This window comes from Mesorhizobium sp. Primo-A (assembly GCF_003997175.1).
Taxonomy (GTDB): domain Bacteria; phylum Pseudomonadota; class Alphaproteobacteria; order Rhizobiales; family Rhizobiaceae; genus Mesorhizobium; species Mesorhizobium ciceri.
In genome coordinates this window covers 1-57671 of sequence record NZ_RZTG01000007.1, presented here as the reverse complement: position 1 = coordinate 57671, position 57671 = coordinate 1, and the positions used below count along the sequence as shown (strand labels likewise).

51 protein-coding genes and 1 tRNA gene (1 of these 52 running past the window's edge) are annotated in these 57671 nt (G+C 62.1%); 29 read left to right on the top strand and 23 right to left on the bottom strand.

All coding sequences use genetic code 11. From position 1 onward, the window contains the following. The 6 genes from EOC83_RS14265 to EOC83_RS14240 all read right to left on the bottom strand — a co-directional run. Positions 1-215: the 5' end (the start) of a hypothetical protein gene (locus tag EOC83_RS14265; RefSeq protein WP_063170099.1), read on the bottom strand. The gene continues 928 nt to the left of window position 1, outside the view; the window shows 215 of its 1143 coding nt (coding positions 1-215); the start codon lies at positions 213-215; the stop codon falls past the left edge of the window. A 219-nt stretch (positions 216-434) separates the two neighbouring features. Beyond that, positions 435-974 carry a prepilin peptidase gene (locus tag EOC83_RS14260; protein ID WP_063170098.1) on the bottom strand — a complete coding sequence of 180 codons (540 nt, stop codon included), beginning with the start codon at positions 972-974 and terminating at the stop codon, positions 435-437. A gap of 1 nt (position 975) precedes the next feature. Further along, positions 976-1518 (bottom strand): tetratricopeptide repeat protein, encoded by a 543-nt coding sequence (locus EOC83_RS14255; RefSeq protein ID WP_063170097.1) that lies wholly within the window; start codon positions 1516-1518, stop codon positions 976-978. 52 nt (positions 1519-1570) lie between these two features. Continuing rightward, positions 1571-2521: a type II secretion system F family protein gene (locus EOC83_RS14250; protein ID WP_063170096.1), complete on the bottom strand. Its 951-nt coding sequence runs from the start codon at positions 2519-2521 to the stop codon at positions 1571-1573. 18 nt (positions 2522-2539) lie between these two features. Beyond that, positions 2540-3508: a type II secretion system F family protein gene (locus EOC83_RS14245; protein ID WP_063170095.1), complete on the bottom strand. Its 969-nt coding sequence runs from the start codon at positions 3506-3508 to the stop codon at positions 2540-2542. Further along, positions 3508-4896, bottom strand: coding sequence for a CpaF family protein (locus EOC83_RS14240; RefSeq protein WP_063170094.1), 1389 nt, complete (start codon positions 4894-4896; stop codon positions 3508-3510). The genes EOC83_RS14245 and EOC83_RS14240 overlap by 1 nt, the downstream gene beginning before the upstream one ends. A gap of 531 nt (positions 4897-5427) precedes the next feature. On the opposite strand from EOC83_RS14240, the gene EOC83_RS14235 reads away from it, so the two are divergent. The 10 genes from EOC83_RS14235 (at position 5428) to EOC83_RS14190 (ending at position 13588) form a co-directional block, all read left to right on the top strand. Next, the gene (locus tag EOC83_RS14235) at positions 5428-5652 is read left to right on the top strand and encodes a Flp family type IVb pilin (protein WP_063170093.1); all 225 of its coding nucleotides are present in this window, start codon (positions 5428-5430) and stop codon (positions 5650-5652) included. Positions 5653-5730: 78 nt separating this feature from the next. Beyond that, positions 5731-6765 carry a Flp pilus assembly protein CpaB gene (gene cpaB, locus EOC83_RS14230; protein ID WP_063170092.1) on the top strand — a complete coding sequence of 345 codons (1035 nt, stop codon included), beginning with the start codon at positions 5731-5733 and terminating at the stop codon, positions 6763-6765. 53 nt (positions 6766-6818) lie between these two features. Then, a complete protein-coding gene (locus EOC83_RS14225; protein ID WP_063170091.1) occupies positions 6819-8264 on the top strand; it encodes a type II and III secretion system protein family protein in 1446 nt (481 codons plus the stop codon). Further along, positions 8251-8541 carry a hypothetical protein gene (locus EOC83_RS14220; RefSeq protein ID WP_063170090.1) on the top strand — a complete coding sequence of 97 codons (291 nt, stop codon included), beginning with the start codon at positions 8251-8253 and terminating at the stop codon, positions 8539-8541. The genes EOC83_RS14225 and EOC83_RS14220 overlap by 14 nt, the downstream gene beginning before the upstream one ends. Before the next feature lie 71 nt (positions 8542-8612). Further along, a complete protein-coding gene (locus EOC83_RS14215) occupies positions 8613-10133 on the top strand; it encodes a pilus assembly protein TadG-related protein (protein ID WP_063170089.1) in 1521 nt (506 codons plus the stop codon). A 7-nt stretch (positions 10134-10140) separates the two neighbouring features. After that, entirely contained in the window at positions 10141-10635 is a 495-nt protein-coding gene (locus tag EOC83_RS14210; protein ID WP_063170088.1) for a TadE/TadG family type IV pilus assembly protein, read from the top strand. A gap of 41 nt (positions 10636-10676) precedes the next feature. Next, positions 10677-11264: a TadE/TadG family type IV pilus assembly protein gene (locus tag EOC83_RS14205; protein WP_244514262.1), complete on the top strand. Its 588-nt coding sequence runs from the start codon at positions 10677-10679 to the stop codon at positions 11262-11264. Then, on the top strand, positions 11261-12424 hold the full coding sequence (locus tag EOC83_RS14200) for an AAA family ATPase (RefSeq protein WP_013530277.1): 1164 nt from the start codon (positions 11261-11263) through the stop codon (positions 12422-12424). The genes EOC83_RS14205 and EOC83_RS14200 overlap by 4 nt, the downstream gene beginning before the upstream one ends. Further along, a complete protein-coding gene (locus EOC83_RS14195; RefSeq protein ID WP_024502269.1) occupies positions 12408-12998 on the top strand; it encodes a L,D-transpeptidase in 591 nt (196 codons plus the stop codon). The genes EOC83_RS14200 and EOC83_RS14195 overlap by 17 nt, the downstream gene beginning before the upstream one ends. Next, positions 12995-13588, top strand: coding sequence for a hypothetical protein (locus EOC83_RS14190; protein ID WP_013530275.1), 594 nt, complete (start codon positions 12995-12997; stop codon positions 13586-13588). The genes EOC83_RS14195 and EOC83_RS14190 overlap by 4 nt, the downstream gene beginning before the upstream one ends. A 44-nt stretch (positions 13589-13632) precedes the next feature. Here the strand turns inward: EOC83_RS14190 and EOC83_RS14185 are convergent, their stop codons facing one another. The 6 genes from EOC83_RS14185 to EOC83_RS14160 all read right to left on the bottom strand — a co-directional run bounded on the left by EOC83_RS14185 (position 13633) and on the right by EOC83_RS14160 (position 19622). Then, positions 13633-14166, bottom strand: coding sequence for a hypothetical protein (locus EOC83_RS14185; RefSeq protein ID WP_063170086.1), 534 nt, complete (start codon positions 14164-14166; stop codon positions 13633-13635). A 60-nt stretch (positions 14167-14226) separates the two neighbouring features. Beyond that, positions 14227-15141, bottom strand: a complete 915-nt coding sequence (locus tag EOC83_RS14180; RefSeq protein ID WP_013530273.1) for a sugar ABC transporter permease — start codon at positions 15139-15141, stop codon at positions 14227-14229. Positions 15142-15252: 111 nt separating this feature from the next. Further along, the gene (locus EOC83_RS14175; protein WP_082826651.1) at positions 15253-16548 is read right to left on the bottom strand and encodes a sugar ABC transporter substrate-binding protein; all 1296 of its coding nucleotides are present in this window, start codon (positions 16546-16548) and stop codon (positions 15253-15255) included. 95 nt (positions 16549-16643) lie between these two features. After that, complete coding sequence (locus EOC83_RS14170) at positions 16644-17465, bottom strand: carbohydrate ABC transporter permease (RefSeq protein ID WP_032808731.1); 822 nt, start codon at positions 17463-17465, stop codon at positions 16644-16646. 5 nt (positions 17466-17470) lie between these two features. After that, the gene (locus tag EOC83_RS14165) at positions 17471-18646 is read right to left on the bottom strand and encodes an ATP-binding cassette domain-containing protein (RefSeq protein WP_063170085.1); all 1176 of its coding nucleotides are present in this window, start codon (positions 18644-18646) and stop codon (positions 17471-17473) included. A gap of 175 nt (positions 18647-18821) precedes the next feature. Beyond that, complete coding sequence (locus EOC83_RS14160) at positions 18822-19622, bottom strand: SDR family NAD(P)-dependent oxidoreductase (RefSeq protein WP_024502263.1); 801 nt, start codon at positions 19620-19622, stop codon at positions 18822-18824. Positions 19623-19788: 166 nt separating this feature from the next. On the opposite strand from EOC83_RS14160, the gene EOC83_RS14155 reads away from it, so the two are divergent. The 11 genes from EOC83_RS14155 (at position 19789) to EOC83_RS14105 (ending at position 32429) form a co-directional block, all read left to right on the top strand. Next, positions 19789-20649 carry a DeoR/GlpR family DNA-binding transcription regulator gene (locus EOC83_RS14155; RefSeq protein ID WP_063170084.1) on the top strand — a complete coding sequence of 287 codons (861 nt, stop codon included), beginning with the start codon at positions 19789-19791 and terminating at the stop codon, positions 20647-20649. Between the two features lie 39 nt (positions 20650-20688). Beyond that, positions 20689-21489 (top strand): BtpA/SgcQ family protein, encoded by an 801-nt coding sequence (locus tag EOC83_RS14150; RefSeq protein WP_024502261.1) that lies wholly within the window; start codon positions 20689-20691, stop codon positions 21487-21489. A gap of 163 nt (positions 21490-21652) precedes the next feature. Beyond that, on the top strand, positions 21653-23173 hold the full coding sequence (locus tag EOC83_RS14145) for an FGGY-family carbohydrate kinase (RefSeq protein ID WP_063170083.1): 1521 nt from the start codon (positions 21653-21655) through the stop codon (positions 23171-23173). Next, positions 23173-23802 (top strand): HAD family phosphatase, encoded by a 630-nt coding sequence (locus EOC83_RS14140; protein WP_082826650.1) that lies wholly within the window; start codon positions 23173-23175, stop codon positions 23800-23802. The genes EOC83_RS14145 and EOC83_RS14140 overlap by 1 nt, the downstream gene beginning before the upstream one ends. 416 nt (positions 23803-24218) lie before the next feature. Further along, complete coding sequence (locus tag EOC83_RS14135; RefSeq protein WP_013530264.1) at positions 24219-25106, top strand: sugar phosphate isomerase/epimerase family protein; 888 nt, start codon at positions 24219-24221, stop codon at positions 25104-25106. 61 nt (positions 25107-25167) lie between these two features. Continuing rightward, the gene (locus EOC83_RS14130; protein ID WP_063170081.1) at positions 25168-26691 is read left to right on the top strand and encodes a sugar ABC transporter ATP-binding protein; all 1524 of its coding nucleotides are present in this window, start codon (positions 25168-25170) and stop codon (positions 26689-26691) included. Between the two features lie 31 nt (positions 26692-26722). Continuing rightward, positions 26723-27691 (top strand): ABC transporter permease, encoded by a 969-nt coding sequence (locus EOC83_RS14125; protein WP_032898845.1) that lies wholly within the window; start codon positions 26723-26725, stop codon positions 27689-27691. Positions 27692-27735: 44 nt separating this feature from the next. Beyond that, entirely contained in the window at positions 27736-28749 is a 1014-nt protein-coding gene (locus tag EOC83_RS14120) for a substrate-binding domain-containing protein (protein WP_063170467.1), read from the top strand. A 170-nt stretch (positions 28750-28919) separates the two neighbouring features. After that, a complete protein-coding gene (locus tag EOC83_RS14115) occupies positions 28920-30137 on the top strand; it encodes an ROK family transcriptional regulator (protein ID WP_024502254.1) in 1218 nt (405 codons plus the stop codon). A 37-nt stretch (positions 30138-30174) separates the two neighbouring features. Beyond that, on the top strand, positions 30175-31161 hold the full coding sequence (locus EOC83_RS14110; RefSeq protein ID WP_063170080.1) for a sugar kinase: 987 nt from the start codon (positions 30175-30177) through the stop codon (positions 31159-31161). After that, positions 31161-32429, top strand: a complete 1269-nt coding sequence (locus tag EOC83_RS14105; protein WP_032898842.1) for a D-tagatose-bisphosphate aldolase, class II, non-catalytic subunit — start codon at positions 31161-31163, stop codon at positions 32427-32429. The genes EOC83_RS14110 and EOC83_RS14105 overlap by 1 nt, the downstream gene beginning before the upstream one ends. 56 nt (positions 32430-32485) lie before the next feature. Here the strand turns inward: EOC83_RS14105 and EOC83_RS14100 are convergent, their stop codons facing one another. Beyond that, the gene (locus EOC83_RS14100) at positions 32486-33832 is read right to left on the bottom strand and encodes an FAD-binding oxidoreductase (protein ID WP_063170079.1); all 1347 of its coding nucleotides are present in this window, start codon (positions 33830-33832) and stop codon (positions 32486-32488) included. Between the two features lie 81 nt (positions 33833-33913). Here EOC83_RS14100 and EOC83_RS14095 point away from each other — a divergent pair, with 81 nt between their 5' ends. Beyond that, entirely contained in the window at positions 33914-34600 is a 687-nt protein-coding gene (locus EOC83_RS14095; RefSeq protein ID WP_063170078.1) for an ATP-binding cassette domain-containing protein, read from the top strand. A 26-nt stretch (positions 34601-34626) separates the two neighbouring features. Then, positions 34627-35817 carry an L-2-hydroxyglutarate oxidase gene (lhgO, locus tag EOC83_RS14090; protein ID WP_199489664.1) on the top strand — a complete coding sequence of 397 codons (1191 nt, stop codon included), beginning with the start codon at positions 34627-34629 and terminating at the stop codon, positions 35815-35817. Positions 35818-36230: 413 nt separating this feature from the next. On the opposite strand, the gene EOC83_RS14080 is transcribed toward lhgO, so the two are convergent. Both EOC83_RS14080 and EOC83_RS14075 read right to left on the bottom strand, forming a co-directional pair. Next, positions 36231-36307: transfer RNA gene (locus tag EOC83_RS14080), tRNA-His, on the bottom strand. A 369-nt stretch (positions 36308-36676) separates the two neighbouring features. Then, positions 36677-37135 (bottom strand): phasin, encoded by a 459-nt coding sequence (locus EOC83_RS14075; RefSeq protein ID WP_013530255.1) that lies wholly within the window; start codon positions 37133-37135, stop codon positions 36677-36679. 248 nt (positions 37136-37383) lie between these two features. On the opposite strand from EOC83_RS14075, the gene EOC83_RS14070 reads away from it, so the two are divergent. Then, positions 37384-41166: a PAS domain S-box protein gene (locus EOC83_RS14070; protein WP_063170076.1), complete on the top strand. Its 3783-nt coding sequence runs from the start codon at positions 37384-37386 to the stop codon at positions 41164-41166. A gap of 324 nt (positions 41167-41490) precedes the next feature. Here EOC83_RS14070 and EOC83_RS14065 read toward each other — a convergent pair whose 3' ends face one another. Next, positions 41491-43449 (bottom strand): acetoacetate--CoA ligase, encoded by a 1959-nt coding sequence (locus EOC83_RS14065; RefSeq protein WP_063170466.1) that lies wholly within the window; start codon positions 43447-43449, stop codon positions 41491-41493. Between the two features lie 289 nt (positions 43450-43738). On the opposite strand from EOC83_RS14065, the gene EOC83_RS14060 reads away from it, so the two are divergent. Further along, complete coding sequence (locus tag EOC83_RS14060; RefSeq protein ID WP_024505753.1) at positions 43739-45592, top strand: AsmA family protein; 1854 nt, start codon at positions 43739-43741, stop codon at positions 45590-45592. 18 nt (positions 45593-45610) lie between these two features. Here EOC83_RS14060 and EOC83_RS14055 read toward each other — a convergent pair whose 3' ends face one another. The 6 genes from EOC83_RS14055 to EOC83_RS14030 form a co-directional block, all read right to left on the bottom strand. Then, positions 45611-46429, bottom strand: a complete 819-nt coding sequence (locus tag EOC83_RS14055) for an ABC transporter permease subunit (RefSeq protein WP_013530251.1) — start codon at positions 46427-46429, stop codon at positions 45611-45613. Between the two features lie 4 nt (positions 46430-46433). Further along, positions 46434-47408: an ABC transporter permease subunit gene (locus EOC83_RS14050; RefSeq protein WP_063170075.1), complete on the bottom strand. Its 975-nt coding sequence runs from the start codon at positions 47406-47408 to the stop codon at positions 46434-46436. A 9-nt stretch (positions 47409-47417) separates the two neighbouring features. Further along, complete coding sequence (locus EOC83_RS14045) at positions 47418-48557, bottom strand: ABC transporter ATP-binding protein (protein WP_063170074.1); 1140 nt, start codon at positions 48555-48557, stop codon at positions 47418-47420. 84 nt (positions 48558-48641) lie between these two features. Next, complete coding sequence (locus tag EOC83_RS14040; RefSeq protein WP_013530248.1) at positions 48642-49739, bottom strand: polyamine ABC transporter substrate-binding protein; 1098 nt, start codon at positions 49737-49739, stop codon at positions 48642-48644. Between the two features lie 340 nt (positions 49740-50079). Further along, positions 50080-51030, bottom strand: coding sequence for a DMT family transporter (locus EOC83_RS14035; RefSeq protein WP_063170073.1), 951 nt, complete (start codon positions 51028-51030; stop codon positions 50080-50082). Positions 51031-51180: 150 nt separating this feature from the next. Then, positions 51181-52623 carry an XRE family transcriptional regulator gene (locus EOC83_RS14030; RefSeq protein ID WP_013530246.1) on the bottom strand — a complete coding sequence of 481 codons (1443 nt, stop codon included), beginning with the start codon at positions 52621-52623 and terminating at the stop codon, positions 51181-51183. 228 nt (positions 52624-52851) lie between these two features. Here EOC83_RS14030 and aceA point away from each other — a divergent pair, with 228 nt between their 5' ends. From aceA to EOC83_RS14015, 3 genes are all read left to right on the top strand, one after another. Continuing rightward, positions 52852-54141 carry an isocitrate lyase gene (gene aceA / locus EOC83_RS14025; RefSeq protein WP_063170072.1) on the top strand — a complete coding sequence of 430 codons (1290 nt, stop codon included), beginning with the start codon at positions 52852-52854 and terminating at the stop codon, positions 54139-54141. Positions 54142-54199: 58 nt separating this feature from the next. Beyond that, the gene (locus EOC83_RS14020) at positions 54200-54442 is read left to right on the top strand and encodes a hypothetical protein (RefSeq protein ID WP_006202762.1); all 243 of its coding nucleotides are present in this window, start codon (positions 54200-54202) and stop codon (positions 54440-54442) included. A gap of 278 nt (positions 54443-54720) precedes the next feature. Beyond that, the gene (locus tag EOC83_RS14015) at positions 54721-55125 is read left to right on the top strand and encodes a response regulator (RefSeq protein ID WP_224621462.1); all 405 of its coding nucleotides are present in this window, start codon (positions 54721-54723) and stop codon (positions 55123-55125) included. Between the two features lie 83 nt (positions 55126-55208). Here EOC83_RS14015 and EOC83_RS14010 read toward each other — a convergent pair whose 3' ends face one another. Next, positions 55209-55922, bottom strand: coding sequence for an HAD family hydrolase (locus tag EOC83_RS14010; protein WP_063170071.1), 714 nt, complete (start codon positions 55920-55922; stop codon positions 55209-55211). 145 nt (positions 55923-56067) lie between these two features. On the opposite strand from EOC83_RS14010, the gene EOC83_RS14005 reads away from it, so the two are divergent. After that, positions 56068-57504 carry a glutamine synthetase family protein gene (locus EOC83_RS14005; RefSeq protein WP_027035719.1) on the top strand — a complete coding sequence of 479 codons (1437 nt, stop codon included), beginning with the start codon at positions 56068-56070 and terminating at the stop codon, positions 57502-57504. Positions 57505-57671: the final 167 nt, after the last annotated feature.

The following is a 57671-nucleotide window of genomic DNA, read 5'->3' as shown; positions in this document are numbered from 1 at the left end:
GAGTGGGCAAAATGTGGATGGTTTATCAGATTGGCGAGCAAGAGCATTACCGCCGCCACAACGCCCTCGTATCTAAGAGGCACAAAGAACAGGATCGGCAGGATCAGGAACGCGCTCCCGCCGAGCATGAAAAAATCGATGAACGGACCAAATAGATATTTCTGTGGAGGCGCCGCGACCGAGACCGGAGCATCCGCCGAAAGGTGAAGTGCCATGCTGCCTTCTCCCTGTGATTGTTTATCTAGCCATCAACCTGATAGGAATTTTTTCTTGACTCCCTGCACTCAGCTATGGTACATTTTTGTCCATGGTGCTGATTTGCGCCAGTGACCCGCCGCACAGGCGGGGTTTTGTTTGTTCCGTCAGCCAACGCGCCGGCGAAGGCTTCGGGGAAGTGTCGATCGCAGCGCGTTCAGCCGCGCGAACTGTCGAGGTCAGTTGAGCTGATTGAGGATCCCAGAACTGCTCGCCAGGATCAAGCTCTTGTAGATCAGGAACGCCAGCGTACAGATCGCGGCCAGCGAGGTCGGCACGCCGAACGGCACCACCCCCTTGCGGTCCAGATGCTGGACGATGAGCCGAAAAGCGCCCGCCGGCAGCAGGAATGGGTTTTTCACGATCGCGGCAGTGGCCAAGGCGAAAACCAGGAGCAGCACCGAAAACACCGCGAGACCGCTGCCGCTGATCAGGAAGGGCACGACTGCTATCAGCTTGACATCGCCGGCGCCGATCTTGCGCAAGGCCCAGAAGGGCAAGAGCGCGACGAACAACAGAAGCCCTGCACTGGTGCTCAGTCCCATGTCCCACCACGACCCGGATTGGAGCGACAGCAACAGCAGGCCCCCGGCGCCCAGACAGAGCAGCAGCAGCACGTCGCGATTGGAAATTTTCTGGGTGGTGAAATCGAGCCAGGCAATCCTGGCCAGCAGAGGGATTGCGAGCACCTTCAGCAGCAGCGCTTCGGCAAGCAACATGCTAGCGCTCGACGTTCTGCACGCTTGACGACAAAAGCTTCAGATTGTTGGCGACGGTCGGGTCGTTGGGCGCCAGCTCGTAAGCCTTGAGGAAGTTCGAGCGGGCATCCTGTAACTTGCCGCGCAGCAGGTAGGAATAGCCGACATTGTTGTAATATTCGGGCGTCGCGCCGCCCAGCTTGAAGGCCCTGGCATAGGCCCGGTCGGACAGGTCGAAGCGGTGGATCCGGTCGGTGCAGGCGGCCAGCCCCATCCAGGCGTTACCATCATTGGGTGCCAGTTGCGTCGCCTTGAAGAACAGTGCGCCGGCATTGCCGTAATTCTCGGCGCGGAACTGGTTCTTGGCTTCCGCGACCGCCTGGTCCGAGGCATAGTATTCGACGTCGCCGACCGTTTTCAGTCCGTCGAAAGCATCGCCAAAAGACGTCACGTCGCCCTTCGACGGCTCGTTGGTGCGCACGACACCGTCGGTTGTGTCCGCCGTCTGGCAACCGGCAAGCACCGCCATGAGCAGACAGGCCGCGGCCGCGATAACCCTCTTCATACGTCCGTCCCCTGGGCCCCCGACTCACATTAGGGCCAAATGATATACTAAACTAGAAGAAAACGCCTCTCATGCGAATGATGACCGGCAACATGATCACCACCATCACGACTGGGAATATACAGAGACCCAACGGAATCATCATCTTGACCGGGAGTGAATTGGCGCGCTCCTCGGCACTCAGAATTCTCTGACTGCGCATTTCGGCGCTATAAACACGCAAGGCATCGGTGAGGCTGGTGCCGAGTTCTTCCGATTGCCGGAACAGCACCGCTAGTGCCCGCGCCTCCTCAAGGCCTATGCGATCGGCGAGTTCCCGTAACGCCTCCCGCAACGGCTTGCCGGCGCGCAGTTGCAAATTCATGATAGACAGTTGGATCCCCAGCCACTTGTGGGTGGCAGCCATTTCGTGACTCACACGTTCGACCGCCGCCTCAAGGCTCATGCCTGCATCGGCGCATGTGATCATCATGTCCATGAAGTCGGGAAAGGCACGGCGATAGATTCGTTTCTGACCATTCTCGAAGCGATCGAGCATGATGCTCGGAATCACCATGCAGGCCAGGCCGAACAAAGCAGAGCCGGCAAAGGTTATGAAACCAGGCAGCTGTGGTGGAAGGACCCGCGACAGCAGGGCATAGATGGCCAAAAACCCAATGCAGACTGCAACCAGACGGGACAGGGTGTAAACCAGCGGTGCACTTGATTTGTAAAAGCCGGCACGAAAGAGCTTCGCCTCCAAAGCATTCGGCTCATCGCGCTCCTTTTCGATCGACTTGAAGTAGGCGTCGACTGGCCGTTGTGCCGCAAGCTTGGCAAGCACGTCCTGTCCAAGCATTGACCGGCGGTCTGTAATTCCTTCGCCCATCAGGCTCTGCGCGACGAGCTTTCGTGTTTGCAGAGCCGGCAGGAAGACGAGCGCACCGAACAGGAAAAAAGATGCCGCCGCCGCAAACACGACGATAGATACCAAGAAACCCAGATCCTGAATATTCGAAAACAATTTTATTCGTCGCCCCTGTTAGAAATCAAAATTAACCATTCGATACATGATGAAATCCCCCAACAAAGCCCACACCCCGAATACGGTGAAGACTGGGAAAATGAGCTGATCGTGCCACACGCCTCCATAATAGGAGGGAGCAAGAAGTTGAAGGATCAAGAACATGACGAGCGGAAACAGTGATATAATCCAGGCCGATACGCGCCCTTCAGCGGAAAGCGCCCGAATTTTCATTCGAAGCTTTTGCCTTTCTCGCAGTACCGAGGATAGGTTGGACAAGATTTCGGTCAAATTACCGCCGGTCTTGGCCTGGATCGACAGGGATACCGACAGCAACTGAAGACCCTCGAAGCCGACACGCTGCGAAAGCTTTCGCACAGCCTGCTCGATGCTGAGACCGAAAGTGATCTCATCGGAGACGATGCCGAACTCGGTGCCGAGCGGATCCGGCATTTCGCGCGCGACCAGACCGATGGCGACCGAAGCCGGGTGTCCGGCGCGCAGCGAACGAACGATCATGTCGAGCGCGTCCGGCAGCTGTTTGGCAAACTTCTGGATTCGCTTGTTGCGGGCGCGCCGGAGGACGAGAAGCGGCAGGACAAGCCCTACGACCAGAAAGATAAGAAGCGACGCCAAAGCGGAAAAATTGAAGAGTACCAGGAGCAACGCCATCGCTAGTCCGACGAGCAGGAATGTCGCGGCGAACGTCAGGGGATTTCCGGTGATGCCGGATTGAGTATAGAGTCTGTTCAGCCACACCATTCCAAAAAGAAAGTCGCCGGAGTCAGTGAGGCCACGCTCCCGCAGCAATCCCTGTAGCGTTTGTTCGGCCGGGACGTCGCCAGCGAGCCGCTTCAATCGGCGATTGACTGCTAGAGACCGAGAGCGGCGGCCGGCAAATGAAAGATAAAGAGCTTCGCCGGCGAGGATGACCGAGGCTGCCGCCAGCATGTAGATGAAGTATAGCAGAGCTTGACCAGTCGGCATCAGAGGGCAACCTGCGGGTTGAAGGCGTCCTTGGCAAAATGATGGCCAAGCGTCGCCGCCTCTGGAGCGAAGCGCGGACGGACACCGGTTGCGCGAAAGTCTCCGACGACCTTGCCCTCGGCCGTCACCTCACGGCGGACGAAATGATAGATTTCCTGAAGCTGCACGACATTGCCCTCCATGCCGGTCAGTTCCGATATGGAGGTGACACGCCTGCCGCCATCCGAGAGACGCTGTGTCTGGACGATGATGTCGATGGCGGAGGCGATCTGCGCCCGGATCGAATCATGCGTCATCGGCATGCCGGCCATGCCGACCATCTGCTCCAGCCGCGAGATCGCATCGCGCGGCGTGTTGGCATGGATTGTCGTCATCGAGCCTTCGTGGCCGGTGTTCATTGCCTGCAGCATGTCGAAAGCTTCCTCGCCGCGCACCTCGCCGACGATGATGCGGTCCGGTCGCATGCGCAGCGCGTTCTTCAGCAATTCGCGCTGGCGAACCTCGCCCCTGCCCTCGACATTGGGCGGGCGCGTCTCGAGCCGGCCGACATGCGGCTGCTGCAATTGCAGTTCTGCCGCATCCTCGATGGTGATCAGCCGCTCCTTCGAAGGGATGTAGCTCGACAAGGCGTTGAGCAACGTTGTCTTGCCGCTGCCGGTGCCACCCGAAACCAGGATCGATTTGCGCGCCTGGACTGCGATCCGCAGCAGGTCGATCATCGGCGGACGGATCGAATTGAATGCCATCAAACGTTCGAGCGAATAGGGATTCTTCGAGAATTTGCGGATCGATACCAGCGGGCCGTCGACCGAGACCGGCCGCACCGCGATGTTGACACGTGAGCCGTCTTCCAGCCGGGCATCGACCATGGGCGACGATTCATCGACCCGCCTGCCGATAGCCGAAACGATCTTGTTGATGACGCGCAGCAGATGGGCCTCGTCCCGAAACCGGATTGGCGTCTCTTCGACGATGCCCCGCCGCTCGATGAAAACGCGCTTGTGAGTATTGATCAGGATGTCGGTAATGGAATCATCCTTGAGCAGCGGTTCGATCGGCCCGAGGCCCAGCATCTCGTCGGCGGTGTCGCTGGTGAGTTGATCGAGTTCGCGCGCATTCAGCGGCACCGCGCGAGCGCGAACGAACTCGCGCACGATTGGACGGATCTCGTTCAGGATCTCATCCTTGGAAGCACTTTCAAGCGCGGTCAGGTTGAACCGGTCGATCAAGTGGCGATGCAGCTCGACCTTGATCGTCAGGAAATCGTCACCATGCGATTGAATATCAACGGCTGGCAGAAGAGCCGGAGCAACAGGCTGCACCGCCAGCGGCTCGACCTTTGTCACTGCCTGCTGTTCGCTTGGCCCCTTGATGAACCGTCCCAGCATAATTGCTTATACTCCCCTCGGACACGCATTAGCGGAAACTAAACGTTAACCAACGAGCGCACAAGCGCCTGGATGCCCGGCGCACAGCCATTACTTTCGGCATAGTTAAGATCAAGGACCGCAAATCCCTTGATTATTTGGTGCAGAGGGCATGCGGAGTTCCCCAAATTTATCCTCAGCTCTCAGGCTCATGCGCCCGCGCCGCGAAAATTAGCAAAACTCCCGCTTAAGTCCTTAGATATAAAGGAATATGCATTTCTTCTAATGCTTCCACGGTTTCGCCACATGAGCGGCTAAATTGTGAATGAATGGTTAAGGGCGATCGAAAAATGAAAAGAATCAATCCCTTGATAAGATTTCACTTTGCCACCTTCTTGCCGAATCAGGTACATGAAAGTTAAGGAACCCTTAATGTCGTTTGACTCTGCATTTTCTCGGGACCTAGGATCGAGATGACGGGGGATGCTTGGGTATGGATTTCATCTCTTGCTCTGTCTCGTCGGGTTCCAACCTCCAAAGGGAGAAATTGACATGAAGAAGCTCATGACGATGACCCGGCAGTTCCGCGACGATGAAAACGGCGCTGCCATGGTCGAATATTCCATCCTCATCGGCATCATTGCCGCGGCGTCGATCGTGACGATCATCGCTATCGGAGTGTGGGTGAACGGCTCGTTCACCAATCTCTGCAGCAAGCTGACGGGCGTTGCTGGCGTGACGAACTGTACTGTTGCTACGGCTACTCCTGGTCCCTGATCATTTTCCAATCGGGACCCGGATCTGATCCGGGTCCCTGTTGCCCGATATGTTGCCTTTCTTGGGGTTTTTGGGACCATGCGCGCGAACACACTCATCATGATCGTTCTTGCCGGTATTTTCGGTGTCCTGGCGGTTGTGCTGGTCAATATCTGGCTGGCTGGCCAGCGAAGCGCCATGGCGCAAACGGGTATTGTTCAAGGCAGCACTGTCGTGGTTGCGGCGATACCACTGAAATTCGGCGATGCGCTGAGTGCGGACACATTGCGCGAAGTCGCATGGCCGGCGGGCGCAATACCGGCAGGCGCTTTCAAGACGACAAAGGAAGCCTTGGCCGGCGAAGGTACAAGGCAAGCGCTTCAGACCATCAGCACCAACGAACCAGTCCTCGCCAGCAAGATCACTGGGCCAGGCCAACGCGCCACACTTTCGGCGGTGCTTGGCGAAGGCATGAAAGCTGTTTCCATCAGGGTGAACGACGTGCTCGGCGTCGCCGGCTTCGTCTTCCCGGGTGACCGGGTCGATGTGCTGCTGACGCGAACGGTGCGCGGCGATGATGGAGCGGACAAGAGTTTCGTCGATGTGCTGCTGCAGAGCATGAAGGTGCTCGCCATCGACCAGGTGGCCGATGTGAGCAAGGACAGCCCAACCGTGGTGAAGTCCGTAACGCTGGAAGCCAGCACCAAGGACGCGCAGAAGCTGACGCTTGCGGCAGGCGCCGGCCAATTGTCGCTGGCGCTTCGCCAGGCCGCCGCCAGCAAGGGCGAAATGACCGAGCGGGTGACGCTTTCCGACCTGACCGGCGAAACGCCGGCCGATGTCGCCGCCAGGCAGGCGGAGCTCGACAGGAAGGCAGCGGCCGAAGCGGAGGCTACAGCCGAGCGCAAGCGCGCCGAGGACAAGATTGCCGGGTTGACGCAGGCTGTGGAGCGGGTGGGAAGCCGCCTCGACGAGTTGGGCAAGGTAAAGCCTGCTCCGATCGTGATGGCGGCACCGCAGCCGGTCGTCAAGGAAGTGGTCAAATATGTGCAGCCTGAGCCGCCGGCGCGGGCAACGATCGGCGTTTTTCGGGGTGTGAAGCTCGAGACATATGACGTGCCGCGACAACCATGATAAGGTGCGGCTAATAAACGGGACTGCCACCGGCAGCGAGTGGGGAGACGGGGATGCGGGGATATTGCTTAGGGATAGCGACGGCCGCGTTGTCGTGCCTAGGGGCGCTGTTGCTGTCGGGCCTGGCGGCCAATGCGGCCGACCGCTTCATCGATGTGTCGACCCCCAGCGTTCATCGGATTTTCCTGCCGATGTCGCAATCGGTGACGATCCAGGTGAGTGCCAATCTGGGCGACATCGTCGTTGGCGACGAGAAGATCGCCGATGCCCAGCCAATGACCGACCGCACGCTCTACGTCATCGGTAAGGGCGCCGGCACCACCACGGTTAATCTGTTCTCCACCGATAAGCGCTCGCTCGGCGCCCTCCAGATCGAGGTCGGCGTCGATGTCAGCGACATGGCGCAGGCGATCCGCCAGGTCGCGCCAAAGTCGCGCATCGAAGTGGGCTCGGTCAATGGCAGGGTCAGGCTTGGCGGGCATGTGAAAGATGGCGCTACGCTGGCGGCGATCATGGCGGTTGCGCAGCAATATGGACCCGATGCCGTCATCAACTCCGTCATCGTCGACGACAGCCAGCAGGTCAATTTGGAAGTGCGCGTGCTGGAAGCCAAGCGCAACACCGGCCGCGACCTCGGCGTGTCGATCAAAAGCAGGAACGGCGATGGCACAACCCGTACCGGTACCGGTGTTGCTGCCGTTGACGAGGACGGTGTCGTGCTCGGACCGGGCGGTCTGCTCAGCGGCCTCCTGTCCAACTCGGCGCCCTTCGGAGCGCTTATCACGCGCGTCATCGACAGCAACATCAAGGTCGACCTGATCATAGAGGCGCTCGAGTCCAAAGGCGCGGTGCGCACGCTCGCGAACCCCAACCTCACCACGCTTTCCGGCGAGCAGGCCAGCTTCAACGCCGGTGGTGAAGTGCCTATTCGCAGTCTGGACAAGGACGGCCAGGTAAACATCGTGTACAAGCAATTCGGCGTCAATCTTCTGTTCACGCCGGTCGTACTCGACGACGGCAAGATTCATATGAACCTGGCGCCGGAGGTCAGTGACCTGACCGGCTTCACCACCGCCGGCGACCCGATCTTCACCAACCGCAAATTGTCGACCGTCGTCGAATTGCGCGACGGCCAGAGCTTCGCCGTCGGCGGGCTTCTGTCCAGCAAGACCACCAAGCTCCAGGATCAGGTGCCTTGGCTCGGCCAAGTGCCTGTGATCGGGACGCTGTTTCGCAGTTCGAGCAACCAGAAGGAAGAGACCGAGCTGGTCGTCATCGTCACGCCGCATATCGTGCGGCCGGTGAAGCCTGGGGAGCAGTTGGCGACACCGTTCGACAAGACACGGCCCGCCAACGATCCGGAGTTCTTCGTGCTCGGCCAATTGGAAGTGACCAAGGACATGGTCCGCAAATATGAAACCGGCGAAGGCGTCACCGGCCCCTATGGCCACATGCTCGACTTCAAATCGAAGGACAAGATGCTCTATGTCAAGAAATAGCGCCTTGATCCTCATTCTGTGCGCCAGCGCCCTGTCGGGCTGCGCCGCGGACTATCTGAACCATTATGATTCGGTGACCCTGGCCGCCGGCGACACGCAGAAGTTCAATTCGCTGCTGCAGACGGTCGACCCGCTCAACCCGGCGTCCCGAAACACACATATCGAAGGCGACGGCGCACGCGCCGCAGCCGTTGCCCAAGGCTACAAATATCCACCGCCACCGCCGCCGCCACCAGCGATCACGGTCAATGTCGGCGGGTCGGGTGTGACACAGTGAACTGAACGAAGGGATGCGCAGGGCGCCGGGCATGCGAGGGGCTCTGGCGCAGGAAAGCAGAGAGTAAGGTCATGTTGGGGACCATTCGTGCCTTCTGGAACGATCAACGCGGCATCGCGATGATCCTCGTGGCAATCATGCTGCCCGTGCTTATCGGCTTCGCTCTGCTGGCCATCGATATGAGCCGAGCCAACGGACTTCACAACGATCTGCAAAAGGGAGTTGATGCCCTTGCTCTGGCAACGGCAGCGGAACTGGATGGCAGATCGGATTCGATCACCAGAGCCAATCTGGCCAAGACTACCCTTCTCACCAACAAGACCAAGTTTTCAACGGCAGGCGATCATACACTCGCTCTAGCCGATGTGACCGTTACATACTTGACCGGGATACCGGCCGACGACAGCATCAAGTTGAGTGCCGCTGGTGTCGACGCCAATGGTGTGAACTGGGCAAGCACCGACCCTAAAGCCGTGACATTCTCACTGGTGACCGTGAACCCGTCCGGCCTGGCGGATGGTGCCGGGGCCTTCGAAGCGATCTTTCCGGCAAGCGTTGTCAGCGGCAGCAACACATTCGACATCAGACCTCAGGCTGTGGCCGGATTTGTCCAGTCGATCTGCGAAACGGTGCCGATCTTCATGTGCAATCCGTTCGAGACGACCGACCCGTTGACCAGCAAAACGATCCAGCAGGCGTTCGCGTCGGGGGACACCTATAGCCGCGAATTTCGTATTCTGAAAGTCGATAGCAACCCCGGCCCGGGCAACTTTGGCCTGCTGGAAAACGGCCTGACCTCGATACAGGAGGGGATGGCCAAGGGGACCGCCGGCACCTGCTACAGCCGCACTTCGCTGACCACGAAAACGGGTGTCACCTTGGGTCAGGTCAATACTGGCCTGAATGTCCGGTTCGATCTCTATCAGGGCAATCTGAAAAATAACACAGACCTTGGCTACCGCCCGGCGAGCAATGTCCGCAAGGGGGCCAGCAAGAACAGCAATTGCAACAAGTTTGATGTCGCGACGGATGGTTCCGCGTTGCCTCTCCCGGATGGCACCGGCTATGACTCCGCTAAGGGCATGACGCTGCCGATCGCGGCGAATTCCTTCTGGACCGCCTACTGGGCCGCCAATCATAAGAACGCAGCGTATCCAAACCTCCCGGCGAAGACCGACCCTCTCAAGCGGAACGTTCCCGCCTCCAGGTATGATGTCTACAACTATGAAATCGCGGCCGGAATCGTGGGCGACAAATCGAAAGGGCCTTCGAACGAAGTTGGAACGCCTTCCTGCTACAAGGGGGACCTCACCAAGGCGGATCCGAGCCGCCGGCTGATAAACATGGCCATTATCGATTGCAAAGCAAACCAGGCGAAGCTGAACGGCCACACCGCAGTCCGACCGGATGGCTATGCAAGCGTCTTCATAAACAACCCTATCCAGAAGGTGAATCCCAACGACGAGGACAATCCGGACGGTACAGGCGCCGAGAAGGCTATCAGCCTTGAGATCGTCGATGTCGATGGCGGATTTGCCAACAACACCCTGGTAGACAAAGCATTCCGCAACGAAGCCCAGTTGTATCGGTAGCGCTGACATGACCAGGCTCCGCAGAATCATTGGACGGTTCCAAGGCGACGAAAGTGGCGCCGCTTTGGTGGAAGCCGCGATCACGATACCACTCGTATTGCTGTTATCGGCCGGTGTGTTCGAGTTCTCCAACATCCTGAATACGCGGATGCTTCTCGAAGCTGGCGTTGAGGATGCGGGGCGCTACATGGCACGATGCAGCAGCGATTGGGCGACTTGCAAGGGCCGAGCCCAGAACCTTGCTGCCAATGGGGCGGTCGCTAACGGCAGCGCCAGAGTGACCGGATGGCTGCCGGCGGCGGTTGACATCACCAAGGCGGTCTCGCTGGACGCGGTTGATGCCGCCACGGGCACGCAACTTTATCTCAGCAGCACGACCAAAGTCGATGTCGTGGACGTCAGCACCTCCTATTCTTATCCGGACGTTGGATTCTGGTCGTATCTTGGCTTTGGAGCCCTGACCCTCAGTGTATCCCATCAGGAACGGGTCATTGGATGGTGATGGGGCGCACCAAGTTTTGGGCTAGCCAGTCCGGAACGACAATGGTCGAAATGGCCATAGTGATGCCGCTGCTGTTGACGCTTTTGCTTGGCTTCATCGATTTCGGCTACGCCTTTTACCAATGGAATGCCGGGAATAAGGCGGTGCAAGCCGGCGCAAGGCTGGCGCAGATTTCTACACCTGTCGCCAGCGGGCTCCTGGCCGAGACGATAACGCAGACCGACCTAACTAAAGTCGGCACTGCGGTACCCGCAAACACTTACAACTATATCTGCACCGCCAACACCGCTGGAAGCGTCTCTTGCGTTTGCGGCACAGGCGCTACGTGCCAGAACCTCAATGTAAGCCAAGATGCCTTTAATTTCATTTTCAGCGGCAACAGCAGCCGGCCCGGAATGCAGACATTCCTGCCGATGTTGGCCAAGTCCGAAGTCAGGATTCAATACCAGGCTTCCGGCCTCGGCTACTGGACGCGTCCCAGCGGACCGGTGCCGACCATCACGGTGAGCATCACCAACCATCCCTTCCAGTTTTTCTTCCTGGGCGGACTGCTCGGCTTCAACAACATCACAATGCCCTCCATGCTGAGCACGGTCACGGGCGAAGACATGAAGAGTACCTGGCCATGAACGCCATCAACACCAAGGTTACGCCGACCAAGCGCAAGCAGGTGGCGCTGTTTTCGTCGGATCCGAATTTCAAGCGCGATGTGGCGACGCGGCTCGATGCGCTGGCGATCTATGACGTCAGGGTTTCCGAGACGAGCGATTTTCTGAAAGGACCGCCGGCGGACACACGCCCGGGCATCGTCATCCTCGATCTCGGCAATGGCGAGCTGCTCGGCAGGCCCGGCATCGTCGAGGCGCGCGCACTGTGGGCCAGCGTGCCGCTGATCGCGGTTTCCGACGAGCTGAGCTCGGAGCAGACGCGCGTTTTGGTGCGCATGAACGCCTCGGACTGGCTGCACAAGCCGCTCGACGGCAAGGAACTGCTCAATGCGGTGACCTTCCACGACACCGGCAACCAGGGAACCAAAAGCCGGATCATCACCTTCATCAGCGCCAGCGGCGGCGCCGGCGCCACGACGCTGGCGCTGTCGGCGGCCGAATTCCTGGCGTCGAAATCGGGCGAGCGCGCGGCGTCCACCTGTCTCGTGGACCTGGATTTCCAGAGCGCCAATTGCGGCGCCTATCTCAATCTGTTCAACCAGTTCGACCTTGCCGGCATCATCGGCCAGCCGGAGCGGCTCGATGTCGAGCTGATGGACGTCATCAAGCTGTCGCGCCCGTCCGGCCTCACCCTCTATGCATTCGAGCGGCCGCAACTGCCGTTCGAGCCGCATGGCAGCGATTTCGTCTTCCGCCTGCTCGACCTCGTCGCCTACCGCTTCGACGACATCGTTATCGACCTGCCCAATCTGGAAACGCCCTGGCACAATTCCGTGCTGTCGACGAGCGACGAGATCTTCATCGTGTTCGAACTCAATGTCGCGTCGCTGCGGCAAGGCAAGCGGCTCTACAAGAAGATCCGCGAGCTGCGCGGCAATGCGGTCAGCATCACGCTGGTCGCCAACAAGCACAAGCGCAAATGGTTCGGGAACCATTTTTCGCGCAGCGAGCTCGAAAAGATCTTCAAGGCGCCGCACATCAAGTCGGTCGCGCTCGACAACGCGCTTCTGACCGATGCGCTGAACAGGGCCATCCCGCCTTCCGAAGTGGATGGGCGGGCGCGCTTCAACAAGGATCTGAAGCGGATGTTCAAAGAGCGGCTCGATGACGCTGCCCGATAGATACCGGATCGCCCCAAAGCTCGCCGGCGCCTGCGTGCTCGGCATGGCGTTGGCGCTGTCCGTCCACGGCTTCGCCGAGGCGCGATCAGCACTTTCGGAGCGGCCGCCGCTGCCGGCGATGGGGCCCAGCCTGCGCAAGGCCGTCGCCTTTAGAACCGCCGAGCAGCCGGGAACGATCATCATCCGCAAGGACGAGAAGGCGCTTTACCTGGTGACCCGCCAGGGCCAGGCGCTGCGCTACCAGATCAGCGTCGGGCGCGACGGGTTCGGCTGGACCGGCATCGTCAAGGTGGGGGCGAAGACCGAATGGCCGGAGTGGCGCCCGCCGCAGGAAATGCGGGCCCGCCAGCCGGAGCTGCCGAAAATGGTGCCCGCCGGCCCCTACAATCCGCTCGGCGCAAGGGCGCTCTACCTGTCTCGGGACGGGCGCGACACGCTCTACCGCATACACGGCACCAACGACCCGTCGGGTGTCGGCTTCGACGGGACATCGGGCTGTTTTCGCCTCACCAACACGGATGTGATCGATCTTTTCAAACGCGTCGCGGTCGGCGCAAAGGTGGTGGTCCAATGACGATGATCAGCGAACCGGACATGCCGGCGATCGATATCGGAAACCAGGAACAGCGCGAACCGGCTGCCGCCGGGAAACCCAGCAAGGCAAAGACGATCGCCGTCATCGTCGCCGGCGGCGCGCTTCTGATCACCGCAGTCAACATGGCGGCCGCGGTCTATCTCTATCGGGGCATGAGCGACCTGCGTTTCGTCGAGGCGCGGCTGGAGCAGCTCGGCGCATTCGAGCAGCGGATCGCAGCCCGGCTCGACACGGTCAACAACGGTTTTCAGAGCCGGTTCGAGAAACTGGACAGCCAGTTGCAAGGCAGCTTCAACGAGATCGATGCCAGCATTGCCCGGCTTGGGCAGACTATGCCGGTCGCCGGCGGCGAGGCCATGCCGGGCGTGGAAGAACCGTCCGAAATCGCCACCAGCACGCTGGCGCAAGCGCCCGAAGCCCTCGGCGGCGAGAGCGCGAGCGAACCCGGCGTCATCGAAGCGCCCGCACCCAGGAGGAGAATCGCATCGGCGTCGCCCCCTGCTCCCAGCTCCAATTACCAGCGCATCCAGCAGCCCGACGGCAAGGTCTATTACCGCCGGATCAACTAGACCCAGCAGAGCCCGGATCGTGCAAGGTGTAAGTGGCGAACGATCTAGAGATCGCGCTGCAGCGCCAGGATGCGGATGGCCCGGACGGACCGCTCCCGCGCCTCGGTGAGGAAGGCGATGTGGCAGTAGGCACAGGCCACGAAGCCCAAAAGCAGCACCAAGCTGTTCTTGAAGGTGAAATCGACGGCCAGCGAATAGGGAAGACCCTTGGGCGACGTGAATTCGGCAATCGTGCTTGCCGTTTCCGAATGGCTGCCGACCGCGATCATCAGCCCGGCGAAAATCAGGGCGATATGGTTGGCGAGGAAGAAGAAAGCCGACCGCTTGGCGTGGCACGCCATCCAGCAGACGATCGATGCGGCGGCAAGGATAGCGGCTTCGAAAGCCATGGAACCGCCCAGCCAGACATCCACCTGCTGCCAAAGCACCGTCGACAAGGGGCGCAGTTCAAGCCATAGCCACCATGCGGTGGGGCTGGCTGGATAGATGCCCAGCAACAAGGTCGCCATGCGCTCCCCTGCCAGGACCGCCAGAATGAGAAACGGAAAGGCGAAAAGCAGGAGCGGCTTGCGTTTCATGTTCCCTCGACAATCTGCAGGCCAGGATAGGCCGCATAGATTGCGCAAGGCTTAACAACCCTACTTCCGGCCCTCTCCCGATTGCGAGCGTTCGAGGACGGCGAAGAAGATCACGGTGAGCAGAAGCACGATCAGCAGCAGCACGAACGCGGCTGCCGCGCCTTCGTTGAGCGAAAGGCCGAGAAAGGCACGGCGATAGGCAAAGAAGCTCAGCACTTCGGTCGCGTTGCCCGGCCCGCCCTTGGTCAGGACATAGGGCAGATCGTAGGTCCGGAATTCGTTGATCAGCTGGATGATGATGGTGATCGCCGCGACCGGCCGAAGCATCGGCAGCGTGATGTAGAGGAATTGCTGCCAGCCGCGCGCGCCGTCCACTTCAGCAGCCTCATAGGGATCGCGCGGCAAAGCGGCGAGCCCCGCGGCGAGGATCAGCACGACGAAGGACATTTGCTGCCAGATGTCGATCGCCGCCATCGTCCAGAGTGCCATGCCTGGCGTGCCTAGCCAGTCGAGGCGCGGCAGGCCTGATATCTCCATGAGATGATTGGCGATGCCGAGATTGGGCTGGAGCAGCATGCGCCAGATCAGGGCGACGCTGATCGGCGACATCGCCATGGGAATGGTCAGAACCGCGAAATAGACCGGCTTCATCCGGACCGTCCGGTTGAGCATCAGGGCAATGCCGAGCCCGATCACGAATTCGCCGACCACGGTCACCGCCGAATAGCGCACGGTGAGCCAGAGCGCGTTCCAGAACAGCTCATCGCCGATCATCGAAGCGAAATTCTTGAACCCGACAAGCGGCAGGAGCTGCGGCTTGATCAAGGTCATCGAGGAGATCGAGAGGATGCAGGCATAGGCCAGGGGAAAGCCCATCACGATCGCCAGCAGCAGCAGGCCGGGCAAGGCAAAGGCCCAGCCGGTCCGCCACTCGCGGCCACGGGCAGCCCATCCTTTTTTGATCGCATTGTGCATCGTGGCCGAGCCTTGGTCGGGGTGGCGTTGCTGATCTCGTCAAGATCCGGGGTCTGGAAAATCCGGCGCGGCTGACATCGCCGCGCCGGGTCTCCTTGCCGAGCCGGACCGCTATTTGTCGAGGAGCCCCTGCAGGCCGTCGGAAGCTGCCTTCAGCGCCGCGTCCGATGTCGCCTGGCCGCCAGCCGCCAGCGAAAGCTGGGTACCGAGCAGATCCTCGTATTGCGCCGAATAGGTGAAGATCGGGAACGACTTGCCGGTCGCCACCACATCCTGGGCGGTCTTGTAGAAGGGATATTTCGCCAGCACCGCCGCATCGGCATAGACATCGCTGCGCACGGGCGCGTGGCCCTCGAGCGCGCGCTTCACCGAAACATCCTTGCTCTGCACCCACTGGATGAAGGTCCAGGCGGCTTCCTGCTCTTCCGGCGACGTGTTCTTGGGAATGCCCCAGCCCCAACCGCCGCTCTCGCCATGGCCGCCCGGCATCACCGACAGGCCGACCTTGCCGGCGACCGTCGGACACTTCACGGCATCGTCCATCTGCGGCAGCATCCACCAATAGGTGACCATGCTGAAGGCGGAACCGCTGCACATCAGACGCATGGTGTCGTCGAGCGTGGCCGACACGGCACCCTGCTGGGCGCCGTGCTGGAGATTGTCGACATAGAGATCGAGCGCCTTCTTGGCCTCTGCCGTGTCGAGGCTCGCCTTGCCGTCGGCATTGAGATAGCTGCCGCCGGCGGAGAACAGGTAGTTGGAGAATTCCATGCTGTTGGGATCGCCGCGCTGGCCCTGCATCGCGGCCCCGGCGACACCGGCATTGGCCTTCATGAATTTGGAAATCGCCACATAATCTTCGAGCGTCGTCGGCAAAGCGAGCTCCTTGCCGGTTGCCGTCTTGTAGGCGGCCTTGAGCTTCTCGTCGCCGATCAGGTCCTTCCGGTAGAGGAGGCCCATCGAGTAGTTGTACATGGGCACCAGGAACAGCTGGTCCTCGGTTCGGCCGAGCAGGTCAAGCGTCGAGGGAATGAAGGGGCTCAGATCGTATTTGGATTTCTCGACGAAGGGTTTCAGGTCGGCCAGCCAGCCGGCCGCCGGAAATTCGCCGGCCCACAGGAAGTCGACCTCGAGCACATTGTAGTAGCTCTGCGGCGCGGTCAGCTGCGACACCAGCTTGTCGTGCATGTCAGGATAGCCGATCTTCTCAAACTCGACCTTGATGCCGGTCTGCTTCTCGAATTCGGGCAACAGCGCTTCAATGATCTTGGTTTCCGGCACGTCCTCCATCAAGGCGTGCAAGGTGATGGGCTCAGCCGCCCTGGCCGGAAGCGATGCGCTGACAACAGCTGCCCCGCTCACGGCCGTCATCAGCATTTTGATCAAGGTCTGCTTGTTCCAAGTCATAACTCTCTACTCCTCTTTCCCTCTGGACGCGGCGGTGATCCCGCCACGATTTCATAACCGGCTAGCGAGCCATGTCGGCTCTCGGAGCGGCCGGCCTATTTCACGCTGCCGAACGTCAAGCCCTGGACGATGAAACGCTGGATGAAGCGGGAAGCCACGACCAGCGGCAGGATGGCAAGGACGACGCCGGCAGAAACCTTGGCGATCTGGACGCCGTTCGAGGTCTGCAACGCCGCAAGCGCAACCGGTATGGTTGCCGTCTTCGGCCCGCTCAAAACCAGGGCAAACAAAAACTCATTCCAAGCCAGGATGAAGCCGAGCACGCCGGCGGCCGCGATACCGGGCATCGACACCGGCAGGACAATACGCCAGAAGGCGCCCCAGGCGGTCGCGCCGTCGGTCATCGCCGCCCATTCCAGATCGACTGGAATGCCCTCGAAGAAGCCCATCAGGATCCAGGTCAGGAAAGGCAGGTTGAGCGCGGCATAGACGATGATCAGCCCCGTCAGCGAATTGCTGAGCTCCAGGCTTCGGAACAGCGTGAAGGTCGGCAGCACCAGCGCCACGGGCGGCAACATCTGCGTCGCCAGAACGGCAAAACGCGCCCAACGACCGCCCGTGCGGAAGCGGGCGAAGGCATAGCCGGTGGTGGCGGCAAAAGGCAATGCGAGCAGAACCGAGCCGAGCGCGACGATCAGGCTGTTGAGGTACGACTGACCGAAGCGGCTCGACAGCAGCGCCGAATAATTGTCCGTCGTAAAGGCCGGCATCAGCTCGTTGCTGTAGGACAACTGCTCGGGGACGAAGCTTGTCCGCAGCACCCAGAGCGGCGGCAGCAGCACGATGGCGCAGACGACAATCAGCCCGAAATGCAAGCCGAAGCGGCGACGAAAGGCCGGCCGTTCGTTTCTGTCCATGCTGGTCATCGCGTGGCCCCCATGAGGCTCGGCCGCGCGATGACCAGTTCGGTTTCGGGATCAAAGAGGTGCATCGGCAGCGGGTCGATGTAGAGTTCGACCATCGAGCCGACGGGCGCCGTGAAATAACGGCTGAGGCGGGCGGCGATCTCAAACGGCTTGTCGCCCCCCGCGGGGTGAGCATCATCCCTGCCGGTGGCGTGACCGGCAATCTGGCCGATCAGGACGTTCTCGGCGCCGAGAGCCTCGACGGCCACGACCCGTACGGCAATCTTCTGCCAGTCCGGCTTGTCGGGGCTTTCGTGGAAATCCTCGGCCCGCACGCCCAGAATGACGCGGCGCCCGGCACGCTCGCCATAAGCGTTGCGGTGGCGGGCGGGGACGGCAAGCACGGCACCGCTGTCGGTCAGGACGGAGAGCCCTTCGCCAGGTGCGGCCTGAAGCGTGGCCGGAATGAGGTTCATCGGCGGCGTCGCCAGGAAGCGTGCGACGAAGGTGTTGACCGGGTCGGCATAGACTTCAAGCGGCCGGCCGGCCTGGATCAGGCGACCATCGCGCATGATGCATATGCGATCGCCCATGGTCATCGCCTCGACCTGGTCGTGGGTGACATGGACGATGGTGCGGCCGAGGCGCCGGTGCAGCTTCACGAGTTCGAGCCGCATCTCGGCACGCAGTTGCGCATCGAGATTGGACAGCGGTTCGTCAAGCAGGAAGGCCGCCGGTTCGCGAACGATCGCCCGGCCGAGCGCGACACGCTGCCGCTGGCCACCCGAAAGCGCTGCCGGCTTGCGGCCGAGAAGATTCTGCAGACCGAGCAGGTTAGCGGCGTCTGCAATCTTGGCATCGATGACCGCCGCGTCGGTGCCGCGCATCTTCAGCCCGAAGGCCATATTCTGCCGCACCGACATATGCGGATAGAGCGCGTAGCTCTGGAACACCACGGCGACGTTTCGGTCGCGCGGGGCGACATTGGCGACGCTCTTGCCACCGATGCGGAGATCGCCGGAGGAGATACTCTCCAGACCGGCAATCATCCGCAGCGTCGTCGACTTGCCGCATCCCGACGGACCGAGAAAGATCACGAATTCACCATCGGGAATGGTGAGATCGACCTCATGCACCCCGTAATTGCCATTGCCGTAGAGCTTGGAAACGCGATCGAGCTCGATAGACGCCATAGACTTTCCTCATGAACCCGTCTGACCCGGCTGACGCCGAAGGCCGAAGTCGAGCGAACGGTCATCTTAGAGAACAAAATATAACATTAAAAGCCTAACTTCTGATCATATGTGTTCACTTTTTTGGATAGGCGCGTGCCCGCATCAGGATCCGGCTACAGCCGCCGAAAGGCCGTCAGGTCATGTAGACGCCGCCGGTCACGTTGACGCCCTGGCCGGTCATGAAGCGGGCTTGATCCGAGCAGAGGAACACGACGACGTCGGCGACATCCTCCGGCAGCTCGAGCCGGCCGAGCGGCGTCTGCGCAATATAGTCGGCGACCACCCGTTCGGGCGTGACTTGCCGCAGATGCGCCTCCCACTCGACTTCGCGCGATTGCATGCCGGTCTTGACGAACCCCGGACAGACGGCATTAACGCGTATCCCCTTGGGCGCGAGCTCGCGGGCAAAGGCCTGCGTCCAGCCGAGCACGGCGAACTTGGATGCCGAATAATGCGCCAGGAGCGGCGCACCGACCTTCGCGGCAAGCGAGGCGGTGTTGACGATGCAGCCCGTGCCCTGCTTGACAAAATGCCGTCCAGCGATCTGATTTGCCAGGAATACACCGCGGGCATTGACCGAAAAGTTGAAGTCCCACTCTTCGTCGGTCAGATCGAGCGCGTGCTGCATGGTGGACACGCCGGCATTGGCGATCAGGATGTCGCAGCCGCCAAGCGCTTCCAGTACGGTGGAGAAGGCCGCCTCGACGGAATCGCGGCGGCGGACATCGACCGTGACGGCGGCGGCACCGCCACCAATTTCCTCAGCCGCCTGACGTGCCGCCTTGGGATCCAGATCGCCGATCGCCACGGCGACGCCCTGCCGCGTCAGGGCGGTCGCGATCGCCCGGCCGATCCCCGCGCCACCGCCCGTCACGAAGGCTCGCTTGCCCGCGAGTTCGGCAAGCACGGGAGGCGTGACGGAGACAGCCGGCATGGTCGTATTCTCTCTGCTTGATGGCGGAACGCATTTTGTTGATATCGAGATGCATACCAATAAAATCGAACACTGCAAACATATTTTTGTTTGAAAATGTTTGATCATGCGGTAGTGTGAAGATCAGCAGACCGCTTCGTCGGCGGCTTACCCACCGGATACATCGATGGCAGACGACACCACCCTTCCTGAGACATCGCCGCATGGCGCACCGCGCGACGCCGATCGTCAGCGCCTTCTCGCGCACGACCGGCAGGCACGCATCCTGGCTTTGCTGCGCCGGACGGGGTCGCTCACCGTCGCCGCGGCAGCGGCCGAACTTGCCGTTTCCGACATGACGATCCGCCGCGATCTCGTCGAACTGGAACGCGAGGGTAGGCTGGTCCGAATCCATGGCGGCGCGATCGAGGCCGACAACCCGCCGCTGGTCGCCATGGACAGCGAAGAGCCGAGTTTCGATTCGCGCTTGCGCCAGCGCCGCGACCCGAAGGCCGCGATTGCCGCGGCCGCGGCCGCGCTGGTTTCGGGATACCGCACGATCGCTTTGGATGTCGGCACCACCACCTATCTGATGGCCGAGCACCTCAGGGACCTTCCGCACGCCAAGGTGTTCACCAACAGCCTCAGGATCGCGGCGGCGCTGAATGGCGGTGTGCCCGAAGTCTATGTTGCCGGCGGCCGCGTACGGGCCGACGAGATGTCGACCGGCGGGCCTGCGGCCATCGCCCAGTTCGAGGCGCTGTGGTTCGATGTCGCCGTGATCGGCGTCTCCGGTATCACAGCGGACGGCCTCTTCGATTATTCCTTCGATGATACCGATATGAAGCGCGCCTATCTGAGGCGGTCAGGCACCAAGATCGTCCTGTGCGATTCCGCCAAATTCCTGCGCATGTCGCTGGTGCGGATAGCGCCACTGTCGGACTTCGACATCCTCATCACCGATGCCGAGCCGCCGGCCAAGATCGTCGCGGCGCTCGCCGCGGCCAAGGTCGACCTGCGCATCGCGCCGCCACTGACGCGCGACTGAGGCGCGCCATTTTCACTTTATCCCCAAGGAGAAGACTCGATGGTATTTGAATTTTTCGGCGACAAGAAGAAGGCTGTCATCTCGATGGCACATATCGGTGCCCTGCCGGGAACGCCCCTCTATGATGCCGATGGCGGCCTCGACAAGCTGATCGATGGCGTACTCTCCGACATCCGCAAGCTGCAGAACGGCGGCGTCGATGCCATCATGTTCGGCAACGAGAACGACCGCCCCTATGTCTTCAAGGCGCCGCCCGAGGGCATTGCCGCCATGACTGCCATCGTCCAGGCGGTGAAGCCCGAGCTGAGAGTGCCGTTTGGCGTCAACTATCTCTGGGATCCGACTGCCAGCGTCGCGATCGGAGCTGCCACCGGAGCCCGTTTCGTGCGCGAGATCTTCACCGGCCTGTTCGCTTCCGATATGGGCTTGTGGGAGCCCGATTGCGCCGCCGCCTCGCGCCTGCGGCACAACCTTGGTCGCGACGACATGAAGCTTCTCTTCAACATCAATGCCGAGTTCGCACACTCGCTCGACCAGCGCCCGATTGAATTGCGTGCCAAGAGCGCGGTGTTCTCGTCGATGGCAGACGCGATCCTCGTCTCCGGTCCGATCACCGGCCAGCCGGCCGACCAGTCCCACCTGCGCAGCGTCTGCGAGACGATCAAGGACGTGCCGGTCTTCGCCAACACCGGCGTGAACATCGACAATGTCCGCGACGTCCTTTCGCTGGCGAGCGGCGTCGTGATCGGGACCCATTTCAAGATCGGTGGCAATACCTGGAACGCCGTCGACGGCGATCGGGTCAAGCGCTTCATGGATGTTGTCGCCACTTTGCGCTGAGGACGGCTTCCACGGCGATGCCGGCCATCGCGCCGGCTCGCGGTGATCATATCGATCGTTGCAGGCCGGCGTCCGGAATGATCGACTGGTATCGAGCAGTGCGACACAACGAGGCAGACAGGTTTCGCCCGCCTGCCCTTCCCAGCATTTCAATGGATTCGACATGGCGTTCGTTCTCGGTCTCGATATCGGCACCACCTCGACGATCGGCATCCTGATCCGGCTTCCCGATCAGGTGCTGGGCCTCGCCTCGCGCCCCGTCACGCTGCATTCCGAGCATGCGGGCTGGGCCGAGGAAGATCCCGCGCAATGGTGGACCAATGTCCGCGACATCGTGCAGGAGTTGCTCAGGACCAGCGGCATCAAGGCCGAGGAAATCGTGGCGGTCGGCACCACCGGCATGCTGCCGGCGGTCGTTCTTCTGAACGAGAAGGGCGAAGTGCTGCGGCCGAGCATCCAGCAGAGCGACGGCCGCTGTGGCGCCGAAGTGGCCGAACTGCGGACCGAATGCGATGAGACGGCTTTCATCGCCAAGGCCGGCAACGGCATCAACCAACAGCTCGTCACCGCAAAGCTGCGCTGGATTGAGCGTCACGAGCCGGAGGTGTTCAGCCGCATCGCCACCGTTTTCGGCTCCTACGATTATATCAACTGGCGCCTCACCGGCGAACGTGCGGTCGAGCAGAACTGGGCGCTGGAGGCCGGCTTCGTCGACGTTTCGACGCACCGGATCGACGACGATCTGGTGGCGCTCGCGCACATACCGCGCTCGGCCGTGCCACGAAAGATCGCCTCGCATGAGATCCTCGGCTCCGTCTCGGCGAAGGCCGCCGATGAGACAGGCCTGATGGCGGGAACACCGGTCGTCGGCGGTGCAGCCGACATGATCGCCTCCGCGCTTGGCGCCGGCGTCGCCAAGCCGGGCGATGTCCTCCTGAAATTCGGCGGCTCGGTCGATATCCTGATCGCTACCGATCAGATCAAGCCCGATCCGCGCATGTATCTCGATTATCACCTGGTCCCGGGCCTGTTCATGCCCAATGGCTGCATGTCGACAGGCGGCTCCGCCCTCAACTGGTTCGTACGCAATTTCGCCGGCGGCGAGATGGCCGCGGCACAGGCCGAGGGTATTTCCGTACACCAGCGGCTCGATGCGCTGGCGGCAGAGCGTCCCGCCGGTGCCGACGGCCTCATCATCCTGCCCTATTTCCTTGGCGAGAAGACGCCGATCCATGATCCAGCGGCCCGCGGCGTGATCGACGGCCTGACGCTTTCGCACGATATCGGCCATGTCTGGCGCGCTTTGCTCGAGGCCTATGCCTTTGCCATCGCGCATCATGTCGAGGTGCTCAACGACATGGGCCATCGGACCGAGCGCTATCTCGCCTCCGACGGCGGCTCAAGCAGCAAGGTCTGGATGCAGATTGTCGCGGATGTCTTGCAAAAGCCGGTCCAACGCCTGACCGGGCACCCCGGCTCCTGCATCGGCGCTGCCTGGACGGCGGCGATAGGCACCGGCCTGACCGACGACTGGTCGGGCGTTTCCGGTTTCGTCAGCTTCGCCGACCGGCTCGATCCCGACCCGCGAAAGGCCGACATCTACCGCGACGGTTACCGCCGCTATCGCGATCTCTATACACGCCTATCGGCTCCTGGCGCGACCAAAGCGGGATCGCCATCGTGATGTATCGCGCCGTCGCCTGGGACATCGACGGAACGCTGATCGACAGCGAGCCGTTGCATCATCAATCTCTCCTCGCCGGCTGCCGCAACTGGAACGTCGATCTTGACGACCTGCCCGACCAAGCCTTTCGCGGCATCCATATGGGCGACGTCTGGACAATGCTGCGTCCGCGCCTCCCAGTCGGGCTTGACCAGGCGGAGTGGCTCGCCGCCATCAATGCCCACTACGTCGCCAACCGGGCGGACGCCATCCCGATCCCCGAGGCGGTCGAGACGATCCGGACCCTGGCTGACCGCGGCGTCCCGCAGGTCTGCGTGTCAAATTCCGGCCGGCAAGTCGTCAATGCCAATCTGGATGCGCTCGGCGTGCTCGACCATATGAGCCTCACAATCAGCCTCGACGACGTTACGGTCGGCAAACCCGACCCAACGCCCTATCGCGAGGCCTGCCGGCAGCTCGCCATAGCTCCGGGATCCGTCGTCGCTGTGGAAGACAGCCGCACCGGCACCAAGGCCGCACGGGCCGCCGGTCTGTTCGTGGTTGGCTATCTCCCCAGCGGCGGCCCGCTCAGCGACATCGATCTCAGTGCCAACCGTCTGTCGTCGATCCTGGACCTGTTTCCCGGCTGAGGGTTTGCGCGTCGCCGCGTCCGGGTGCGCGCTTGGGCAAGCCGGAGGATCGGGCGTCCGCCGGCTGGTCCCAAGCGAATGCCTTGGCAGGAACCAACGAACGTTGGACCGGGTTCCGCTCGTTCCGCATTCGCCTTGCGTCTCGCCGAGCGAGCGGTCCATGCCGCTCGGTCTGCGCAAGTGACGGGATATTTGTTGTCAAAAGCTGCATATCCCGTTTCTCGCATAGGTCAGAGAAGATTTTCTCGCATCTCCATGATGCCTCTCAACCATTTGTTTTCCAGCATTTTTTTAATCCGGCATGATTGGCTCGCGCCGACCAATGCCAGAATTCCTCTTGCGCCGAAGCTGAATTTTAGGCATTCAGGATCAAGTTTGTATCTTTAACATGCAAACCTGATTATCGGAGGATCTGAATGCGGCGTCTTGGTATCCATTCATTTGTCTGGACAAACGGCCTGACCCAGGAGGGCCTGGAAATGGCACTCGCCAAGTCGGCGGATCATGGTTACCGGCTGATCGAGTTCGCTTATCTGCGGCCCGAGAAATTCGACCTCGACCGCCTGGCGAAGCAAGCCAAGGAACTGGACATCGAGATCGTGGTCACGATGGGCCTGTCGGCGGATGCGGACGTCTCGAGCGAGGACAAGGCCGTGGTCACCAAGGGAAAGGCGCTCTTGTCCGACGCGGTCAAGGCGGTCCGCGACATCGGCGGCATCCGATTGGGCGGCATTCTCTATTCGATGCACGGCAAGTATGACGGGCTGCCCACGCGAACCGGCTGGATGAACAGCGCCGACGCCATCGCCGCGACAGCCGAGGTGGCCAGGGATAGCGGCGTGCAGATCGTTCTGGAAGTGGTGAACCGCTTCGAGTCCAACCTCTTGAACACGACCGCGCAAGGCCTGAAGTTCATCAAGGACACCGGCCGCGACGACGTCTTCCTGCATCTCGACACGTTCCACATGAACATCGAGGAGGCGAGCCAGGCCGAGGCGATCCGTCTGGCTGGGGACAAGCTCGGTTATTTCCACTTCAACGAGAACTACCGCGGCTATCTCGGCACCGGTACGATCGATTTCGCGAGCATCTTTTCCGCGCTGGTGGACATTGGCTTCCACAATCGCGACGTCACCTTCGAGAGCTTCTCCAGCGCCATCGTCGATGAAGCCCTGTCGCGTGTGTGCGGCATCTGGCGCGACACCTGGACCGACAACAATCCGCTCGCCGCGCATGCCAAGGCTTTCATCGAAAGCCGTTGGGAAGAAGCCGTGCGCCGGGCCGAGATCAACAAGGCTGCCTGAAGACGAAAGGGCTGCGGGCCGACAAGCGCCCGCGCCATCTCATCCCGAGGAGGACGGGAAGATGACGCAGAACGAAGCTATCACCAACGAGAACGGCGCCACCGCGCCGCTTCTCCTCAGCGCCGAAAATGTCGCGAAGAGCTTTGCAGGCGTTCCCGCCCTGGTCGACGGGCGGATTCGGTTGCGCGCCGGGACGGTCAATGCCTTGTGCGGTGGCAACGGTGCCGGCAAGTCCACCTTCCTCGGCGTGTTGATGGGGATGCTGCGGCGCGACGCCGGATCCGTCACGGTGAAAGGCCGGGAGGTGAATTTCTCCTCCCCCGCCGAGGCGCTCGATGCCGGTATCGCCATCATCACCCAGGAGCTCAGCCCGTTCCTGGACATGACCGTCGCCGAGAACCTCTATCTCGGCCGCGAACAGCGGCGCGGCCGCTTCTTCGTCGACGACAAGTGCATGCTAAGCGACGCGGAGGCGATCCTGGCGCGGTTGAAATTCAACATCCCCGCTGGTGCGCGGTTGCGCGATCTTTCGATCGCGCAGGCCCAACTCGTCGAGATCACCAAGGCAATCAGCCGCCGCAGCGACATCCTGATCATGGACGAACCCACCTCGGCCATTGGCGAGCGCGAGGCGCAGATGCTGTTCGACGCGATCCGCACTCTGACCGCGGAGGGCGTAGGCATCATTTATGTCTCGCACCGCCTGACCGAGATCTTCGAGATCGCCGACGATTATACGGTCTTCCGCGACGGCCGTTTCGTAGGCGGCGGATCGATTTCCGAAATCGACCGCAAGGGCCTGATCCGGTCGATCGTCGGCCGCGACCTGTTGGACCATCATCGCGAACCGAAGGATACCGGCCCGCAGAAACCCTTGCTCGAAGCCCGCGGCTTTGCATCGAAGGGAAAGTTCGCCGACATCGACATGACCGTTCATGCGGGAGAGATCGTCGGCATATACGGGCTTCTCGGCTCCGGTCGCAGCGAGTTCGTGAATGCGCTCTACGGAAACGAGCCGCGGGATTCCGGCCAGGTGCTGATCGAGGGCAAGCCCATCGATCTCAAGACGCCCGCCGATTCCATCGGCGCCGGCATTTCGCTGGTCACGGAGGACCGCAAGCAGACGGGCCTGTCACTGACCGCGTCGGTCGCCCACAACATCACCGTGGCCAACCTGCCGCATTATGCGCGCAAGGGCTTCATGAACGGATCGGCGGAAGGCAGGAGCGTGGTCGAGCACATCAAGCGCTTCTCCATCAAGACGGCGTCGCCGGACCTGCCCGTCCAATCCCTGAGCGGCGGCAACCAGCAGAAGGTTGTCCTTGCGCGCTGTGTCGACACCAACCCCAGGATCCTGATCTGCGACGAGCCGACACGCGGCGTCGACGAAGGCGCCAAGCGCGAGATCTATGCCTTCCTCGGCAATTTCGTGAAGGCGGGAAACGCCGTGCTGATGATCTCGTCCGAGGTGCCCGAAATCCTCGCCAATGCGGATCGCATCGTCGTTTTTCGCCGGGGCCGCATCGCAGGCGAGGTCGCCGGACCCGAGGCCACCCAGGAAACCCTCGTTCATCTGGCTTCCTAGCCAGACGATCCATTTCGTGGAGAAGAATCCAATGGTATCCGCCAGTCAAAGCATGAGCGGCATGAGCCTGGGAAAGTTCATCGCCCGTTATGGCATCGTCATCTCGTTTATCCTCCTGTTCGTCGTGTTGTCGCTGGCGTCGCCGAACTTCCTGTCCACCAACAATCTGCTGAACGTTCTGCGGCAGGTCTCCATGAACGGTGTGCTGGCTGTCGGCATGACCTTCGTGATCCTGACGGCCGGCATCGATCTCTCCATCGGTTCGCTCCTGGCGCTGGCCGGCGCCGTGGCGGCCAGCCTGGTCACCGGCGCGGATGCGTTCAATCCGCTCCTAGCAGTCGCGGCCGGCGTCGCCGTGGGCGCGCTTTGCGGCGCCGTCAATGGCGGGCTGATCGCCTACTTCAAGGTGCCGGCCTTCGTCGCCACGCTCGGAATGCTGAGCGTGGCGCGCGGCGCGACGCTGCTTTACAGCGGCGGCCGCCCGATTCCCAATCTCAGCCTCGAATTCCGCTGGCTCGGCCAGGGTCTCGTGCTCGGCATACCGGTACCGGTGATCATTTTCGCCGTCGTCTTCGCTGTCGCGGCAATCGTCCTGCGCTACTCCATTTACGGAAGACGGGTCTATGCGGTGGGCGGAAACCCGCGCAGCGCGAAGACGAGCGGCATCAACACCACCGGCATCATCTTTTCGGTTTACGTCATCATGGGCGCGCTGGCCGGTCTCGCGGGTGTCATGCTGACGGCCCGCACCACGTCCGCCCTGCCACAGGCGGGCATCGGCTACGAACTCGATGCCATCGCGGCGGTGGTCATCGGCGGAACAAGCCTCACCGGAGGTATCGGCCGCATCGGCTATACGCTGGTGGGCGTGCTGATCATCGGCATGATCAGCAACGGTCTCGATCTGATGGGGGTGTCCTCATACTACCAGCAGATCATCAAGGGTTCGATCATCGTCCTCGCGGTGCTGATCGACCGCTCCCGAGCCGGGAGAGAGTAACAGGCGCAAGCGGCGCGGCCGCACGCAACATGGAGGAAATGCACATGAAAACGACAAGACGCTTCCTGATGGGAGCAGCGGCCGGCCTTGCCCTTGCAGGCATGGTGTTCGGGGGGAGTTCGGCCGACGCCAAGACGTTGAAGATCGCGGCGATCGTCCAGAGCCTCAACACCGAGTACAATGTTCTGTGGGCCGATGCCGCCAAGGCGCACCCCGCGCTTGCGGACGGTACCGCCGCGCTGACAGTTCTCGACGGTCGCCAGGACGTGCTGACGCAGTCGAACCTGTTCGACACAGCCATCACCGAAAAATACGACGCGATCATCTTCATCCCGGTCGACATCGACGCCGGCAATGAACCGATCGAGCGCGCGAAGGCAGCCGGCATCCCGGTGTTCGGCTCCAACACGATGGTTTCCAACACCGCGCTCTACGACGCCTACATCAATTCCAACGATGTCGAGGCCGGCGAAATGCTGGCCAAGGCGGTGATCGACAAGGCCGGCCCGCAGGCCAAGGTCGTGATCCTGGAAGGGATGCTGGGCCAGTCGGCCCAGGTACAGCGGCTTGAAGGGATCCAGAAGGTGCTGAAGGAAAATCCCGGAGTGACCATCCTGGAGCAGAACACCGCCAACTGGTCACGCGCCGAGGCCATCACGCTGATGGAGAATTTCCTGACCTCGCATGGCGATGCGATCCAGGGCGTCCTGGCCGAAAACGACGAGATGGCCGTCGGCGCCATCGAGGGCATCCGCAACCACGGCCTGGATCCCAAGACGGTTCCGGTCGCCGGCGTGGACGGCATCAAGGACGCGCTTGAAGCCGTCAAGCGTGGCGAACAGTCGATGTCCATCCTCCAGGATGCCAACGGACAGGCGCAAGGGGCGATCGACCTCGCGCTGCACAAGATCGTCGGCGACAGCTACAAGCCGCGCGCGGCTGTCTGGGACGTAAACGGCGGCAAGCTCGCCTGGAACGACGGCAAGGACCAGCATTACTACGTGCCGTGGCTGGCGGTGACCTCCGAGAATGTCGACAAGGTGCTTGTCGGCAATTGACGCTCCAACAGGAGGATGCCGCTCGCTCGCGGCATTCTCCTTCGCGTCCGGCGCAGCGGGAATTGCTTGCTTCCGACATCAGGCGGTTCATTCTTTGAGGACTTTGCGTTGCCGGAGGAAAAACAAGCTCGGGTGAAGTATAGGCTGGGAACGAACATGCGGAGTCCGCCATGAACCATGTAACCTTCGCCAGCAGCTCGCCTCGCAGGATCCGCCAGAGCAATTCGGTAGCGACGCTGAACGCGCTCCACCGCTTCGGCCCTTTGAGCCGGGCCGATCTCGCCAGGCATATGGGGGTCAACCGCTCGTCCGCCGGCAATATCGTCCTGGAGTTGGTCGAGGCCGGACTCGTTCGCGAAGTAGCGGAGAACGATGTCGCGAATCCGGCGGGCCAGCCCAGGGCCGGAAGACCGGGTATCCTCGTGGAAATCGTGCCTGAAGCCGTTTTCTTCGCCGGCATAGAGATCGGTGTCGAACATATGACATGCGTCGAGATCGATCTCGCGGGCAAGATCGTTCGCAGCGCCATGACGCGCTTCGAAGGACACGACAGCGATCCGGAGGCCGCGGTCCACATGGCGATCGAACAGGTGTTTCTCGAGATGCGGAAGGATAGCCTGGCGCGATGTCAGGGCATCGGCATCGCGGTGCCCGGACAAATGAACCAGGACGGTTTCATCCACGTCGCACCGATCCTGGGGTGGCGCAATGTCGATCTCACAGGCCTTGCCCGCAGCCTTCTTCCGGCCGAGATCCCGGTATCCGCGGAAAATGACGGCAACGCATTCGGCATCGGCATCACATACAGCCAGCCGGAAGCGGCGAGCGGCGTCACCTTCTTCATGGTCATCGAGAACGGTGTCGGTGGCGGAATTGTCATCGACGGCAAGTTGTTCCGCGGCGGCAATGGCCTGGCCGGAGAAGTCGGCCACCTCAAGACACGGAACCCGACATACCGGAATCTGGAGCAGGCCTTCGGGCGCGACCGCATCCTGTCATCCTATCGCCAGTACAGGCCGGACGCCGACTTGGACTTGTTCCTGCGTGACGTCCGCGATCGTGTTCCTCAAGCGGTGCAGCTCGCCGAAGAATGGGCTGTCTTGTTCGCATTTGCAGTCGTGCAGATCTCGCGGCTGATCGACCCGAACCGCATCGTGCTGGGCGGGTCCGTCGCGGAATTGTATCCATTGGTCGCCGCACGGGTCGACGCGCATATCCGCGAGCTCCAGGCCGCGACCTTTCCTATCCCCGAGATCGTTTTCAACGAGAGCGCCATCTATGGAGCTGCCTTCGGAGCCGCTTGCATGATGCATCAGCGCTTCATGTCGCTCGACAACCAGATGCTCAACAAGGACGCGGTTTCCGGTCCAGACGCCTCGGCGTCGTGAAACCGCAAACGACACCACACCTAGGATTGGACGCTTGATGAACGACCTCCCCCAAACGCTTGCACCGGACTCGCTCGGGCCAACCGTGACGATTGGAGAAATCCTGGTAGAGATCGTCGCGAGGCAGACAGGCACCGGTTTCCGGGAACCGATCGACCTCATTGGCCCCTTTCCGAGTGGCGCGCCCGCCATCTTCATCGATCAATGCGCGCGTATGGGCGGAGCGGCGGCAATGGTGGGCGTGGTGGGCGACGACGATTTCGGCGCGGTCAACATGGAGCGCCTGAAGCGAGACGGCGTAGACACTTCCGCCATCGCTGTTTCCGCGGATTATCCGACGGGCAGCGCCTTTGTCCGCTACCGCACGGACGGAAGCCGCGATTTCGTCTACAACATCGCCAAATCCGCCGCCGCTCGACTGGAATGGACCCCGCAGGTCGAGGCGCTGATCGCGCGTTGCGGGCATATCCACGTCATGGGAACGGTGTTCGCAAGCCCCGCGGCCTGGGCGATCACCGAACGCGCGATCCCGCTGATCAAGGCACGCGGCGGCACCATGTCGCTCGATCCGAACCTGCGCAAAGAATTGCTGGCGCACGGCCAGACCGAGGAGAAATTCGCGAGCCTGGTGGACAAAGCGGACCTGCTGCTGCCGTCGGGCAATGAATTGTTCCTGGCCGCCGGCATGGATGGCGAGGAACGCGCAATCGAGGCGCTGTTCAAACGAGGGGTCAAGGAGATCGCCGTGAAGCGTGGCGAACATGGCGCGTCAGCCCGTCAAAGCACGGGCGCCAGTGCCGATTGTCCCGGCCTCATCGTCGAGGAAACGGACCCCACCGGCGCCGGCGACTGTTTCGGCGGAGCCTATGTCGCATGCCGGCGGTTGGGGATGCCGCTGCGGACTTCGCTCGAATTCGCCAATGCGGCAGGGGCGCGCAACGTCACACGCCTCGGCCCCATGGAGGGAGCCGGCACGCGGGCCGAACTGGAAGATTTCATGGCAAGAACGGCGAGAAGAAGCTGATGCGTGTGGCGATCGAAGATGTGCCGGGCCTGCACAGGGAAGGAAAGAAAATCGGGGTAACCTCGGTGTGCTCGGCGCACCCCCTGGTGCTCAAAGCTGCACTGCGCCACGGCCGGGAAACCGGCACCACCGTCCTGATCGAAGCGACGTGCAACCAGGTCAATCATCTGGGCGGTTATACGGGCATGACGCCGTCCGATTTCGCGGCGATGGTGAAAGCGCTCGCGGCAGTCGAGCAGTGCCCGACAGAGCTGATCGTGCTTGGCGGGGATCATCTCGGTCCCAATCCCTGGAAAGACCGGCCCGCCGAGGAGGCGATGGCGCAGGCCGGGACAATGGTCGATGCTTATGTCCGCGCCGGCTTCCGCAAGATCCATCTCGATGCATCGATGGGCTGCGCGGGTGAACCGGCGACGCTAGACGACCATACGGTGGCCGAGCGCGCAGCCAGAATGGCGGGCGTCGCGGAACAGGCGGCCGCGCAGAGCGGCGGGGCAAGCCCGGTCTACATCATCGGGACGGAGGTGCCGCCTCCCGGTGGCGCCGATCACGCTTTGGATGCGATCACCCCGACCAGTCCGGAGGCGGCTCGCCAGACACATGCCATTCACGCCAAAGCATTCCAGGCCGCCGGGCTTGAAAGCGCGTTTTCCCGCGTCATCGGGCTTGTCGTGCAGCCGGGCGTGGAGTTCGGCAACCAGAATGTGATTTTTTACGATCGGACCAAGGCCAGCGATCTGGCGGCAACTCTGAACACATTGCCGTCGCTCATTTTCGAAGCGCATTCGACGGACTATCAGGGCGAGAGGCCGCTGCGTGAACTCGTCGAAGATGGCTTCGCCATCCTCAAGGTCGGCCCCGAGCTGACCTTCAAACTGCGCGAGGCGCTGTACGCGCTCGACCTGATCGCTTCCGATCTGGTGCCTTTCTATGGCCAGCGGCCGCTTTATCAGGCCATGGAAGAGCTGATGCAAGCCGCGCCCAAGAACTGGGCAAGCCACTATCATGGCAGCGATGCCGACAAGCGGACGCTGCGCCACTACTCCTATTCCGATCGCATCCGATATTATTGGGCGACCCCGCAAGCCCGTGCCGCCTGCGACCGGCTCTTCGACGCGTTGAAGGGCCGCAAGGTGCCGGTGACGCTGTTTCTCCAGCACCTGCCTTCGGCGCTCGCTTGGGCCGCCCGCGGCTGCGACGTCGAGGAGATCGCGATCGATCACGTCCAGCGAAGCATCGAGATCTACGCCCGGGCATGCGGCACCTGAGCCCTCGTCCGGTTCTTCAAGGCCAGAGCGGATGGGCTGGCGGGCGGCAGAAATACTTACAGCGATGGTCCCAATCGGATCGGGCTGCCGTCGCTGAAACGGGATTGACGGAACCTGTGGAGATTGTGCCCGGTCTCGTTGCCCTGGATCAAATCGGACAGGATGCGGCCCATTCCGGGTCCTATGCCGAAGCCGTGGCCGCTCATCCCGGTCGCGACAACGAGGCCTGGGAACGCAGCGGCGCGATCGACGATGGGCACGACATCAGGCATCGCATCGATCATGCCCGCCCAGCTCGCCTTGAGCGGTACGGTCGTGAACTGAGGGAAAAGCTCCCTGAACCCGCCGTCGATGGCGCGGAGCGCCGACGTCTCGGGAGCCGGATTGAGGACGCGCATCCGTTCGAAAGGGCTTTCTTCATCCGCGTTCCAGCTGCGCGGGGTCGACCAGCCGTCCGGGTAGCCTCGCGGCGCGGCCGGCAGGTAGCGTGTGCCGAACGGATTGGCCATCAGGGCGCTGACATATTTGCCTGCATGGCGAAATGCGTCCGGCCCTATGTAGAGTTGGCTGCTGCCTCCCGATGCGAGCGTGTACCCGCCATCCTGCCTGCGCCGGAAAGCGATGCGTTCGTCCGCGGCGGCACCGGCGTGGATTTCCGCCATCGGCGCTGTCGCAGCGACAGTCGCCCTGACGCTGAGCTGCGGAATCGAGATGCCGTGGGCGCGCAGGAACAGCGACGTCCACGCGCCGCTGGCGACGAGGACGCTCGAGGCCGCGATGAGCCCTTTCTCGGTCCAGACGCCACTGATGCGTCCCGCGGAGATGTCGAGCATACGTGCCGCGCAATTCTCGATGATCGTCGCGCCTTCGCGGGCCGCCAGGCGAGCAAGCGCGGGCACGGCGACCCAAGGTTCTGCCCGCATGTCCGATGGAGTGATCATTGCGCCTTTGAACAGTCGCGACATGGCCGGGATCAGGCTTGCCAGCTCACCCTGGTCGAGGAGACGCGTGTCGACGCCATGAGCCTGGGCGATCTTCAGGAATTTCGCGAAGCCGGCCATCTCCTTGTCTGTTCGCGCAAGATAGGTAACGCCCGTCTGCTTCAGTCCTATGTCCTCGCCACATTCCTGTGCCAGTTGCCGCCAGAGGCGCTGCGCTTCGATGACGATCGGCAGTTCGTCGGCATCGCGGCCCTGCTGCCGGATCCAGCCCCAGTTGCGCGAGGATTGCTCGGCGGCGATGCGTCCCTTTTCCAGCAGCGTCACCGAGACGTTCCGCCGCGCCAGGAACAGTGCCGTGGTCACGCCAATGACCCCGCCGCCGATGATCACGACGTCCGAGGTCCTCGGCAGGGGCTGCTGGAACTGGATCGGGGTGGCTTCAGTGAAGGGGAAGATTGTCAAAGAGCACTATCCTTTGGCATTCCGCAGCGGCGTCCGGTCTACACACTTGATATCAGGGCAGCGATATCTGGCCGCCGTGAGATGTCGATACCACGCGAGGAGATTGATCGTCAGCTGCTGCTTGCCGGGAACGACGAGGCCAGATCGCGGCGCCGGCAAATCCACGCTTCTGAAATCAATTTCCGGGCCATGGCGCCGACCGGGGGCACGCTTGCCTTCAACAGCGAGTCGATCGCCGGCCAGGCGCCGGAAAAGCTATGCCGGAAGGGCCTGGCACTGGTGTCGGAAGGCCGCAGTATCTTCCGGACACTGACGGTGCGGGAAAACCTGCTGCTCGGCGGCATGATCCGCAAGGACAAGGCCGAAGCGGCCGCCGATCTGGGAACGGGTTCTGGAAATCTTCCGATCCTCAGGACCCGCTACCGCGGCGTTGCCGGCCACCTTTCCGGCGGCGAGCAGCAGCAGCTTGCCATCGCCCGCGCCATCCTGCAGCGCCCGTCGCTGATGATGATCGATGAACCGTCGCTTGGCCTTGCGCCGCTGGTGATCGACCAGGTCTACGAAAGCCTCCGCCAGCTTAACGCCAGCGGGCTGACCCTGCTCGTCGTCGAACGGTCCACCGCTCGCATTCTCGACCTCGCTTCCCGCGTCTACGTGCCGCGCAACGGCCATAACGCGCTGGAGGGTTCGGCAAGCGAGCTTGCCGACGGGCATGCGCTGGAAAAGGCCTATTTCGACTATGGCGATCGTCAGACGGCGCACGCATAATCGGGCAGGCAAGGGCTACAACAATGATTTTCGACTACTGCGTCATCGGCGGCGGCATCGTCGGCCTGGCGACGGCCATGCGGCTGCTGGAAACATATCCCGGCTGCAGCCTGATCCTGTTGGAAAAAGAGGAGGCTCTCGGCAAGCACCAGACCGGCCACAACAGTGGTGTCATCCATGCCGGCATCTACTATCCGCCAGGCAGCCTGAAGGCCGAGCTCTGCCGCAAGGGCGCGGATGCCACCAAGGCCTTCTGCCAGGAGAACGGCATCCGCTTCGATGTCTGCGGCAAACTGCTCGTCGCCACCTCCGCACTCGAAGTGCAGCGCATGGAGGCGCTCCACGAACGCTCGAAGCAGAACACGATCGAAGTCCGGCGCGTCAGCGAGGGTGAATTGAAGGAGCGGGAACCGAACATCCGCGGTCTCGGCGCGCTTTTCGTGGCCTCGACCGGCATCGTCAGCTATGCCGATGTCTGCCAAGCCATGGGGCGGCGCATCAGGGCGCTTGGCGGCGAGATCCGCCTGTCGACGCGCGTCACCGGCATTCGCGAAGTCATCGATTCCGTCGATATCGCGTCGGCCGGCGAAAACTGGCAGGCGAAAAAACTGGTGGTCTGCGGCGGTCTCCAATCAGACCGGCTGGCCGTGCTCGCCGGGCTTTCGATCGAGCATCGCATCGTTCCCTTCCGCGGCGAATACTATCGCCTTCCCGCATCGAAGAACGACATTGTCCGCCATCTGATCTATCCCGTCCCGGATCCAGCCCTGCCCTTCCTTGGCGTGCACCTGACGCGGATGATCGACGGCAGCGTCACGGTCGGGCCGAATGCCGTTATCGGTTTTGCCCGCGAAGGCTATCCACGGCTTTCGTTCAATGTTTCGGACATGGCCGACTACGCGCTGTTTCCCGGCTTCTGGAAAACCGTGTTCGCCAACCGCGGATCTGCGGTAACGGAACTCCGCAACTCGCTCTGGAAGCCAGGCTATCTGAAGGAGTGCCGGAAATACTGTCCGAGCCTCAAGCTCGCCGACCTGCTCCCGCACGAAGCAGGCATCCGCGCGCAAGCCGTGCGCAAGGACGGTGCCCTCATCCATGATTTCCTGTTCGCACAAACGGACCGCATGCTGCACGTCTGCAACGCGCCTTCCCCCGCCGCCACCTCGGCGATCCCGATTGCAGAGATGATTCGAGATCGCCTCATACAGGGCTGCTGAAAATGAGGCGGTACGCACTGGAGCCCAACTGAACGCTGGAGTATCTGCCTTGGCCAAGAAGGGAATTAGGGCACCGGCCGCGGCCAACGCAGCTTTTGCGTCGGAACCAGATCGGCGCACCACCAGGCCAGCAATGCCGCTCCCGGCGAGAGGGTAGCAACTTGGCCTGCGGTTTCCGCAAGCAAAGGTTCCGTGTGGACGACGGCTTTTTTGGCTGCGCAAAGATCTCAGGCGAAACGACGGCTGACGTCATTGGCAGGGTTCGCTCCCGGCTGACCGCCATTTTGTCGACCGTCATAGCTGGACGGCCTCCCTATGGCACCAGAATGGTACACGTCCATAAGACGCACCGACACCCAAGCCAGCCTAGCTAACCAGAAGCCTTTAAGTCTTTGAAATTATGTCTCTATTTATGGTACCGTTGGCTGGGATCGAACCAGCGACCTCCGGATCCACAATCCGGCGCTCTAACCATCTGAGCTACAACGGCACGTTGCCTGAGCGGATCGAAACAGAAACTCATCCGCCGCTCTGTCGTTCGGCGATGCGTCCTTACGGGCTTATGGATTCTAATTCAAGGCTTTTGGAAAGCAAAGGTCACTTCCCCACATCGGCGCGGCATTCGCCCGGCAAGAAGGCGCAGGCAAGGACCAGGCGACGGACAAAGAAAAAGGCCGGCGGGAGGAGGTGCCGGCCTTTTCCTGTTACGAGCCAGCGGGAGGAGGTGCTGGCTGGTCACCCCGGGGAGCAGAGGGAGGAGGTTCCACTCACCGGGTATTCCTTGATGGCTGCCATCATACACCTGATCGTTTTTAAGAAAATGCGACCTTTTGTTGCATCTTCAGATCATGCGCAAATGTTAGGCAACCTTGATTTCCTTCATCGCCTTCTCGAAGGCGGTCTTGATCGGCTTGGAGACGTCCTCGGCGGCCTTGGAGGCAACGGCCTGGAAGTCCTTGGCCTGCTCGACGGTCGATTCGACGCGCTTGCGCAGGAAGGCGGTCTGCAGCTCGACGACTTCCGACAGCGACTTGGCGCCGATCAGGGCTTCGAGGTGGGAAAAACCGGCCTCGGCATTGGCACGCAAAGCGGAGATGGTCTTGAGCGACAGGTCGTTGGAAACGGTCTTGGCGGTCTCGTAGGTCGACTCCAGAGCCTTCTGGGTCTCCTCGGCGCCGGTCTTCAGCTTGGCATAAGCCTCTTTCGACTGCTCAACGCCCTTTTCGGCGAAAGCGCGAATCTGGTCAGTGGCCTTGGAAGCGTCGAAGCTCGGGAATTCAACGTTTTCGATCGTCTCGGCGGTCTTGGTCCTGGACATTTTCCATCCTTTTCAGCGGCAGCGGCTTTGACAGAAAGCCGTCTCGTTCATGTATGATGGCAATATAAAGGCAAATTTTGTGCATTGCAATATCTTTGTTGCAGTGCACCATAAATTTCTTTTGGGCCGTTAACCAAGAGCCCAGATTCCAGCCTTTGCACGTTCTGGCTTGTGGACCTTCGCGCCTCCGGCTTTTATTAACAAAGCGTTAACTGCAAAATCGCCGCTCCGTGAGGTCCGCCAAGCGCATGCCGTCCGAATATTCCTTCCTTGATGTCGCCGTGCTCGACGCGGTCCGCCAGCGCTTTGCCGCAGGCGACGCGATCGCGATCCTGTCGGCGGATCTGGAGCAGGTGATCTGGGCCAATGGGCCAGGAGCCGCGATGTTCGGTTATCCCGACATCGAGGCGATCATAGGCGCCTCGGCGCAGTTGCCCGTGATCGCCAGGCGCCAGATCATGGCGACCAGCGGATTTCCCGAGATTGGCAGCGACCGCGCCATCATGGTGCGGCTGGCGACCGGCATGACCAGCCGCGCCGTCGGCTTCCTGGCCAGTGCGGTGACCATGCCGGACGCCGAGAAGGCGATCATGCTGGCAGTGCCGGCGGCTCAGACAGGGTCACGCAGTGCCGGCGAAATCGCCGCGCGCGCCATTAGCGGCTTCACCGAGGATGGTCATTTCATCGCCTTTGTCGATGCCAGGGGCAACGTTGAGGCGGCCTCGGAAGGATTTTCGGCACTGGGCATCCTGCCGGAGACGCTGGCAGCACTGGTTGCCGACGTCGCAGCCGAGAGCGACCGCATCGTCAAGCGCCTTGTCCCGGGCGGCACGGCCTCCTACCCGGCGGGGCTGGCAAGATTGACCGAGGAGCGGCATCTGCTGGTGGTGATCGACGAGGACCAGCTCGACGACACAGCCCCTGCGGGCGAACACCTCACGCAAACCATTGCCGAGGCGGCACCAGCTGGCGATGCGGCTTCGCAGCCGGAACAGGGTGGCGAGACGCCGACCGAGGAACCAGGCGCCGCACTGCCGACCGAGGACGTCGCCGCATCGCAGCCGCATGCGATCACCGACGTGATCGGGCAGGCGCCGACGGCTGCCAACAGCGATCAGGCGGCAGCAGAGCCCACACCGGCGCAACACGACCATTGGTACTTCAACGCCGGCGAGGACGGAGGGGAACAGGCGCCGCGACCAGCTGCGTCCGGACCTGAAGCGCCTCAAGAACCGGCGGCCCTGGAAGTCCAGTCCACCTCCGCGGCCACGCCGACGACCGTCTCGGCGATAGACCGCGCAGCGGCGCCGGTGCGCTTCGTCTGGCGCACCGATGCCGAAGGCAAGTTCAGCGCGCTGTCGCCGGAATTCGCCGACATCGTCGGCAAGCCGGCGGCCGACGTGATTGGCCGACGCTTCAGGGATGTCGCCGCCACATTCGGCCTCGACCCCTCGGGCGAGATATCGGGGCTCCTCGAACGGCGCGATACCTGGTCCGGACGCTCCGTGCTGTGGCCGGTCGTCGGCACCGATCTGAAGATACCCGTCGACCTGGCGGCGCTGCCTGTCTATGGGCGCAGCCGCGCCTTCGAGGGTTTCCGCGGCTTCGGCGTTGCCCGCGCCAGCGACGCGGTCGTCGATCCGGAGGCCATCGGCATGGCGCTGGTGCCCAATGGCCGGGCGCCGGCAACGCCGGAACCGCAAGTCATCCAACCCGCGCCCGAACAGCCGAACGCTGAGGAGCCCAGGGCCGAGGACGCTCAGGCATCGGATCCGTTCAAGGGCGAGGTGCCGGCGCTGACCATCGTGCCGAAACAGGAGCGGCGCTTTGCCGACAAGGTGATCCGGCTCGCCGAACATCGCCAGCCAGCCAACGACAAGGGCCTCTCGACCCTGGAACGCAGCGCCTTCCGCGAAATCGGCGAGCGGCTGAAGAAGGAGAGTGCTCCGGTCGAGCCACCAGAGACTGAGACTGCTGAGGCGTCGGCAGCGGAGACCGAGGCTCCGGTCAAGGCGTCCGACGACCCGATGCGCACCGGCGGCATCCCTGCGTCAGGGCCAGAGAACGAACCGGTCGAGCCATCCGAGACCGATGTCGATGCCGAAGACGAGCAGGATCTGGCACGGCTTGACGGTCACCCGGACGAAGCGGCTCGTGAAGCCCCCCCTGGGATGAATGTGACGGGCTCGTTGCTGGACTATGCCGGCCAAGATGACGAACGTGGCCCCGTGGCGGCGGAACCAGAGAACACCGCTGCGGTTTCGCCCGGCGAAGAGCCTGAAGCCACTGACGCGACACATGATGTCCTCGATGACGACAGCATGACGTCAGCAGATTTTCGCGATGCCGAAGACAGCGAGGATTGGGCGCAGCCCGACGAGGAAGCCGCATCGCCTGACGAGCAGGCGGTTGCCGCGCAGGCCGTCAATGCAGGCGACGCTGCGGAAATACGCGTCGAGCGCCCTCGCCTGCAGGTTCCGCCGCTCAAGGCCGAAGGGTTCGTGCCGTCGGCGTTTTCCGCCGGAGATGAACACAAGGCCCCGGACACGTCGCTGCTCGGTAAGCTGCCCGTGCCGCTGCTCATCCATTCCGGAGACCAGTTGCACTATGCGAACGAGGAATTCCTCAGCCTGACCGGCTACGAGGCGCTCGACGATCTGGCGGATGCCGGCGGCCTCGGCGCGTTGTTTGCCGACCCCTATGCCGACGACGGCGTTTCCGACGGCACCGATCGCGCGCTGCGGTTGAAGACGCGTGATGGACAGGAATTCCCGATCGAGGCCATTTTGCGCTCTGTCCCCTGGCGCGACGGCAAGGCGCTGATGCTGGTCGTGCGACGCTCCGGCGAGGATGATGCGCCGGCGAGCCTGCATGTGGTTGGCGACGAGCAGACGCAGCCGGATATTTCCGAGCTCAAGGTGCGCATCGCCGAGATGCGCACCATTATCGACACCGCCACCGACGGCGTCGTGCTGATCGGCCGTGACGGCACCATCCGATCGATCAGCCGGCCGGCCGAAGCACTGTTCGGCTTCGACAGCGACGATGTGACCGGCAAGCCGTTCGCCTCGCTGTTTGCCATCGAAAGTCAGCGCGCGGCACGCGACTATCTCAACGGACTGTCCGAGCCCGGCGTGGCGAGTGTCATGAACGACGGCCGTGAGGTGATCGGTCGCGAATCGCAAGGCCGCTTCATTCCGCTGTTCATGACCATCGGCCGGCTGCCCAACGACAGCGGCTTCTGCGCCGTCGTTCGCGATATCACGCAGTGGAAGCGGGCCGAAGAGGACTTGACGCAGGCACGTGCGGTGGCCGAGCGCGCGTCCTCGCAGAAGACCGATTTCCTCGCCCGCATCAGCCACGAGATCCGCACCCCGCTCAACGCCATCATCGGCTTTTCCGAACTGATGGTCGACGAGAAGTTCGGACCTGTCGCCAACGACCGCTACCGCGACTATCTGCGCGACATCAACCGCTCGGGCAATCATGTGCTCGACCTGGTCAACGACCTGCTCGACATCTCCAAGATCGAGGCCGGCCAGCAGGAGATGGCCTATGAGGCGGTGTCGCTCAACGACACGCTGGCCGAGACGGTGGCGATGATGCAGCCGCAGGCCAATCGCGAACGGGTCATCATCCGCTCCAGCTTCGCTTCGCGGCTGCCGGAAGTGGTGGCGGACCTGCGCAGCGTGCGCCAGATCGCGCTCAACATCCTGTCGAATGCCATCCGCTACACCCAGGCCGGCGGCCAGGTGATCGTCTCGACCGCCTATGAGACGTCGGGCGACGTCGTCATGCGGGTGCGCGACACCGGCATCGGCATGAGCCATGCCGAGATCGAGCAGGCGCTGAAGCCGTTCAAGCAGATCAACGCGCTGAAGCGCGGACGCGGCGACGGCACCGGGCTTGGACTGCCTTTGACCAAAGCGATGGTGGAAGCCAACCGTGCCCGGTTCACCATCAATTCGACCCCGGGCGAAGGCACCTTGGTCGAGGTCGCTTTTCCATCGACCCGTGTGCTCGCGGAATAGATCAGCCCTCCACGCTTCGATCCCGATAAAAAGAAAAAGGCGCCCAAAGGCGCCTTAAGAGATGGGATTGCTGTCACAACGGGGGCTTGAGCGAATTCGGATCCTCGGGGCTGAGGAACGGGATTTCTCCCTCAAGTTACCTGCGACTATCGACGCCGGACCTTAACAACCCCTTACCGGGGCGCCGGAAAATTTACGAATGTGTACCACTCATGAAATCTAGGTAAATTCTAGCGAGATATTTCGTTAACCATTCCGAAGTCACTTTTTCATACGTGTCGTTGCCTCAAAACCGGGCCACTTTTGAGCGACATGCATTAGCAGCTACTCGGCCAATTGCGGCAGGTTCTTGAACAGCTCAAGCGCCTCTGGATTGGCGAGCGCCTCCTTGTTCTTGATGGCGCGGCCATGCACCACGTCGCGCACCGCAAGCTCGGTGATCTTGCCCGACTTGGTGCGTGGGATGTCGGTGACGGCGACGATCCTTGCCGGCACGTGACGCGGGCTCGCGCCGCTACGGATTTTTGCCCGTATGCGTTTTTCCAGATCCTCGTCGAGCTGCACGCCGGCGGCCAGGCGCACGAACAGGATGACGCGCACGTCGTTGTCGAAGTCCTGTCCGATGCACAATGCTTCCAGGATCTCAGGCATCTGCTCGACCTGATTGTAGATCTCCGCCGTGCCGATCCTCACCCCGCCCGGGTTGAGCGTGGCGTCGGAGCGGCCATGGATGATGAGGCCGCCATGCTCGGTCCATTCGGCGAAATCGCCATGACACCAGACATTGTCGAAGCGCTCGAAATAGGCCGCCCGGTACTTCTTGCCATCGGGGTCGTTCCAGAAGCCGATCGGCATCGCCGGAAAGGCTTTTGCGCAGACCAACTCGCCCTTCTCCTGTCGGACCGGCCTGCCGTCGTCGTCCCAGACATCGACGGCCAGGCCGAGGCCGGGTCCCTGGATCTCGCCGGTCCAGACCGGCTGCGTCGGCACGCCGAGCACGAAGCAGGAGACGATGTCGGTGCCGCCGGAGACCGAGGCCAGATGTACGTCCTTCTTGATGCCGTCATAGACAAAGCGGAAATCTTCCGGCGACAGCGGCGAGCCGGTGGAGGAGATTGCCCGCACAGTGGACAGATCATGCGTGCGGATCGGCTTGAGGCCGGCCTTGCGCACGGAATCGATGAACTTGGCCGAGGTGCCGAGGAAAGTCATCTTCTCGGCATCGGCGAAATCGAACAGCACATTGCCGTCGGGGTAGAAGGGCGAACCGTCATAGAGCAGCAGCGTCGCACCCGAAGCGAGCCCCGACACCAGCCAGTTCCACATCATCCAGCCGCAGGTGGTGAAGTAGAAAAAGCGGTCGCCGTCGGTGAGACCGGCATGCAGCCGGTGTTCCTTGACATGCTGGATCAGCGTGCCGCCGGCCGAATGGACGATGCATTTGGGAATGCCGGTCGTTCCCGACGAAAACAGGATGTAAAGCGGATGCGAAAACGGCAGCGGCTCGAAGGCGACGGGCTTGCCGGCGAAGGGCGACAGCGCCTCTTCCAGCGCCACCGCCTTGTCGATGATCCCGGCGACATCGCTCGATGTGCCGAGATAGTCGACGACCAGGATCTTGCGGACAGTGCCGAGCTTGGCCGCGACCGCGGCGATCTTGTCGGCGACTTCGATCGCCTTGCCATTGTACCAATAGCCATCCGGCGCGATGAAGACGACGGGCTCGATCTGGCCGAACCTGTCGAGCACGCCCTGCTCGCCGAAATCGGGAGAGCAGGACGACCAGACGGCGCCGACCGAGGCGGCGGCCAGCATGGCGGCGACGGTCTCCGGCATGTTGGGCATCATGGCGGCAATGCGGTCGCCCTTCTTCACCTTGAGCGACAGGAAAAGCTGCTGCAGCCGCGAGGTCAGCGCGTGCAACTCGTTCCAGGACAGCCGGCGCTCGACCTTGTCTTCGCCGCGAAACACGATTGCGTCGCCTGAGCCGGTCTTCTTCAGCAGATTCCCGGCGAAATTCAGTGTCGCATCGGGAAAGAAAGAAGCGCCGGGCATCTTGTCGCCGTCGACGAGCAGCTTGTCGCCCTTGTCGCCGACGATGCCGCAGAAATCCCAGACCAGGCTCCAGAACCCTTCACGGTCCTCGACCGACCAGGCGTGAAGCTGCGAATACGAGGAAAACGCTACGCCGGCTTTGACTCCGGCGGCTTTGGTGAAGGCGGTCAAGGGTGCTGCGTCAATCTGGTCTTGCGTCGGGGTCCAGAGCGGTTGTTCGGCAGCCATGATCGTTCCTCCACGGTCGCCATCGCTTATGCATATCGCAGCGCAGCAGAGCAAGATTTTGTTCGGCTGATGCGACCAGATGTGCGCAAATGCCATCGCCGGGCCATAAAGACTTGAAATGCCTCAGCCCTAAGTCGTAGTGACAACTTGAAGTCGTAGTGACGGCCGGAAGTCCTGGTCACGACTGGAGTCGTGGTGACGACCGGGGCCGTGGTGACGACCGGGGTCGTGGTGACACCTGGGGTTACACCCGTCGGGCGATTGTCGGAATGGAAGCATACGGGGCCATATGCCATCATCTATGATCCGGCGCGGAATATGGGCGATCGGCGCTGCCGTGATCGTCGTCGCGCTGGTCGTTGCCGCCCTGCCGCTGATTGCCTCCACCCGTATCGTGCGCGACCGCATCGCCTGGGAAATGAGTGCGTGGAGCGGCTTCCGTGTCGCCATCGACGGTTCGCCGCGTATCGAGGTCTGGCCGACATTCCGCGCCATCCTGACCGATGTGACGCTGTCACAATGGACCGACACCGAGGCGCCGCCGGTGGTCGAGGCAGAACGGGTCGAGGTCGACCTTTCCGCCATGGCGGCCTTGCGCGGCGACGTGGTGTTTTCGACGGCGCGGCTGGTGCGGCCGACGATCCGGGTCCAGCGCACGCCTGCCGGCCTTTTCCTGCCCGCTGTCCCGACCGGCGGGCGCATCACGCGCTCCATCGACACGGCGCGCGGCCTGGTCAACGCCGACCCCGCCAAACCGGACCTCGACAAGCTGCCTACCGACACCTTCGGCACGGTCGAGTTTCGTGACGGCCGCATGGTAGCCTCCATCGGCGGCAAGGACGTCGAGATCCTGAGCAGTTTGAACGGTCAGGCAAATTGGGCGGCGATGAACAGCAATGCGACGCTGTCGGCAACCGGCATCTGGCGGGGCGAAAGCGTCGCGCTGGACGTCGCCTCGGCCAAACCGCTTGTGCTGTTTGCCGGCGGCACGGCGCCGCTGACACTGTCCTTCAAGGCGGCGCCCGCCACCTTCTCGTTCGACGGCACGGCCAGCATGTCTGAAAATACCTATTTCGACGGTCAAGCGAAGTTCTCGGCACCCTCGCTGCGGCGTGTCCTGGAATGGTCGCAGGCCGGCATCGCTCCGGGTGCGGCGATCGGCTCGGTCAGCATTTCGAGCAAGATCACCGCGACCGGCGGGCGCGTCAAGTTCGACAACACGGCGATTGCACTCGACAACAATCCGGGGATGGGTGCGCTGGACCTCTCGCTTGGTGAAGCACAACCGGTGATCTCCGGCACGCTCGCCTTCGACACGCTCGACCTCAGATCGTTTCTGTCGGCCTTCACCCCGCTGGTGCCGACCGGAGGGGCGGGGCCTGGCGAAATCGACACAAGTTTCGCCGACAAGATCAATCTCGATCTCAGGCTGTCGGCGGCGCACGCCACGGCGGGGCCGATCCAGCTCGCCGACGTCGCCGCCACCGCACAGGTCAAGGATGGTCTGTCCGTCTTCGACATCTCCGATGCCTCGGCCTTCGGCGGCAACATCCAGACCAGCCTTCGCTTCGATCGCAAGCCGGAAGGCTCGCAAGTCGAAATCCGCCTTCTGGCGTCCGACATCGACGGCGGTGCTTTCGGCACGGCGGCAGGGATGACGCGGCTGGTGCCGGTCGGCACGGGCACCGTCTCGGTGATCCTCAAGGGGCCGGGCAGAACCTGGGATTCCATCTTCGACAATGCCGACGGCTCGGTCTCGGCGACCTTCGGGCCGGGTGCGTTGAGCAAGCTCAACCTGCCGGCCTTCCTCAAACATACCGAACAGGGCGGCTTCTTCGCGCTCGACGATGTCTCCGACGCAACATTGCCGATCGACGGTGCCGAGATCAAGGCAACCATTTCGAAGGGCGTGGCGCGAATCGACAAGGCCGAGGCCAATTCAGCGAAGTACAAGATCTGGCTGTCCGGCATCGCGTCCTACGCCGGGCGCGGACTGGCCTTGTCCGGCGGCGTCATTCAGCCGGATCAGGCGGCAACGCAGGCCAACGGCCAGCAAGGCCCCAACCAGTCGTCGTTCTTCGTCGGCGGAACCTGGAGCACGCCGTTCATTTCCCCGATCAGCCGCGGCGTTTCGGGGGAATAAGCGGTCGCGTTTTCGTCTTCAGCCGCGTTGCGCGGCCTGCTCGTCGAGCTGGCGCTGCACCTCACGCCGCTTGTTGGCAAGCGAGGCGATGATGACGCCGATCGCCACGACGGCGATCAGGATGGTGCAGGCGGCGTTGATTTCCGGCGTCACGCCGAGGCGAACCTGGCTGTAGATCTTCATCGGCAGCGTCGTCGCGCCCGGCCCCGAGGTGAAGCTGGCAATGACCAGATCGTCGAGCGAAAGGGTGAAAGCCAGCATCCAGCCGGAGACGATCGCCGGCATGATGACCGGCAATGTGATCTGGAAGAAGGTCTTCACCGGCGTGGCGCCAAGATCCATCGCGGCTTCCTCCAGCGAGCGGTCGAAAGTCATGAGCCGCGACTGCACGACCACGGCGACGAAGCACATGGTCAGCGTGATGTGGGCGAGCGTCACGGTGAGGAAGCCGCGGTCGAGCCCGACGGCGACGAAGAGCAGCAGCAGCGACAGGCCGGTGATGACTTCCGGCATGACCAGCGGCGCAAAGACCATGCCGGAAAACAGCACCCTGCCCTTGAAGCGCGTGTAGCGGGTCAAGGTGAGTGCCGCCAGCGTGCCCAGCACCGTCGCAACCGTGGCCGAGATCAGGCCAACACGCGCCGTCACCCAGGTCGCGTCCATGAGACCCTGGTTGTGGAACAGCGAGACGTACCATTTGGTCGAGAAACCGCCCCAGACCGTGACCAGTTTCGATTCGTTGAACGAGAAGACGATGAGCAGCACGATCGGCAGGTAGAGAAAGGCAAAGCCAAGCACGATCGAGGTGATGTTGAAGCGGCTCCAGGTGGCGTTCATGAGGTCACCTGTCCATTTCCTGAGCGCGCGCCTGAGCCCGCTGGAAGAGCATGATCGGCACGATCAGCAGCAACAGCAGGATGACGGCCACGGCCGACGATACCGGCCAGTCGCGATTGGCGAAGAACTCGTTCCACAACGTCTTGCCGATCATCAGCGTCTGCGATCCGCCGAGCAGATCGGGAATGACGAATTCGCCGACAGCCGGAATGAACACCAGCAGACAACCGGCGATGACGCCGGGCAGCGACAGCGGGAAGGTGATTTTCCAGAACGCACTGGTCGGCGGGCAACCGAGATCCTTGGCCGCCTCGATCAGCGAATAGTCCATCTTCTCGAGAGCGGAATAGAGCGGCAGCACCATGAACGGCAGGTAGGAATAGACGATGCCGATGAAGATCGCCGTATAGGTGTTGAGGATGATCAGCGGCTGGTGGATGATGCCGGTGGCGAGCAGCAGCTGATTGAGCAGCCCTTCGGGCTTGAGAATGCCGATCCAGGCGTAGACGCGGATCAGGAACGAGGTCCAGAACGGCAGGATGACCAGCATCAGCAAGGTCGGGCGGATCGTCGCCGGCGCGCGCGCCATGCCGTAGGCGATGGGGTAGCCGACGAGCAATGTCAGGACCGTCGAGACCGCGGCGATGATGACGCTGGTCACATAGGCGTTGAAGTAGAGCGCGTCCTGCGTCAGCCAGGTGTAGTTGTCGAGGCTGAGCTGTTTCAGCTGAGCCAGGAACCCTGAGATACCGCCGCTGAAATCGAGCGCCGGCGTATAGGGCGGAATGGCGATCGCCGTCTGCGACAGCGAGATCTTGAAGACGATGACGAACGGAATGAGGAAGAAGAACAGCAGCCAGACATACGGGATGATGATGACCAGTCGGCCAACGAAGGCAGCACCCAGCCTGGCAAGGATGGATCTGCCGGCATTGGATGCCGGAGAGGCTGATGCTGTGGTGACGGCGGCGCTCGACATGGTCGCCCCCTACCGCGTCAGCACGACGCCGGCGTCGGGCCGGAAGGAAACCCAGGCGCGGTCGTTCCAGCTCAACGGATCCTCGGTGATGCGGGCCGCGTTCATGGTGCTGGCGCGCACCACCTGGCCGTCGTCCAGCCTGACATGATAGACGGTCATGTCGCCGAGATAGGCGATGTCGTAGACCTCGCCCTCGATGGCGTTGACGGCCTCGGCCGGCTTCTTCGACGACACCTTGATCTTTTCGGGCCTGATGGCGAAGGTGACGGCCGTCCCGGCCCCGGCGGTGCCGGCATTGTCGGTGCGGATGGTGATGCCGTTGCCGGCGTCTATGCAGGCGCTGCCCGCCTCGCCACGCGCGATCTTGCCCTCGAACATATTCACGTTGCCGACGAAGCCAGCGACGAAACGCGATCCCGGCGCCTCGTAAACTTCGGCCGGCGTTGCCACCTGCATCACCTCGCCCTTGTCGATGATGGCGATGCGATCGGCCATGGTCATCGCCTCTTCCTGGTCGTGGGTGACGACGACGAAGGTCAGGCCGAGATTCTGCTGCAGGTCCATCAGTTCGAACTGCGTCTCTTCGCGCAGCTTCTTGTCCAACGCGCCGAGCGGCTCGTCGAGCAGCAGCACCTTCGGCCGCTTGGCGACCGAGCGGGCGAGCGCGACGCGCTGGCGCTGGCCGCCGGACAGTTGATGCGGCTTGCGCTTGGCGAACTGCTCGAGCTTGACCAGCTTCAGCATCTCGGCAACGCGCGATGCGATTTCGGGCTTCGGCATGCCGTCCTGCTTGAGGCCGAAGGCGATGTTGTTCTCGACCGTCATATGCGGGAACAGCGCATAGGACTGGAACATCATGTTGACCGGCCGCCGGTAGGGCGGGATGCCGCGCAGATCCTGGCCATCGAGCAGAATGCGGCCGGCTGTCGGCTCCTCGAAGCCGGCGAGCATCCTGAGCAGCGTCGACTTTCCACAACCGGAAGCACCGAGCAGCGCGAAGAACTCGCGCTCGAAGATGGTCAGAGACAGATTGTTGACGGCGGTGAAGTCACCGAACTTCTTGGTGACGTTGTCGAACTGGATGTACGGCTTGGCGTTCGGGTCGTTCCACGGTGCAAAATCCCTGCGGATGCTGCCAAGCGATTTCATGTCCCACTCCGTCCTGATTTTCTTGCTTCTTGCCCCAGGTAAAAACGGTCCCGGCAGGTGGCTGCCGGGACCGTGTCGGATTGCTTACTGGCCGGTGACGATCTTGGTCCAGGTGCGCGTGATGACGCGCTGGGTCTTGGGATCGTATGGCGAGACGGTGTAGAGCTTCTTTATGGTCTCGGCATCGGGATAAACCGAGGGATCCTCCAACAGTGCCTTGTCGACGAATTGCTGCGAAGCCTTGTTGCCGTTTGCGTAGAGCACGTAGTTCGACGACTTGGCGATAACTTCCGGCTTCATCATGTAGTTGATGAACTCGAGCGCCTCCGCGACATGCGGCGCGTCGGCAGGGATCGCCATCTGGTCGAACCACATCTGCGCACCCTCCTTCGGCACGGAATAGCCGATCTCGACGCCCTGCTTGGCCTCGACCGCGCGGTTGCGGGCCTGGAACACGTCACCCGACCAGCCGACGGCCAGGCAGATATCGCCGTTGGCGAGCGCGTTGATGTATTCGGAGGAATGGAACTTCCTGATATAAGGTCGGACCTTGAGCAAGGTCTCCTCGGCCTTGGCGATATCGTCGGGCGATGTGCTGTTCGGGTCGAGGCCGAGATATTTCAGTGCAGCCGGAATGATGTCGGCCGGCGAGTCCAGCACGTAGACGCCGCAGTCCTTCAGTTTGGCCAGGCTGTCGGGGTTGAAGAAGACATCCCAGCTGTCGATCTTGTCGGTGCCGAGTGCCGCCTGCACCTTCTTGATGTTGTAGCCGATGCCGACCGTGCCCCACATGTAGTTGACCGAGTATTCGTTGCCGGGGTCGTACTTGGCCGTGCGTTCCGAAACCGTATCCCACATGTTGGAAATGTTGGGCAGCTTCGACTTGTCGAGCTTCTGGAACACGCCGGCCTGGATCTGGCGCGCAAGGAAATTGCCGCTGGGCACGACGACGTCATAGCCGCTGCCGCCGGCAAGCAGCTTGGTCTCAAGGATTTCGTTGGAATCGAAGGTATCATAGACGACCTTGATGCCGGTTTCCTTGGTGAAATCGTCGATGATCGAACTGTCGATGTAGTCCGACCAGTTGAAGACGTTGACGACACGATCTTCGGCGTGACCGCCGACGGTGAAAAATGTCAGGAATGCCGACGTTGCCGAAAGCCAGAGCGCTTTGCGGATCATGCTATTCTCCTTTGATGAGTGTTCCTTCACCGGCTCGTCGCGACATCAGCGCGACCGGCATTTTCTTCAGACTATTGAGCTTTCCAAGGGGCGACAAGCGCGAACTGCCGAGACCATGCAGGCGGTTCGATGAGATGGTTGGATGCCCCTGAGGCGGCCTGGGAGGCGTGCCAATACCGTCAGAGGCTTTCGCCATGGCGCGGGCAGAGATACGACGATATGGTCCGGTCCCGATCGGACCGGCTGGGAGACTTGGCAAGATACGCCTGTCTTGTTGTTGCCGTATTCCCAGCCTGCCCGTGCCGCAGCGACGTTGTCAATGGCAAAGCTGCAGGCCGCTTCAATTAGGTGACGGCACCCCGGTGACCCCTGCGCGTTCGGGCCTTGCCTGGCGCTTGAATTCGAGCCCGATATGGACGAGCAGCGCCGTGACCACAACCGCGCCGCCGATGATGGTGCGCCCCGACGGCACCTCGGAATGAATGAGCCAGACCCATATCGGGCCGAGGATCGGCTCGAACGTGCCGAGCAGCGCCGCGATGGCCGCCGGGATCAGTCGCGCGCCGGTGGCGAAGAAGGCCAGGCCGAGGCCGAGATTGACCACGCCGAAGGCAAACAGAAAGCCCATGTCACTGACAGATACGGTGAGGGTCGATGCCTGCGAGACGGCAAAGCCGGCCGCGAGCATGGTGCCGAGGCACGTCGCCGGCGTCATGCGCACGCCGGAGAACCGCCGGGTGATGACGGTGGCGACTGAAAACATGACCGCGATCAACAGCGCCAGCCCATCGCCTATGGGCGAGACGGCGCCATCGAGCGATTCCGACACCATGATGGCGACGCCGGTGATGACGGCGGCGATTGCCACCCAGGTCGCGACACCAACCCTTTCGCGAAACAATGCCCAAGCAAACAGCGCCGCCAGCAACGGCACGCCTGCCTGCATCAAAAGGATGTTAGCGACGGTGGTGTAGGCGAGCGCCACGACGAAGGCGGTCGATGCCGTGGCAAAGCAGATCCCGACGGCAAGGCCGGGCAACCCCATGTCACGGAACAGCTTCAGCATGCCACGCCAGCCGTCACGCCAAACCATGAAGCAGACCAGGAAGGCGGCTGCCCACACGGATCGCCAGAAAATGACCGTCCAGCTGTCACCGACAGTGATGAAGCGGGCGATGGCGCCGCCGAAACTCCACATCAGCGCCGACAGGAAGACCAAAAGCATGCCGACGCGCTCCTCGCGCGGCGAGACGGCTGGCGATGCGACGATCGGCGATGCGGTATCGATCATGGCTGCCACTGTCGGGCTCTTGTGGACGGGACGATGCGCAAGGGACGACAAAAAGATGCTCTGTTGGCGTAACGCAAAGGCGCAGGCCGGAACTGAGCCAGCGGCCGCCGACAATTGTGGCACCTTCCTCCATTTCAGAAGAACACGGCGTCACTGAAAATCGAAAGCACTCAGGCCCGTCACCATCTCGTCGAGGCCGAGCGGGCGCGTCACCGGCGGTTCTGCCCGCGCCAGGCAGCCGACGCGTTCGCAAAGCCGGCAAGCAGGCCCGACCGGCGTCGCCGCGACGGTGCCGGCCTTTGCGGTGATTGCCGCACCGGGCAATGCCGCGCCATAGACGATATCGTCACGAAAGCCGATGTCGCAACCGAGCAGCAGCGCGGTGCGGCGCGGGCGTTCCGAGAATGCGCCTTGCGGCCCTTCCAGCGTGCGGGCGATGCACAGGAACTCGGCGCCGTCGGGCATTTCCACTGCCTCGACGAAGACCTGGCCGGGCTGGGTGAAGGCGACATGCACGGGCAGCTTGGGACAGCCGCCGCCAAAGCGGCTTTGAGGAAAGCCCTGGCTGCCGGCCTTGCGGAAGCGGTTGCCGGCATTGTCGACCTCCAGCATGAAAAACGGCACGCCCGAGGCACCCTGCCGCTGCAGCATGGTCAGCCGGTTGGCCGCCTGTTCGAAGGAGACCCCGAAGCGCGAACGCAGGACATCGATGTCATAGCGGGCGCGCACGGCAGCCGCGTGAAAGGCCTGATAGGGCATCATCAGCGCATGCGCCGCATAACGGCCAAGTTCGAAGCGGGCCAGGCGGCGCGCCTCGTCGGTGCTCAGCTTGAGCGCCTGGATCTCGCCGGCGACCGCGACCGTCATGCGGATCAGGCAGGCCTCCATCGCGACTTCGCGCAACTGGTCGAACGGCGACAGGCGTTCGGACAGGAACAGGCGCTGCGAATGACGATCGTAACGGCGGCGCCAGTTCGGCATGGTCGCGACCGGCAGCACCTTGACCACGATGCCATATTCGCGCTTCAGCCAGGCCTTCAGCGCGCCGAACAGATCATCGCCGGGATCGAGCACCGAGGTGAACGCCGCGGCCTCCTCCTCGAGGGCAGCAAAATGGTTCGGCCGGCGCTCGAAAATCTCGTGCACCTCGTCGATCGGCAGGCGGGCGCCGGAGAGCGCCGTCGCCCGACCCTCGCGTGCCAGCAATTCGTTGAGGTCGGACAGGCGCTCGGCCTGCTCGCGATAGGCGCGGAACAGCTTTATCACGGCCGCGGACGCATTGGGCGCCGCCTCGGCAAGCTCGATCAGTTCCTGATCACCCGGCAACTCGCCGACCAGCAGGGGATCGGTGAACACTTCCTTCAAGGCAGCGACAGATCCCCTCGCCTCGCCCTGCAGCTCGTGTGGATCGACCTTGTAGACGGAGGCCAGCCTGAGGATCAGCTGCACCGTCAGCGGCCGCTGGTTGCGCTCGATCAGATTGAGGTAGGACGGCGAAATGCCGAGACCCTCGGCCATCGCCGTCTGGGTCAGGCCCTTGGCGTTGCGAATGCGGCGGATGCGCGGCCCGGCGAAGATCTTCTGGTCAGCCATGGACTGTCCTTTACAGCAATTTACACGAATTCCTGGGCACGGGCCTTTTACAATAATGACAAATTTACAACGCACTTCTGTCAAACGCAACACAGGTTTTCTCTTATATCCTCTCAGTTTACCTGATTTTTGTGGCTGATTTCGCGCAGAAATGTAAATCCAGTCATACCCAACTACCCCCAAATGATTGACGCCTTGACACAGATCAGCAATTCCTCGGAGTGACCAATGACTGATTTTTACAACCTCGTCCCATCGGCGCCGGAAGGTCGCTTCGACGGTATCGAACGACCCTACTCGGCGGCGGATGTGAAGCGTCTGCGCGGTTCGGTGCAGATCCGCCAGAGCCTTGCCGAAATGGGCGCCAATCGGCTGTGGAAGCTCATCCACGAGGAGGACTTCGTCAACGCGCTCGGCGCCATGTCCGGCAATCAGGCGATGCAGCAGGTGCGCGCCGGGCTGAAGGCGATCTACCTGTCGGGCTGGCAGGTTGCCGCCGACGCCAACACGGCTGGCGCGATGTATCCGGATCAGTCGCTCTACCCGGCCAATGCGGCGCCTGAACTGGTCAAGCGCATCAACCGGACGCTGCAGCGCGCCGACCAGATCGAGACCTCCGAAGGCAATGGGCTTTCGGTCGAAACCTGGTTCGCGCCGATCGTTGCCGACGCCGAAGCTGGCTTCGGCGGGCCGCTCAACGCCTTCGAAATCATGAAGGCCTTCATCGAGGCGGGCGCCGCCGGCGTCCACTATGAGGACCAGTTGGCGTCGGAAAAGAAATGCGGCCATCTCGGCGGCAAGGTGCTGATCCCGACTGCGGCGCACATCCGCAACCTCAACGCCGCGCGCCTGGCGGCGGACGTGATGGGCACGCCGACCCTGGTCGTCGCGCGCACCGATGCGGAAGCCGCCAAGCTGCTCACCTCCGACATCGACGAGCGCGACCAGCCTTTCGTCGACCACGACGCCGGGCGCACGGTTGAGGGTTTCTATCATGTCAGGAACGGCATCGAGCCCTGCATTGCCCGCGCCATCGCCTATGCGCCGTACGCGGATCTGATCTGGTGCGAGACCTCGAAACCCGACCTGGCGCAGGCCAGGAAATTCGCCGAGGGCGTGCGCAAGCACCATCCCGACAAGCTGCTCGCCTACAATTGCTCGCCGTCGTTCAACTGGAAGAAGAACCTCGACGACGCGACGATTGCCAAGTTCCAGAAGGAGCTCGGCGCCATGGGCTACAAGTTCCAGTTCATCACGCTCGCCGGCTTCCACCAGCTCAACTACGGCATGTTCGAACTGGCGCGCGGCTACAAGGCGCGGCAGATGGCGGCCTATTCCGAGTTGCAGGAAGCGGAGTTCGCGGCCGAGGCCGATGGCTACACCGCGACCAAGCATCAGCGCGAGGTCGGCACCGGCTATTTCGACGCCGTGTCGATGGCGATCACCGGCGGCCAGTCGTCGACCACCGCCATGCATGAATCGACGGAGCACGCGCAGTTCAAACCGGCCGCCGAATAGCGAACAGAAAAACTCAGAGGAAACGCCCGACAGGGCTTGGGACACAAGGAGAAAACCAATGGCATCGATAAGCCGCGTCAAGGAACGCGCCGAGGAACAGTCGACAACGATGAGCGTCGACCAGCAGGCGACGATCCGCATGCTGGCCAACGACCTGCACCGCCTCAACCAGTCGGTTATGAAGGCGGTCGAGGCGGGCGTCTCGGTGGAACTCGTGCGCTCGGCACGACATCACGGCGGCGACGGCAACTGGGGCGATCTGCTGATCCCGGTGATCGTCACGCAGCAGAGCCACGGCTGACTGAAATTCATGCAACCGACCCTTCACCTGCGCAGCCCCTGCGCAGGTGAATTTTCTTTTTATGAAATGCACGTGTGGACAGTCGAGTACAGTAGCGTTGCTTGAAATTCACTGTCCCGGCGATGATTTCGGGCACTTTTATTTCAACTTGACATAGGCTGCGATCTCACGCCAATTGCGCTCCGGATTCAACTCTGCATTGAAATAGGGGCGAGCTTCTTGGCTGACTTGTGTGCCCGGTGAATCGCGAAGGCGAGACTCCAAGACATCCGAATCTGGTGACCCGCGGCTCAACCACCGAGGCGATCCGTGATCCGTCGCAGGTGCTTGTCGTCGGCAGGTCGCCAATCAATCGCGTGGTGATTTCAAAGATCGTCGAGCGATCCGGGCTCAAGCCGATTTCGGAATCTCCCGACACGGCGGCAAGGATCTTGCGGTCGCTCATTCCCGGCGCGGTTGTCCTTGACGGCGGCGCCGACAACAAGGACTGCGACAATCTGATGTCCAGCATCGACGCGTTGCGCCGCGCCTCGGGCAAATCGCTGCCACCGGTAATCCTGCTGTCAACCAAGAATGGCACCACGGAAAGCCTGGGCCTGTCTGGTGTCATCGACGTGGTGATCGCCAAGCCGATCACGCCCGAACGGTTGCAACCGGTGATCGATCGCCTGATCGGCCGCTGAGGCAATTGCGGGAAAGTGTATAGCGGTTTTTCCGTCCGGAATCGAAACCAGGTAAGGCCGGGCGACCACGGATCGCCCGGCGATCAGGGATCGATGATGCTTTCGATCAGTCCGGGCAGTTGTCCGAGATCGGATATCTGGCGGAACCTCGATTCGGTTACCGGCGCTTCGACATGCTCCAGCACCCAGGTCAGTTCATGCGGCACATGAACACCCCAGCCGCCGGCCTCGATGGCCGGCACCACATCCGACTTCAGCGAGTTGCCGACCATCATGCTTTTCGCCGGACCATCGCCGTGGCGGTTGAAGAGCCTGCTATAGGTGGCAGCATTCTTGTCGCTGACGATCTCGACCGCGTCGAACAGATCGCCAAGGCCTGAGCCAGCCAGCTTGCGCTCCTGGTCGAAGAGGTCGCCCTTGGTGATCAGCACGAGGCGGAATGCGCCGGCAAGCTTTTCGACCGTCTCGCGGGCGTGCGGCAAGGCCTCGATCGGATGGCTCAGCATCTCGCGGCCGGCATCGAGAATCTCCGCTATGACCGAGCCCGGCACGCGGCCTTGCGTGACCTCGATCGCCGTCTCGATCATCGACAGGGTAAATCCCTTGATGCCGAAGCCATAGACAGCGAGGTTGCGCCTTTCGGCCTCCAGCAATCGTGCCGAGATGTGCTCCGCTTCGCCATGGTCGACGAGCATGGCGGCAAAGCGCTTTTCCGTCAGCCGGAAGAACTGCTCGTTCTGCCACAACGTGTCGTCGGCGTCGAAGCCGATCGTCGTCAGTTTGTCATTGCGCCGCATTGAACGCCTCGATTGGAATTGGGACGGCCGAAACTAAGCCGATTGGCGTGATTTTCAACCGCACCGGGCAATGCCCGACGCGGCTCCCCTTCCCTTCCATAGGAGGGCACGGCTATACTCCACAATCCGCAACCCAATCTGGTGAATGATGCCGCCTGCAAAAAAGGAAGTCCGTCCGTCGAGCCGCGGAGGACGCGCCCGCACGCCTGCCTTCGTGAAAAACCAACGAGGCGTCAAGAACTGGAAGGAAGTCAGCGCCTGGCTGGAATGGCGCGGCATCGAGGACATCGAGTGCATCACGCCCGATCAGGCAGGCGTCGCGCGTGGCAAGATGATGCCATCGAAGAAATTCACCTCCAACACCTCGCTGGCGCTGCCGTCGGCAGTCTTCATGACGACGATATCCGGCGGCTACCCCGAGGATGGCAACGGCTTCCATTACCCGGAAGACGACGGCGACCTCAAACTGATGCCCGACCTGTCGACGCTGACGGTGGTGCCCTGGGAAGAAGACCCGACGGCAGCGGTCATCTGCGACCTCGTCCACCAGGACGGACGCTCGGTCGAGTTCACGCCGCGCAACGTGTTGAAGCGTGTGGTGGCCGCCTATGACAAGCTCGGCCTGAAGCCTGTGGTGGCGCCCGAGATCGAGTTCTACCTGGTGCGCAAGAATCCCGACCCGGACTATCCGCTGACCCCGCCGGTTGGCCGGTCGGGACGCGCGATCGGCGGCGGCGCCGGCTATTCGATCGCCGGCGTCAACGAATTCGACGAACTGATCGACGACATCTACCATTTCTCCGAAAGCCAGGGCCTGGAGATCGATACGCTGATCCACGAGGAAGGTGCCGGCCAGTTGGAGATCAATCTGCGCCATGGCGACCCGATCGAACTGGCCGACCAGGTGTTCATGTTCAAGCGCACCATTCGCGAGGCGGCGCTGAAGCACGAGATCTACGCCACCTTCATGGCCAAGCCGATCCAGGGGCAACCCGGCTCCGCCATGCACATCCATCAGTCGATCATCGACAAGAAGACCGGACAGAACATCTTTTCGGCCGCTGACGGCTCGGAAACCGACGATTTTTTCCACTTTATCGGCGGCATGCAGAAGCATGTGCCGAACGCGCTGGTGATGTTCGCGCCCTATGTCAATTCCTACCGCCGGCTGACACAGGCGGCGTCGGCGCCGGTCAACAACAAATGGGGCTATGACAACCGCACCACGGCGTTTCGCGTGCCACGCTCGGATCCGGCGGCACGGCGCGTCGAAAACCGCATCCCGTCCTCCGATGCCAATCCCTATCTGGCGCTGGCGGCATCGCTTGCCTGCGGGCTGATCGGCATCACCAACAAGATCAAGGCCGAGCCCCCGGTCCTGACAACGGCCAATGCCGACGAGATCGACCTGCCGCGCGGCCTGCTTGAAGCCGTCGACCTGTTCGAGGGCGACGAGGAACTCTGCGCTCATCTGGGCAAGTCGTTCGCCGCGACCTATGCGGCGATCAAGCGCGCGGAATTCGAGACCTTCATGGAAGTGATCAGTCCGTGGGAGCGGGAGTATTTGTTGCTGAATGTTTAGCGAATAGCGAATAGCGAATAGCGAATAGCGAATAGCGAATAGCGAATAGCGAATAGAAATGATGAGACGGGCGACACAGTCTCGATCAACCCTCACTTTTCAATTCTTCCCTATTTGCTACTCGCTATTCGCTATTCGCCTCCCCTCCAAATCTCCGAGTCTTCACC

Excerpts from the sequence above, each read along its gene's own strand:
- EOC83_RS14195 (WP_024502269.1), top strand. The coding sequence starts at position 12,408 with ATGACGCTGCCCGATAGATACCGGATCGCCCCAAAGCTCGCCGGCGCC.
- EOC83_RS14170 (WP_032808731.1), bottom strand. The coding sequence starts at position 17,465 with ATGGACAGAAACGAACGGCCGGCCTTTCGTCGCCGCTTCGGCTTGCAT.
- EOC83_RS14110 (WP_063170080.1), top strand. The coding sequence starts at position 30,175 with ATGAACGACCTCCCCCAAACGCTTGCACCGGACTCGCTCGGGCCAACC.
- EOC83_RS14040 (WP_013530248.1), bottom strand. The coding sequence starts at position 49,739 with ATGATCCGCAAAGCGCTCTGGCTTTCGGCAACGTCGGCATTCCTGACA.
- EOC83_RS14255 (WP_063170097.1), bottom strand. The coding sequence starts at position 1,518 with ATGAAGAGGGTTATCGCGGCCGCGGCCTGTCTGCTCATGGCGGTGCTT.
- EOC83_RS14065 (WP_063170466.1), bottom strand. The coding sequence starts at position 43,449 with ATGGCTGCCGAACAACCGCTCTGGACCCCGACGCAAGACCAGATTGAC.
- EOC83_RS14215 (WP_063170089.1), top strand. The coding sequence starts at position 8,613 with ATGTTGGGGACCATTCGTGCCTTCTGGAACGATCAACGCGGCATCGCG.
- EOC83_RS14200 (WP_013530277.1), top strand. The coding sequence starts at position 11,261 with ATGAACGCCATCAACACCAAGGTTACGCCGACCAAGCGCAAGCAGGTG.
- EOC83_RS14260 (WP_063170098.1), bottom strand. The coding sequence starts at position 974 with ATGTTGCTTGCCGAAGCGCTGCTGCTGAAGGTGCTCGCAATCCCTCTG.
- EOC83_RS14160 (WP_024502263.1), bottom strand. The coding sequence starts at position 19,622 with ATGCCGGCTGTCTCCGTCACGCCTCCCGTGCTTGCCGAACTCGCGGGC.
- cpaB (WP_063170092.1), top strand. The coding sequence starts at position 5,731 with ATGCGCGCGAACACACTCATCATGATCGTTCTTGCCGGTATTTTCGGT.
- EOC83_RS14105 (WP_032898842.1), top strand. The coding sequence starts at position 31,161 with ATGCGTGTGGCGATCGAAGATGTGCCGGGCCTGCACAGGGAAGGAAAG.
- aceA (WP_063170072.1), top strand. The coding sequence starts at position 52,852 with ATGACTGATTTTTACAACCTCGTCCCATCGGCGCCGGAAGGTCGCTTC.
- EOC83_RS14095 (WP_063170078.1), top strand. The coding sequence starts at position 33,914 with ATGTCGATACCACGCGAGGAGATTGATCGTCAGCTGCTGCTTGCCGGG.
- EOC83_RS14020 (WP_006202762.1), top strand. The coding sequence starts at position 54,200 with ATGGCATCGATAAGCCGCGTCAAGGAACGCGCCGAGGAACAGTCGACA.
- EOC83_RS14245 (WP_063170095.1), bottom strand. The coding sequence starts at position 3,508 with ATGCCGACTGGTCAAGCTCTGCTATACTTCATCTACATGCTGGCGGCA.
- EOC83_RS14055 (WP_013530251.1), bottom strand. The coding sequence starts at position 46,429 with ATGAACGCCACCTGGAGCCGCTTCAACATCACCTCGATCGTGCTTGGC.
- EOC83_RS14005 (WP_027035719.1), top strand. The coding sequence starts at position 56,068 with ATGATGCCGCCTGCAAAAAAGGAAGTCCGTCCGTCGAGCCGCGGAGGA.
- EOC83_RS14140 (WP_082826650.1), top strand. The coding sequence starts at position 23,173 with ATGTATCGCGCCGTCGCCTGGGACATCGACGGAACGCTGATCGACAGC.
- EOC83_RS14045 (WP_063170074.1), bottom strand. The coding sequence starts at position 48,557 with ATGAAATCGCTTGGCAGCATCCGCAGGGATTTTGCACCGTGGAACGAC.
- EOC83_RS14165 (WP_063170085.1), bottom strand. The coding sequence starts at position 18,646 with ATGGCGTCTATCGAGCTCGATCGCGTTTCCAAGCTCTACGGCAATGGC.
- EOC83_RS14070 (WP_063170076.1), top strand. The coding sequence starts at position 37,384 with ATGCCGTCCGAATATTCCTTCCTTGATGTCGCCGTGCTCGACGCGGTC.
- EOC83_RS14220 (WP_063170090.1), top strand. The coding sequence starts at position 8,251 with ATGTCAAGAAATAGCGCCTTGATCCTCATTCTGTGCGCCAGCGCCCTG.
- EOC83_RS14185 (WP_063170086.1), bottom strand. The coding sequence starts at position 14,166 with ATGAAACGCAAGCCGCTCCTGCTTTTCGCCTTTCCGTTTCTCATTCTG.
- EOC83_RS14235 (WP_063170093.1), top strand. The coding sequence starts at position 5,428 with ATGAAGAAGCTCATGACGATGACCCGGCAGTTCCGCGACGATGAAAAC.
- EOC83_RS14035 (WP_063170073.1), bottom strand. The coding sequence starts at position 51,030 with ATGATCGATACCGCATCGCCGATCGTCGCATCGCCAGCCGTCTCGCCG.
- EOC83_RS14120 (WP_063170467.1), top strand. The coding sequence starts at position 27,736 with ATGAAAACGACAAGACGCTTCCTGATGGGAGCAGCGGCCGGCCTTGCC.
- EOC83_RS14150 (WP_024502261.1), top strand. The coding sequence starts at position 20,689 with ATGGTATTTGAATTTTTCGGCGACAAGAAGAAGGCTGTCATCTCGATG.
- EOC83_RS14060 (WP_024505753.1), top strand. The coding sequence starts at position 43,739 with ATGCCATCATCTATGATCCGGCGCGGAATATGGGCGATCGGCGCTGCC.
- EOC83_RS14190 (WP_013530275.1), top strand. The coding sequence starts at position 12,995 with ATGACGATGATCAGCGAACCGGACATGCCGGCGATCGATATCGGAAAC.
- EOC83_RS14130 (WP_063170081.1), top strand. The coding sequence starts at position 25,168 with ATGACGCAGAACGAAGCTATCACCAACGAGAACGGCGCCACCGCGCCG.
- EOC83_RS14175 (WP_082826651.1), bottom strand. The coding sequence starts at position 16,548 with ATGACTTGGAACAAGCAGACCTTGATCAAAATGCTGATGACGGCCGTG.
- EOC83_RS14135 (WP_013530264.1), top strand. The coding sequence starts at position 24,219 with ATGCGGCGTCTTGGTATCCATTCATTTGTCTGGACAAACGGCCTGACC.
- EOC83_RS14075 (WP_013530255.1), bottom strand. The coding sequence starts at position 37,135 with ATGTCCAGGACCAAGACCGCCGAGACGATCGAAAACGTTGAATTCCCG.
- EOC83_RS14145 (WP_063170083.1), top strand. The coding sequence starts at position 21,653 with ATGGCGTTCGTTCTCGGTCTCGATATCGGCACCACCTCGACGATCGGC.
- EOC83_RS14050 (WP_063170075.1), bottom strand. The coding sequence starts at position 47,408 with ATGTCGAGCGCCGCCGTCACCACAGCATCAGCCTCTCCGGCATCCAAT.
- EOC83_RS14125 (WP_032898845.1), top strand. The coding sequence starts at position 26,723 with ATGGTATCCGCCAGTCAAAGCATGAGCGGCATGAGCCTGGGAAAGTTC.
- EOC83_RS14205 (WP_244514262.1), top strand. The coding sequence starts at position 10,677 with ATGGTCGAAATGGCCATAGTGATGCCGCTGCTGTTGACGCTTTTGCTT.
- EOC83_RS14180 (WP_013530273.1), bottom strand. The coding sequence starts at position 15,141 with ATGCACAATGCGATCAAAAAAGGATGGGCTGCCCGTGGCCGCGAGTGG.
- EOC83_RS14155 (WP_063170084.1), top strand. The coding sequence starts at position 19,789 with ATGGCAGACGACACCACCCTTCCTGAGACATCGCCGCATGGCGCACCG.
- EOC83_RS14030 (WP_013530246.1), bottom strand. The coding sequence starts at position 52,623 with ATGGCTGACCAGAAGATCTTCGCCGGGCCGCGCATCCGCCGCATTCGC.
- EOC83_RS14010 (WP_063170071.1), bottom strand. The coding sequence starts at position 55,922 with ATGCGGCGCAATGACAAACTGACGACGATCGGCTTCGACGCCGACGAC.
- EOC83_RS14240 (WP_063170094.1), bottom strand. The coding sequence starts at position 4,896 with ATGCTGGGACGGTTCATCAAGGGGCCAAGCGAACAGCAGGCAGTGACA.
- EOC83_RS14210 (WP_063170088.1), top strand. The coding sequence starts at position 10,141 with ATGACCAGGCTCCGCAGAATCATTGGACGGTTCCAAGGCGACGAAAGT.
- EOC83_RS14115 (WP_024502254.1), top strand. The coding sequence starts at position 28,920 with ATGAACCATGTAACCTTCGCCAGCAGCTCGCCTCGCAGGATCCGCCAG.
- EOC83_RS14225 (WP_063170091.1), top strand. The coding sequence starts at position 6,819 with ATGCGGGGATATTGCTTAGGGATAGCGACGGCCGCGTTGTCGTGCCTA.